A 56395-nucleotide genomic window follows, 5' to 3' on the forward strand; every position below is an offset into this window, starting at 1 on the left:
TCGTGGGCGGAGTCGCCGGCCAGCAGGACCCGGCCGGCGCGGTAGCGCTCGGCGACGCGCTGGGCGGCGTGCCAGGGGGCCCGGCCCGTGATCTCCACGTCCAGGGTGTCGTCGCCGACCGCCCGGCGGATGTGGGCCGCGCAGCGCTCGTCGGTGAAGTCCTCCAGCGTCTCGCCCCGGTCGGGGAACCAGGGGGCGTGGAAGACCCAGTGCTCGCGGTTGTCGACGGGCAGCAGGGCGCCGTCGGCGCCGGGGCGGGTGAGGTAGCAGACGATGAAGCGGCGCTCGCCGACCACGTCGGCCAGGCGGCGGGAGCGGAAGGTGACGCTGATGTTGTGGAACAGGTCGCCGGGGCCGTTCTGCCCGATGCCGAGTCGTTCGCGCACGGGGCTGCGGGGGCCGTCGCAGGCGACGAGGTAGTCCGCCCGGATGGTGGTGTGGTCGCCCGTACGGCGGCTCTTGACGAGGGCGGTGACCCCGTCGGCGTCCTGCTCGAACGACATCAGCTCAGTGGAGAACCTGAGGTCGCCGCCGAGTTCCACGGCGTGGTCGAGCAGCACCGGCTCCAGGTCGTTCTGGCTGCACAGGCACCAGGTGGTGGGGGAGAAGCGGGCCAGTCCGCCGCCCGGGTCGATCTCCCGGAACAGCCACTCGCCGGCGTCGCCGACCAGGGTCGGGGTCTGCAGGATGCCGTGGTTATCGGCGAGGGTGGCGGCGGCCCGGCGGATGCCCGGCTCGGTGCCCGCCACCCGGAACAGCTCCATGGTGCGGACGTTGTTGCCACGCCCGCGCGGGTGGATCGAGGTCCCGGCGTGGCGTTCCACCAGGGTGTGCCGCACTCCCAGCCGGCCCAGGAACACCGAGGTCGACAGGCCGACCAGGGAACCGCCGACGATGAGGACCGGGACCTTGTGATCGGCTTCTTCGTGCATCACTCGCCTCCAGCGCGTTGGGTCCGTGACATGCATGCCACGCCAGGCGCGCCGCCGATCGGGCTTCACCCGCTTAACCCGCCTGGTTCGCGGTGGCGCGCGGCTCGGCTCACGATCGTGGTCACGCGACCGGTGCCGTGCGTCCCGGCCGACGCCGTGCGTCCCGTGCGGGGCACCGCGTCCCGTGCCGCGGCGACCGGTCCCCCGTACCCGAGGAAGAGGTGTGCCGAATGACGGTGTCCCCTGCCAGGCCGACGGCCCCGGCGGTGTCCCCTGCCGGGCAGGCGGCTCCGTACGGTGTCTCCACCACCGCGTTCGACGGGTCCCGCGTGCGGGTCCTGCTGATGGTGGACATCCACGACGGAGCCCAGCAGGAGTTCCTGGCGGCCTACGAGCACATGTGCCAGCGGGTCGCCTCCGTACCGGGGCACCTCGGCGACCAGCTCTGCCAGTCCCTGGAGAACCCCACCCAATGGCTGATCACCAGCGAGTGGGAGAGTGCCCCGCCCTTCCTCGCCTGGGTCAACAGCGAGGAGCACCTGGACACGGTGCAGCCGTTCCAGAGCTGCGTGCGCGACACCCGGTCGCTGCGCTACACGGTGCTGCGGGAGACCGCCGGCGCGGCGCCGCCCGCGCCGGGGCTCGGCGGGCTGCAGAGCGCTCCCCGGCCGGGTGACAACGTCGTCCGGCACGCGCTGACCTTCACCGTGAAGCCCGGCAGCGAGGCCAAGGTCGCCGAGATCCTCTCCGGCTACGAGTCCCCCGAGCCGCGCGTGGACGACACCACGCGGCTGCTGCGCACCTCGCTGTTCCTGCACGGCAACCGGGTGGTGCGCGCGGTGGAGGTGCGCGGCGACCTGCAGGCCGCGCTGCGGCACGTCGCCCGGCAGCCGCAGGTGCGGGCCGTGGAGCAGGCCGTCGACCCCTACCTGGAGCAGGAGCGGGACCTGACCGACCCGCTCTCCGCGCGGCAGTTCTTCACCCGGGCGGCGATGCCGGCCGTGCACCACGTGACGTCCGGCCGCGAGACGGACCCGCAGGTGCGGCGGTGCGCGCTGTTCTGCCCGGCCCGGCCGGGCGCCGGGGAGGCGCTGGCCCGGCTGCTGGCCGCGCAGGACGCGGCGGCCGTGCCCGGTGGGGACGGTCCGGTGGCGGCGTGCACCGTCTTCCACCGCGAGGACCTCGTCGTACGGCTCGTCGACGTGGCCGGTGAGCCGGAGGACGCGCCCGGCGCCGTGCTGGGCCTGTCCGACGCCGCCGCCCGCGCCGAGGCCGAACGGCTGCTGGACGCGGCGGCACTCGGCGTCGACGGGTCCCTGACGGACGAGCGCACGCTGCCGCGGCTGCTCGCGCAAGCCCGGATGCGGCCGCTGACGGACCGGCGGTCGCCGGCCTCCTGACCGGCGGAACCCACGGAAACGGCAGCGCCCACGGAAACGGCGGAACCCACGGAAACGGCGGAACCGACAGAAACGGCAGGACCGACGGAAACGGCAGGACCAACGGGATCAACGGAACCCGCGGCACCGGCGGAACCCGCGGCACCGGCAGCACCCGCGCCGTCGAAAGAAACCGGCACAACCCGCGGTCCTCGGTCCCCGGTCCCCGGTCCTCGGTCCTCGGTCCCCGGCCCGCGGTCCCGGGACCGCTCCCGGCCCGCCTCCCCCACCGGCCACCCCTACCGACCCCTTTCGGAGTGACCCACATGAACGAACAGCACGCAGGCATCGTCGACTTCCGCGCCGTCGCGCCCAACCGCCGGCGCGGGGGCGACGTACGCGCCGTCCTCACCCCCACCACCGTGGGCTCGACCAGCGGCTTCATGGGCATGGCGGTGGTGCGGCCCGGCGAGCGCATCGGCGAGCACTACCACCCCTACTCCGAGGAGTTCGTGTACATCGTCGCGGGCGACCTCGAGGTCGACCTGGACGGCGAGCCGCACCCCCTGCGCGTGGACCAGGGGCTGTTCATCCCGAAGAACGTGCGCCACCGCTTCCGCAACGTCGGCGACACCGAGGCCCGTCTCGTCTTCCACCTCGGCCCGCTCGCGCCGCGCCCCGAGCTCGGGCACGTGGACACCGAGGAGACGCCGCAGGAGACGCCACAGGACGCGTCCGCCGAGGTGGTGTCATGACCCGGCGGGTCGCCGTCACCGGCATAGGCGTCGTCGCCCCGGGCGGCATAGGCGTGCCCGGCTTCTGGGACCTGCTCGCGCACGGGCGGACCGCCACGCGCCGCATCACCCTGTTCGACCCGGAGGGGCTGCGGTCGCAGATCGCCGCCGAGTGCGACTTCGACCCGGCCGCGCACGGCCTGGACGCGGAGACGGTCCGACGCTGCGACCGGTACGTGCAGTTCGCGCTGGTCGCCGCCCGCGAGGCGGTGGCCGACGCGGGACTGGACATGGCGCGCGAGGACCCCTGGCGGGCCGGTGTCACGCTGGGCACCGCGGTGGGCGGCACCACCCGCCTGGAGCACGACTACGTCCTGGTCAGCGAGCGCGGCGCGCGCTGGGACGTGGACGAGCGGCGGGCCGGGCCGCACCTGGAGCGCGCCTTCTCCCCCAGCGCGCTGGCCTCCACCGTCGCCGAGGAGTTCGGGACGCACGGCCCCGCGCAGACCGTCTCCACCGGCTGCACCTCCGGCCTGGACGCGGTGGGCCACGCCTACCACGCCATCGCCGAGGGCCGCATCGACGTGTGCGTCGCGGGCGCCTCCGACTCGCCGATCTCGCCGATCACCATGGCGTGCTTCGACGCGATCAAGGCGACCTCGCCGAACAACGCCGACCCGGCGCACGCCTCCCGCCCCTTCGACGCCCACCGCGACGGGTTCGTGATGGGCGAGGGCGCCGCCGTCCTGGTCCTGGAGGAGCTGGAGCACGCCCGCTCCCGCGGCGCGCGGGTGTACGCCGAGGTCGCCGGCTACGCCACCTTCGGCAACGCCTACCACATGACCGGGCTGACCCGGGAGGGCCTGGAGATGGCGCGGGCCATCGAGACCGCGCTGGACCGGGCCCGGCTGGACCCGACGGCGATCGACTACGTCAACGCGCACGGCTCGGGCACCCAGCAGAACGACCGGCACGAGACCGCGGCGGTCAAGCGGGCGCTGGGCGAGCACGCCTACGCCACGCCGATGAGCTCGATCAAGTCGATGGTGGGCCACTCGCTCGGCGCGATCGGCTCGATCGAGGTCGCCGCGTGCGTGCTGGCCCTCACCCACCAGGTGGTGCCGCCGACGGCCAACTACGAGACGCCCGACCCGGAGTGCGACCTGGACTACGTGCCGCGCGAGGCCCGCGAGCGGCGGCTGCGCGGGGTGCTGTCGGTGGGCAGCGGCTTCGGCGGGTTCCAGTCGGCGGTCGTACTGACCGGCCCCGGGGCGGAAAGGGAGCGGCGATGAGCGGACGAGAACCCCGGCGGGCGGTGGTCACCGGCCTCGGTGCCATCACCCCGCACGGCCTGGGGGTGGAGGCCCTGTGGAAGACCACCGCGGACGGCGGCAGCAGCCTCGCCCCGCTGCAGCGGGAGGGCTGCACCGGCTACCCCCTGCGGGTGGCCGGGCAGGTGCGCGGCTTCGAACCGGCGGCCCTGGTCGAGGAGACCTTCCTGGTGCAGACCGACCGGTTCACGCACTTCGGGCTGGCCGCCGCCCGGATGGCCCTGGAGGACGCCCGGCTGGCGGAGGCCGACCTCGACTCGCCGTACGGCGTGGGCGTGGTCACCGCGGCCGGCTCCGGCGGCGGCGAGTTCGGGCAGCGGGAGCTGCAGAAGCTGTGGGGGCAGGGGCCCCGGCACGTGGGGCCGTACCAGTCGATCGCCTGGTTCTACGCGGCCAGCACCGGCCAGATCTCCATCCGGCACGGCTTCAAGGGGCCGTGCGGGGTGGTCGCCGGGGACGAGGCCGGCGGCCTGGACGCCCTCGGGCACGCCGCGCAGGCCGTGCGGCGCGGCACCGACACGATCGTGGCCGGCGCGGCCGAGGCCCCGCTCGCGCCGTACTCCATCGTCTGCCAGCTCGGTTATCCCGAGCTCAGCCGCGCCGCCGAACCGGAGCGCGCCTACCGGCCCTTCACCGCCGACGCCTGCGGGTTCGCGCCCGCCGAGGGCGGGGGCGTGCTGGTGCTGGAGGAGGCGCGGGCGGCGCGGGAGCGCGGCGCGGAGGTGCGGGCGACGGTGGCCGGGCACGGGGCGACGTTCACCGGCGCCTCCCGCTGGGCGGAGTCCCGGCAGGGGCTGGCGCGGGCGATCGAGGCCGCGCTGGCCGAGGCCGGCTGCCGCCCGCAGGACGTCGACGTCGTCTTCGCCGACGCCCTCGGCGTGCCGGACGCGGACCGCGCGGAGGCGCTGGCCCTCGCCGACGCGCTCGGCGCGCACGCCCGGCGGGTGCCCGTCACCGCGCCCAAGACGGGCCTCGGACGCGCCTACTGCGCGGCGCCGGTGGTGGACGCGGTGACCGCCGTGCTCGCCCTGGAGCACGGCCTGGTCCCGCCCACGCCCCACGTGACCGACTGCTGCCACGACCTGGACCTGGTCACCGGCCGCGCCCGCCCGGCGGACGTGCGCACGGCCCTGGTCCTCAGCCGGGGGCTGCTGGGCTTCAACTCGGCGCTGGTGCTGCGCCGGGGCGACGCCACTGGCCCCGAGCGGTGACCGGGCACCGCACGAGACCCCGACACCACCCCGGCACCGCCCCGGCCCCGTCCGACATCACCCCGACACCACCCCGACACCACCCCGGCACCACCCCGGTCCCATCCGACCCGGGACGCGAGTGAAGGAGCGCACCCCATGACCGACCAAGTGAGCGATGTGACGAACGAGGTGACCCTCGAGGAGCTGGCCGCGCTGATGAAGCGCGTCGCGGGGGTCAACGTCGACCCCGCCCGGCTCCGGGAGCAGGCCGACGCGGGCTTCGACACCTTCGGCCTGGAGTCGCTGGGCCTGCTCGGCATCGTCGCCGAGCTGGAGCAGCGCTACGGCCGCGCCCTGCCGGAGCAGACGGAGCGCTGCAAGACGCCCGCCGAGTTCCTCTCCCAGGTCAACGGCGCGCTGCGGAAAGGGGCGTGACATGTCCTCGCACACCGACAACGAGATCGTCATCAACGCGCCGTTCGACCTGGTCTGGGACATGACCAACGACCTGGAGAACTGGCCGAACCTGTTCAGCGAGTACGCCTCCGTGGAGATCCTCGACCGCGACGGCGACCGCACCACGTTCCGGCTCACCATGCACCCCGACGAGGAGGGCCGGGTGTGGAGCTGGGTCTCCGAGCGCACCCCCGACCGTGCCACCCGCACGGTGCGCGCCCGCCGCGTGGAGACCGGCCCCTTCCAGTACATGAACATCCGCTGGGAGTACGACGACGTGCCCGGCGGCACCCGCATGCGCTGGATCCAGGACTTCGCGATGAAGCCGGACGCGCCCGTGGACGACGCCGGCATGGCGGAGATGATCAACCGCAACTCCCGTACGCAGATGGCCCTCATCCGCGACCGGATCGAGCAGGCCGCCGGCGAGCGCCGCGTCCCCGCGTCCGCGAGCGACTGACCCCGGCCGGGGCCCACCGGGCCCCATCGAGCCCCACCAGGCTCCACAGGGCCCACCAGGCTCCACAGGGCCCATCAGGCTCCGCCGGGCCCACAAGCCCCACCGGGCTCCGGTGGACCTCACCGAACCGACCGAATCAAACCGAACTGAACCGAATCAAATCGAAACAAACCGAACCAAACCGGATAAGAACGAACCCGATCGAAGGGGCCCGCCCCATGCACCACACCCTCATCGTCGCCCGGATGAAGCCCGGCGCGGCCGACGACATCGCCCGGGTGTTCGCCGAGTCCGACCGGGGCGAGCTGCCCCACCTCATCGGGGTCAGCGGGCGCAGCCTGTTCCAGTTCGGCGACGTCTACCTGCACCTCATCGAGAGCGAGCAGGACCCCGCCCCGGCCATCGCCCGCATGGCCGACCACCCCGAGTTCCGCACGATCAGCGAGCGCCTCACGCCGTACGTCTCCGCGTACGACCCGGAGACCTGGCGCAGCCCCAAGGACGCCATGGCGCACCTCTTCTACCGCTGGGAGCGGAACGCGACGCGGTGACGTCCCGCGCACGACCGATCGGACGGGCACCGGCGCACCACGCGCCGGGGCCCCGTCCACGAGCACCGGGCACTGGGCACCGGGCACTGTGGGCCCGTCGGCCCGGCACCGCCCCTACTCGCGCTCGGGGTCGGTGTCGTCGACGCGGTAGGTGCGGACCCAGGTCTCGCCGCAGCGGCAGCGGGAGTGCTCGACCAGCTCACCGTCCTCGGAGACGGCCAGACCGGCACGGAGACGGACGTGAACGTGCTGACTCATGGGGCTGTGCTCTCTGTGGGATGCGGTCGAACCTCACTGTCAGCACATTTCGCCGCACATCGGCAATGACGCGTGTCACACCGCCGCGGTGCGGCGCGGGGCCGGGCGTTCGAGGTGGGTGACGACGGTGGCGTAGAAGCGGCGGACGGCGTCGTCGACGCTGCGGATGAAGCCCGTCTCGGCGTTGCCGCGGCCGCTGCCCATGCCCTTGAAGAGGGAGAGGCGGAAGCCGGTGATCGGGGCGCCGTCCTTCGGCAGGAGGTCGGCCGGCTCCGGGCGCAGCTTCTCCAGGGTGCCGCGCGGGCCGCCCGCGCCGCCCGCCGCCTGCTCGACCAGCGTCTCGATGTGCAGGTCGGCCGGGGCCTCGGCCAGGCGCCGCACCAGGCGCTTCGCCCAGGAGAGGGGATAGCCCTGCTCGGGCGCCGGGATCTCGAGGGAGGTGCGCAGCTTGCCGGTGCGCAGGTCGGCGGTGACCGCGAGGACGCCGGGCGTGCCCTCGATGCGCAGCTCGGCCTGGAGCCGGCCGTCCCGGCACAACTGGTCGGCGAGGCGGGCGCGGCGGGCCGCGGGGTCGCCGCCGCGCCGGGACCGCTGCACGGGCAGCACCTTCTGGCCGAGCTCACCGCCCAGGGTGAGGCAGACCTGGCGGATCAGCCGCTCCCAGCTCTCCACCACCTCCAGGGCCCGCGGGTCGCCCTGGCACAGCGTCTCGTCGTCGATGCCGTTGCGCACCGGCACCCAGGCGGCGCCCATGTTCTGGAAGCCGTGGCAGCCGGAGTTGTCGTGCTGCAGGTAGTGCAGCAGCTCCTGCAGCAGCCAGGCGTGCGCCGCGTTGCCGACGCCCTCGTGCCGGATCAGCATCTGCGCCTGGTGGGCGACCTCGGCCCAACTCAGGTGCCACAGCGCCACCTTGTGCTTGCGCCGCCCGTCGATGCGCACGTCGACGAGCGGGCTGCCCTCCAGGGCGACGTCGTTGGACAGCGTGATCACGGCCTCGTAGCCGCGCCGGGCCGCGATGTCCATGTACGCCTGCACCTGCTCGGTCCTGAGCGCGTTGCCGTTGGTCTTCGTCTCGACCAGCGCCGTCCACAGCTTGCCGGCGCGCTCCACGCGGATCACCCCGTCGGGGCGCCGCGGGGTGTCCCCGTGTGGCAGGGACACCTCGGTGAACGTCTCCATCCGGCCCGCCGGGGCGCCGAACGCGGCGGTGAGCCGCCGGCCGAACTCCGGCACCTGCGCCATCACCGACAGCAGCACCGACGTGGCCCGCATCTCCCGCTCGCGGTCGCTCTTGAGCGCCGAGACCGGGAAGAGGCGGGCCTGCCGCCACGACTCGTTCTCCGCCAGCGACTTCTTCGGCGCTTTCGGCAGCGTGACCTTCTTCTTGGCGGTACGGGGCCGGGCGGCCGCCTTCTGCCGCGGCCCGGCGTCCTCCTCCGGCCGCCGGGGGACGGTACGGCGCCCAGGGCCGCCGGCCGCCGGACGGGCCGGCCGACGGCCTGCTCGGCGACCTGCCCGGCGGGCGGTGCCGGAACCGGCGCCTCCTGCGGCTCCGCAGCCTCCTGCGGTTCCGCCGCGTCCTGCGGTTCGGTTCCGGCCTCGCCCGCGTCGTCGTCGATGTCGACGCCGAAGTCCGTCGCCAGCCCCGCGAGCCCGGTGTCGTACCCCTGCCCGACGGCCCGGAACTTCCACTCCCCCGCCCGCCGGTACAACTCGCCGAAGAGCAGCGCGCGGACCGGCCCGGCGTCGTCGACGGCGAACCGCAGCAGGTCCTCACCGGCTGCGTCGGCCAACCCGACCTGGACGTCCTCCAGTTCCCCGAAGGTGCCCTCGTACCGGCTCGCGGCGACGACGATCCGCTCGACGCCGTCCGGGATCGCGGTCAGGTCGAAGCCGATCCGGTCCTCGCTGCCCTGCGCGGTGGGCGTCTTGCCGAGGAGCTGCACGCTTCCGTCGGGCGCCACCGGGTTGTTGTAGAAGTAGAAGTCCGCGTCGCTGCGGACCTTGCCGTCGGCGCCCAGCAGCAGCACGGACACGTCCGCGTCGCCCTCGCCGGTCGGACTGGCCCAGCGCAGGCTCACGAGGACGGAACCGGTGTTCTCGCTCAACGCGGACAGGCCGACGTTGGCCCCCTTGACCATCTGGTGCACGAAACCCCCCACACAAGACCAAAGCCCCCGGATGCAAGACCGGTCACTCTAGCGCCCGTCGGCCGCCGGCCGGGGTGCTCCGGCGAAAAATCCCTGCCCAGGACCGGTCTCCGCGCGGCGCAGGGCCGGGTGCCGCAGGGGCGTGGCGGGGGCGGCGGGACACAGGGCGCGGCCGATGTGGGTGTTGATGGCGGCGTCGATCGGGCTCGGTTCGAGGCCGGTGCCGTCGGCGTTGAGGCGCTGGTACTTCATCAGGTTCCAGGCGGCCGCGATCTGCCGCCTGCCGTCGGCGCTGGTCAGCGCGATCGTGCCGGCACCGAAGACACCGCCCTCGTGACCCCAGAAGCGGCCGCAGGAACCGAAGTCAAAGGTGTAGATGCCGAGGCCGTAGTCGACGGTGACGCCGGGGCCGACGACGACGGGAACCGTGCGCTGCATCTCGGCGAGGATGGCCGGGGCGAGGAGGCGGCCGGTGAGCAGGGCCCGGTAGAAGCGGTTGAGGTCGTCCGGGGTGGAGACGAGGGCGCCCGCCGTGTACGCCCAGGACATGTCGTAGACGCTGTAGTCGCGGGGCGGGTCGATCAGGCCGTACCAGGACTCGTACATCCGCGGGTGCGGGCCCTTGAGGTACGGGGTGCGCGGGAAGTACGTGTGGTGCAGGCCGGCGCGGGCGACAACGTGGCGGGTGAGGTAGGTCGCCGGGTCCTGGCCGGTGACCTTGCGCAGGAGCAGGCCGGCGATGACGTAATTGGTGTTGGAGTAGTGGCCGGGCAGGGCGCCCGGTTCTCCCGTGGCGGGTTCCGCGAGGCCGAGGCGGACCAGTTCCTCCGGGCGGATGGAGCGGAAGCGCCCCTCGTCGATGCTGGCGGTGGAGTCCCGGGTGAGGGAGGGGAAGGCGGCGGCGATGTAGTCGGCCATGCCGCTGGTGTGGTTCAGCAGCATGCGGACGGTGATCCGCCGGCCCCGCTCGCCGGGTATGAGGTCCGGCAGGTAGGTGGCGACGGGCGCGTCGAGGCGTATGCGGCCGCGCTCCACCTGCTGCAGGACGGCGACGGCGGTGAACGTCTTGGTGATGCTGCCGATGCGCTGGCCCATGCCGGGCCGCATCGGGCGCCCGGTGTCCACGTCGGCGACCCCGGAGGCGCCGCCCCAGTGCTCGGCGCCGTCGCGGACGGCGGACTGGATGCCGTACATGCCCGCCTGGTGCACGGCGTCGAGGGTGCCGGCGAGGGCGGGCCGGTCCAGGGACTCCGGCCGGGCCGCCGTCGACACGGGTGCCGCGGGAGCGGAGGTGGTGGTGGCGGCGGGTGCCGCCGGAGCGGAGGTGGCGGTGGTGGCGGGAGCGGCGGTGGCGGTAGCGGTGGTGACGGTGGTCAGCAGGAGCGTGACGCCCAGGACGGCGCCTCGTAAGCGACGGGTGATGCCCACGGTGTGTTTCTCCCCTGGCGGTGCGGGCGTTGGCGTGGTTGACGGATGGGTCAGATGGGTCAGAGAGATCGTTTCGGACCGCGGGCGGCTCGCACATCCTTCCAGCGGATGATCACACAGCAATCGCACAGGGAGGCACGGAAAGGATCGAGCCATCGGAAAGAGCCCGAATCACCCTGTTCAGGGGCGGTGAAAGTCGGGTGCGAGGTGTTCCGTCCACGCCCATGATGCTGATCGTGACTGTGTACTCGTGACTGTGTACGCCGGCGCTCCCGCCCGGCTGGGTGAAAGTCGTCTGCCCGACGGGCGGTTGCCGGGCTGGGCCGAGTGGGGGCCGCCGGACGGGGTTCCCGTTCTGCTGTGTCCGGGCGCGGCCACGAGCCGGTGGCTCGGTTCCGGCGCGGACGTCGTCGAGGCGCTCGGCGTGCGCCTGGCCTCCGTGGACCGCCCGGGACTCGGCGCCTCAACGCCCGCGCCCGGACGGGACTTCTCCGACTTCGCCGACGACATGCGCCGGCTCTGCGCGATACGGGGGCTGGGAGATGCGGGGGCTGGGACTGGGGCGCCCGGCTGTCGTCGGAAACTCACAGGGCGCGCCGTTCGCCCTCGCCTGCGCCGCGGTGGGGATCGCCCCGGCCCCAACCCGCCACGCCCGCGCGACCGCGGCGGTGCTGCCGGGGACCCTCTGATCGGCTCCGGCCGCGGCGCCGATTGCCCGATGCGCTCATCACCCACCTGATGGCGCTGTCACCGCCCGTCCGCCCGAGCGGCCCTGAGCGCGGCCCGGGTGAGGACGGTGTCGAGATGCCGGGCCCGCCAGACGATCAGCAGCCACGCGGAGGGCAGTTGCAGCGTGAGAAGGGCGAAGGACGCCATCGCGAACGCGGAGTCGGCCGGAGCCTCATCGCCGTACGCCCACGACTCCAGGCCCGCGCAGACCAACAGGACGACCAGATAGGCGGAGCCGTCGATCAGCGGCACCCGCCACACGGGCAGCGGGCCGGTCAGGCGGCGCGTCAGCGTCAGAACGGTGGCCGCCGCCCCCACGAAGACCGCACTCCAGGGATTCCCCGCCCACACCGACACCCACAGACCGAAGTCACCGAAGGGGGCCTGCCAGGCGAGGTCGACCGCGGCTCCGGTCAGGAAGGACAGCACGGTGACGGTGAGCGCGTAGGAGACGGCACTGCGCCAGGTGACGGTCATGCGGTGTTCCCCCCCTCGTCGGCGGTGGGTCGCCGTCCGGTGGCCCACCATGGACGGCATTGTCCTCCCGGCCCACCGGGGCCGAACTCGGGGGGTGGCGGCCGGCGCCCGCACCCCGTCGGTCACGGCGGCCGACCGGGCGGTGGCCGTCACCCCATCACAGAAGAAGACCGCCGTCATCCGCTTGTCCTCCGGCGTCGTGCCGCAGCAACCGACCGCGCTGTGTACGAGGTTGGCGTGGTGCAGCAGCAACCGGTTGGCCTGGCCGGGGACCTGGTGGGGGACGCGGACGTCCTCCTCGAAGGCGTCCGGGGCCGCGTAGCGGGTGCCGAGGGCCTCGACGGGATTGATGTGCGGGGCCGGTTCGCGCTCTCACTTCTGTGTGAGGAAAGCGACGATCTCCCCGCGGTCACTGACGAACGTGTCCCGGTTCCGCCATGTCGACTCCGGCCCGCAGGACGGCACCCTCACTCGGGGACCGCGGGTGTTCCACCGCTCCCCCGTCACGAAGCGCTGCTCATGCGCACCGAGCGCAGGAAGGCGTCGGGAGAGTCCGCGGAAACACATTGAGCCGAAACGGTCTGGTTTCCTGCCTGGTCGTGTAGCGGACGTGGCGGGCAGGGAAGTACCCGCGCACGATGTGGGGCCGACCTCAGCCACGGTCGTCCTTCAGCCGCGCCAGTTCGGCCCTCCAGCGCTGGATGTGCGCGATGAGTTGCTCCCGGTCGTAAGGAGGGACGGCCCGCTTGGTGTTCCGCAGCTCCATCACCTTCTGCCACCACTGCTCGCGCTCCTCAGGGCCGGCAGCGTTGTCCGAGAGGTAGACCTAACGGCCGGTCAGCTGGGCGGCCGTCTCGGCGAACGTGTCGTACACCATTGCTGTCGGTACGTTGGCGTACCGATCGGCGGCGTTGGCGGAGTCGGGGCTCGGCATGAACTCTCCTTGTTCACATGGTTGGTTCCGCAGGTGGCTGCCTGCGGAACCGGCTTCCTGATCATTCTGGTGGCGGCTGGCCGGCGCGGAGCGCCTTTTACGGGGCAGCCTGTGCACCGAGCAGGTCGGTGCGCTCAACGGGAGGCACCTCTGCCCCAGGGCGTAATGGTCGGCAACGGCGCGGCCACGATCGACCGTCTACACCTGTAACCAGCGCTTTTGCCCTCAGTCGATGACCAGTTGCGGACGCTTGGCCGGCGTCGTCGCCTCCCGAGTGTCTGCGGCGCCCCCCGAAGCCGTGGACCCCCAAGGAACGCCGGCATCCTCGGCGCCGCCCGAACTGCTGTCGAAACGCCGCTCCTTACCGCGTACGAAGCCGCCCCGGTGGGCCGCACGCGGCGGCCGCGCAGTGAGCGATCATCACAAGGCCCGGGAGTGGGCACGGCCCCGCGGAAGAGAGCAGGTATGACATGCGATGGACCGTTCACGATGAGCGCACGCTGTACGACACCCCCTGGGTGCGGCTGCGGTCGCTGGACGTGGAGCAGCCGGACGGCACCCGCACCGACTACCACGTGGTGCGGCTGCGGGACCTCGCCGTGGCGGCGGCGGTGGACGAGCGGGAGCACGTGCTGATGATGTGGCGCCACCGCTTCGTCACCGACACCTGGGCGTGGGAGTTGCCCATGGGCCTGGTCGAGGACGGTGAGGCGCCCGCGAGCGCGGCCGCCCGGGAGCTGGAGGAGGAGACGGGGTGGCGCCCGGGGGCGATGCGGGAGCTGATCCACGCGCAGCCGGCCGCGGGGATCACCGACTCCCGACACTTCGTCTTCCGCGCGGACGGGGCGCGGCGCGTGGGCGAGCCGACGGAGCGCAACGAGTCGGACCGCCTGGAGTGGATCCCGCTGAGCAGCGTCCGCGGCATGATCGCCAGGCGGGAGATCGTCAGCAGCGCGACCCTCGTGGGCGTGATGGCGCTCCTGCTCGACTTGGAGGCCTGAAGCCTGAGGCCTGAGGCCGGGAACCGGGCCGCCGGCTCCCGGGAGCTGTCAGCCCTGCGGCGGGCTGAAGTGGTCGATGTCGGCCAGGATCTTCCGCTTCAGTTCGAGCGCGGCGGTGATGTCCTTGCGGGTGAACCGCGTCGGGTCCTGCGCGTACATCGCGCGTCCCCGTTCGGAGACGAACCGGTCCTGCGGGATCCGGTCGGCGTCGTCGGGCAGGAACTTGGCGACCTCCTCCAGCGCGGCGATCGCGTACGCCGTGGCCGGGCGGACCTGCCGGTGTTCGGCGGGCGGCGTGCTCAGCAGCTGCCGCCCGGCCTCGGCCGACACCCGGTCGCTGATCCACAAGAACTCGCCCGGGTCGATGATCCGCGAGGGTTCGGGACCGCCGAAGGCGGGGGGCGCGGGCGGCCGGTCCTCGGAGAGGGTGAACTCGAACGAGCGCGTACGACCGCACTGCGCGCAGGCGCCCTCGTACACGCTGACCAGCACCCCGGTCCGGTTCTCCAGGCGGTGCTGCCGCTCGAACTTTGCCGCGCCGCAGGCGCAGGCACGGAGATCCATGTAGGTGTGCGCTTCCTGCGCCGAACGTGCGACCAACACGTCATGATCTTAAGGAATCGAGACGACGCACCGGGGAACGCCAGTGGGCCCCGGCATCGGCGAGCGTCGGCTGCCCGCCGAGATCAGCCCGGCCGGCGGATCCGCACCGGTCACGGTGCACCGGTCACGGTCAAGGTCCCGGGCTCCCCACTGATCGCCACGGGCGTCCCGCCCGAGATTCTCCCGGAGTCAATCGGCAGGCGCCCACCGTGCGCGAGGCGATCAAGGTCCTCGCCGAACACCTCGCCACAGCGGGCACGCCCGAAGCCACCACGGCCCGCGACCGGCCTCTCCCCCGGTCCGAGTCCGCGGGCACCTCCGCAGCCCAGGTACTGGCCGACCGCTCCGCGCAAGACGGCGACGCTACCGTCGCCCGGCTCACGGCCGCCGCCGCGGCACCGGATCCGATCGAGCGCGCCAAGACCGCAGCCGCCAAGGAAGTCGCCCACGCCCTCCAAGCGGCCCAGACCGCCAAGCGGCAGCCGAACGACATCAACGGCCTTATCCAGCAGGCAGTTCAGGAAGCCGAGCGCCGTGTCGGCCTGACACCCCAGCAGCGGCAAACCGAACAGGCCACCCGCCGACAGCACGCCGCACGACAGTAAACCCGCCCCTCCCAGGTGCCGCCGCCCGGGCCGGAAACCACCGGGCCGGAAGGGTCCTCCCGCCGCGGAGCCTCGATCCAGCCCGGCCCGGCAGCCTCCCGCGCCCGCTCCACCGACGACCTCGCTTCGGGAAGGCCGTCACCGGCCGGTGAGCGGCCGGCGGGCGATCGGTGACCGACCGTGGATGATCGGTGGGTGATCGGTGGGCGATCGTCCACGGCCGTGCCGGGGCGGGCGGCGCGCGCTGTGCCGAACGGTCCGGACGGCGTGGGGGCGGCGGCTGCTACCGGAGCGGGATGTCGACCCCGTGATCGTCCGCGGGCCGGGGACCGCGGATACGCTTGTCGGCGTCGCTGATGGCGATGTCGTTGATGCTCGCCTCGCGGCGCCGCATGAGGCCGCGCTCGTCGAACTCCCACAGTTCGTTGCCGTAGCCGCGCCACCACCGGCCCGCCGCGCCGCGCCGCCAGCGCGGCCACCTGAACCGGGCGCCAGCCGCTCGATCGGAGCAGAGCTCGATCCGCTGGCCAGGCACGGGCCGGTGCGCACCCGGGCCGCCGCATCGGTGACAACAACGAACTCCCGGGCCTCGCCATGTGGCTGGGAAGCACAGCCAACCACCCCGACCGGGGACGGCCGACACGAGACACTGATGTCCAGGTAACTGGCGCGCATGACCCCAGCAGCCGTCCCGCCCGTGGTCCGCACCGCAAGGTCAGCCAGGTCCCTTCTCCAGGGCGAGTAGCTGGGCCTGCACCTGGAGAGACCGCTGAAGCAAAGACTCATAGACAGCCGGGCGTGCTTCGGCCAGGCGCCGGTAGGCATCGACGGCCTCGGTGATCGCTTCCAAAGCCTCCTCATACCGCCCCAACGCACCCAGGCCGATCGCCTGGTTGTTGAGGGACGCAGCGAGATCGGAGAGAAAAGCGTCCGGGCGTGCCTCGGCCAGACGCCGGTAAGCATCGACGGCATCGATGATCGCTTCCAGAGCCTCCTCGCGCCGCCCCAGCGCACCCAGGCCGATCGCCTGGTTGTTGAGGGACCTGGCGAGGTCGGGGAGAAAAGCGTCCGGGCGTGCCTCGGCCAAGCGCCGGCGGATGGTGACGGCCTCGATGATCGCTTCCAAAGCCTCCTCGCGCCGCCCCAGCGCGCCCAGGCCAACTGCCTGGTTGTTGAGGGACGCAGCGAGGTCGGAGAGAAAGGCGTCCGGGCGTGCCTCGGCCAAGCGCCGGCGGATGGTGACGGCCTCGGTGATCGCTTCCAAAGCCTCCTCACACCGCCCCAGCGCGTCCAGGCCAACTGCCTGGTTGTTGAGGGACGCAGCGAGGTCGGAGAGAAAGGCGTCCGGGCGTGCCTCGGCCAGACGCCGGTAGGCATCGACGGCCTCGGTGATCGCTTCCAAAGCCTCCTCACACCGCCCCAACGCACCCAGGCCGATCGCCTGGTTGTTGAGGGACCTGGCGAGGTCGGGGAGAAAAGCGTCCGGGCGTGCCTCGGCCAAGCGCCGGCAGATGGTGACGGCCTCGGTGATCGCTTCCAGAGCCTCCTCGTGCCGCCCCAGTTCGCCCAGGCCGACTGCCTGGTTGTTGAGGGACGTGGCGAGGTCGGGGAGAAAAGCGTCCGGGCGTGCCTCGGCCAAGCGCCGGTAGGCATCGACGGCATCGATGATCGCTTCCAGAGCCTCCTCGTGCCGCCCCAGCGCGCCCAGCCGGTTCGCCTGGTTGTTGAGGGACGCAGCGAGATCGGAGAGAAAAGCGTCCGGGCGTGCCTCGGCCAGGCGCCGGTAGGCATCGACGGCATCGATGATCGCTTCCAGAGCCTCCTCGTGCCGCCCCAACGCACCCAGGCCGACTGCCTGGTTGTTGAGGGACCTGGCGAGGTCGGGGAGAAAAGCGTCCGGGCGTGCCTCGGCCAAGCGCCGGCGGATGGTGACGGCCTCGGTGATCGCTTCCAGAGCCTCCTCGTGCCGCCCCAGCGCGCCCAGCCGGTTCGCCTGGTTGTTGAGGGACGTGGCGAGATCGGGAAGGAAGGCGTCCGGGCGTGCCTCGGCCAGACGCCGTCGGATGGCGACGGCCTCGATGATCGCTTCCAGAGCCTCCTCGCGCCGCCCCAGCGCGCCCAGCCGGACGGACTGGTCGTTGAGCCATCGGGCCAGGCCGGAGGTGTCACCGTTCGCGCGGTGCATGGTGACGAGGCGCGTGGTGAGGGCTGCGGCGACCTCGGCCAGTGCATGGGTTTGCTCGGGCATCTCCGCATACAGCGCGGTGAGATCTTCGGGTGTGCTGTCGGGGGCGTGCACCAGCGTGTCGAGGGCCTGGAGCAGGGGTGCGGGGGATTCGACGCGGGTGGCGACGTCGATGGCCGCGGGCGCCAGAGCGTGGGGGTGTTCGGTGATGGCCCGGATGAGGCAGTCGGCCGCTTGGTCGCCGGCGGGCCGGGCCGCGGCGCGGGTCAGGAGGGTGAGGGCGTGCCGGGCCTGTTCGGGGCCGGTGGCGGGAAGGACGAGGGTGGGCAGGTTCGGCTCGGCGGCGAGCGCTTCGATGATGTAGTGCTCGGCCAGGGGGTCGGGCTGCAGGCTGCCCCAGTAGGAGTCGCCGCCGGCGGGCGGGGGATACAGGTCGCGGATCCAGCCGGCCAGGGCGCGCCGGTTCTGTTCGGCGATGTCGCCGCGCAGCCCCGGCAACCGGCTCAGGATTTCCAGGGCTTGTGGGCGGGGGGTGGGGCCGCAGAGCTGGGCTGCGGTCATGGCCAGCGGCCGGATGTGGTCCAGGCCCAGTCCGCGGTGCCGGGCCACGCGGTTCCAGTAGCCCCGTTCGTGGTGGAGCAGGACCTGCTGCGGTGATGAATCGGCCGTCGAGGAGTCCTCGGTCAGGAGGACCGCGAGCGCGGCCATGTGCAGGGCCAGGGCCTGCCCCGTGCCCGGAGCGGCCGGGGCGGGGGGCCCGGCGTTACGCCGGCGGGCGGCGAAGTCGATGCCCGCGTAGGCCGGGTCGATGCCCGCGTAGGCCGGGGAGTGCAGGCGTTGCAGGCTGTCGGCGAAAGCGGTCAGGGCGTCCTGCCACGCCCTTTCGCGTTCGGTCGCGCTCTCGGCGAGCGGTGCGAGGGCGAGCGGCTCTGCCCGCACGGTCGTGGACAGGGCGAGGGAGGCCGAGCGCAGGGTGGTGAACCACTCGCCGGCCGCGCGGGCGAGCAGCAGCAGGCGGACCGGGTGGCGAGGGGGATGGGCGGCCAGGTGGTCGATGATCGCTTGGGCCTGGTCGGGCCGGGTCTCGACGTAGTCGAGCACCAGCAGCACCGGCGCCGTGCAGCGGGTCAGCGCTTTCAAGTGAGCGGTGACGTCTGCTTGTTCCGTCACCTGACCGGTCACCCAGCCCGCGTCGTGCAGCAGCTCGGCCAGGCGGCGGGCCAGGCGGGTCTTGCCCTGGCCGCCGGCCCCGGTCAGCAGCAGCGCGGAACACGATCCTTCCCCCTGGCACCAGGTCTGCAGCGTCTCGAGGATGTGCTCGCGGCCGGTGAAGGGCACCACTTCGTGCTCCGCGCGCAGCAGCGCGGCCGGGGACTGCGGCGCCTGGGCCGGGAACCAGGGGGCCAGCACCTCCTGCAACTCCACCGGCTCGCAGCGCAGCGCGCGCCCCGTGGCCTGCTCCACCGGCCGGCGAAAGTCCTCCACGGCGGCCAGCGCGGTGATCGGCACGGCGGTCAGCCGCCGCTGGCCGAAGCCCGGGGTGTCCCAGGCCACCACCCCCACCAAAAGCTCCCCGCACCATACGGAAGCCCCCGACATGCCCGACCAGCGGGAGGGCCGGTCCGGGTCGTGATCGGGCCAGTTGTCCACCCGCAGATCCACCAGTCCTTGCTTGCGCCGGGTCAGCGGATTCAGGTGGCCGGCCAGTTGCTCACTGTCGCGCAGCGGCTCCGGCCCCTCGAAGGCGCCCGTGGCGTCGGGAAAGCCCACCGCTTCGCAGGGCACTCCCGGTGTGGAGCCGACCAGCCGTCCGAAGCGCACCGGGGCGCGCCGGCCGGGGTCGAAGCCGGGGTCGGTGATCTCCACCAGGGCCGCGTCCAGCAGCGCGTCACCGTGCCACACCACCCGGGCCTCGCGCAGGATTCCCTCCTCCAGCAGCCGCACGCGCACCTGAGAGCAGGTAATCCGGACTTCGTCGCGGGTGACCGCGTGCGCCGCGGTGAGCAGCAGCCGCCCCGCGATCAGATAGCCCGAGCCGACCGACCATCCCGGCTCCGTTCCGGCGGCCCAGATCTCCGCGACCGCCCCGGCGTCCAGCCCCATCGCCGCCCGCGCATCCGGTCAGCGGGCGGGGATTTCGTCGGCCCGGCCGGTGATCCGGGGCGTGTTGCCCTGCCGGTCCTTGGGGTTGAGGACCAGCTTCATCCGGTGGGTCGCGGTCTCGGCCCGCGAGCCCTTCGCGCCCAGCGACAGCACGTACACCCGTGCCTTGGCCTCGCCGCCGGCCTCCTTGCGTACGTCCACGGCGAACTCCAGCTCGATCGGCCCCACTTCGAACCCGAGGTCCTCATCCGCGCCCTCGGCCTGGGCCGCGGCCAGCTCCGCCCGCACCCCGCGTACCGCGTCCGCCAGCCCCACCCACACCTCGTCCGCCACCACAACCCCCACGTCGGCAGATCTTCCCGCACTTGCCGCCACACCGTACCGGGCACCCGCAGCCCCCGAAGCCCGCATCCCCGAATTCGCCCTTTCCCGGCCGTATCGCAACCCGACAAAGGGCGGCGCGAGTTCTCCTACGTCTCCTACGGCCGTGCCCTCGTCCAGGCTCTCGCCCCGGCCGCGTGCCCGTGCTGCTGGAGGCCCTGTTCAGCGTCCGGTAACCACCGGGCGGGCGAAACCCCCGGGGCGCTTTGGACGCTTCGCGGGCCCCTTTACGATGCCCTGACTGCGGCGCACGCCAGGTGCGCCGAGGGGGGAAGGAGATCCGGCTCATGGTGAACAGACGTGGCCCGCACGGTGGTTGGAGAGCGGGAGCGCTCCTGATCGCTGCCGTCATGGGTGCTCCGCTGCTGTCGGCCACGCCCGCGGTGGCCGTGCACGGAGCGGTGCCCGGCGACTTCAACGGCGACGGTTACCGCGACGCCGTGCTGCCCGCGCCGGGGGCGAACGTCGCCGGCAAGGAGGGAGCCGGTGCCGTGGTCGTGCTCTACGGATCGGCGTCGGGGCTGTCGACGTCCCGGCGAGCAACCCTCACGCAGAACACCGCAGAGGTGCCGGGCACGGCCGAGCCGAACGACGGCTTCGGGGCCGCCACCGCGACGGCCGACCTGAACCGGGACGGCTATGCGGATCTGGTGGTCTCCGCCCCGTACGAGGACACCGCGCGGGGCGAGGACACCGGCACGGTGACGGTCCTGTGGGGCAGCAGGAAGGGGCTGACATCCGGCACCGACCTGCCGGCGACCACTCCCGGCGCGTACTACGGCCTCGACGTGGCGGCGCTGAGCACCGGCCCCGGTGCGAAGACCGAGGTGCTGGTCGCCGGGTACGAGGGATCGATGCGCTTCACGGGGCCGTTCAGCCGCCGCGGCACCTACGGCCAGGCCGTGGAGAACCAGGACACCGCTTCCGTCGGAAGCGTCGCGCTGGGCGATTTCGACCACGGGGGCTTCCCGGACGACGTGGCCGTCACCGTCCGGCTGAGCGGGCTGAGCGGCGGCGAGATCTATGTCGACCCTGTCTACGGAGGCGCACAGCAGACGGGCAACGGCCTGATCGCGGCCACCGGGGACATCAACGGCGACGGATACGCCGATCTCGTGGCCGGAGACCCGGACGAGCCGGACAGGGCCGGAGCCGACGGTGCGCTCGGCGGCCGGGTGCTCGTCTGGTACGGGTCGGCGCACGGCATCGCGCGGGACGCGCAACCGGTGCAGCTGACCCAGAACACCCCGGGGATTCCCGGCTCGAGCGAGAAGGAGGACAAGTTCGGCGGGGCCCTCGCGGTGGCCGACCTCAACCGTGACGGGCTGGCGGACATCGTGATCGGCTCGCCGCTGGAGGACACCGGCAGGAGGAACGCCGGGCAGGTGACGGTCATCCCCGGCCGCCGCACCGGGGCCCTGGGAGACGGCGCCTACGCCTTCACCCAGGACACCGCCGGCATCCCCGGCGCCGACGAGGCCGAGGACGCATTCGGCACCACCGTGGCCGTCGGCGACATCACCAAGGACGGCAGACCGGAACTCTTCATCAGCGCCGCGGAGGAGAACAGCGCCACCGGCGCGGTCTGGGTCCTCCCGGGCGGCACCAACGGCCCCACCGCCAAAGGCAGCCGCATGATCACCGCCCCGTCCGTCGGCTTCCCGCAGAAGGAGAACACCCTTCTCGGCGGCAACGGACTCCTCGGAGTCATCTGAACGGAACGCGTCCCCTCAAAGCCGGCCGCCAGGCGCACCGCACCCCGTCGTCGTCGCGACGCCCTGGCGCCGCCGGCACCCGGCTGGAGCATCGACCCCGCCGGTCGGCCGCATCCGTACCTGCGCTTGCACCCACAGTTCCGACGTCGCCGATCACCCAGTGGTCGCGTCCCTCGGTGGGCTCGCGGTACGGCAGCACGGGGAGGGCGACGGGGAAGACCGGGCCGGGGCGTGGGGCATGCGGCCGAATCCAGAACCGGGATGCGTTGCTCAGGCCTTGTCCTCCGTGAACAGATCCTCCGCAGTGGCGGCGTGCACCGCCCTCCGCCCCCACGTTTCGAGCTGGTCCAGGCCCGTGCACGACATCACCCGCTGCCGGACGGACTCCGGCACGGGGACGTCCCGCCACTCCAAGATGCGCAGGATCATCTCTGCGCGGTTCTGGATCCGGCCCTCCTTGCGCCCCTCCTCACGCCCTTCCTTACGCCCCTCCTCGCGCCCCTCCTCACGCACCTTCTCGGCCAGCGGGTGCCGCCAGAAGTACTGAACCGCCACTGCCAGCCCCTTCCGACTCGGCCGCTCAGGCCTTGTCCTCCGTGAACAGGTCCTCCGCGGTGGCGGCATGTACCGCCCGCCGGGCCCACTCCTCCAGCCGATCCAGGTCCGTGCACGACATCACCCGCTGCCGGACGGACTCCGGCACAGGGATGCCCCGCCACTCCAGGATGCGCAGGGTCATCTCGATGCGGTCCTGGATCCGGCCCTCTTCGCGCCCTTCCTCGCGCACCTTCTCGGCCAGCGGGTGCCGCCAGAAGTACTGAACCGCTGCCATCAGGTCCCTCCAGATCTGTTTCGCCTGGGGATCGGCCAGGCACGAGTCGACGAACTGCACGAAGACCGCCGCGCTGTCGGAGTCGATGGTCCGCAGGGCGCCTGCCAGGGATTCCAGTATGGCCGTGGCCTGCGCACCCCGGCCATGTGTCATCGCCGAGAGCACCGCAAGGGGGACGTCCCGTTCGGCCGACTGCCCGTCCGCGATCACGGGGACGTTGTCCGGGCCGAGGACCAGCGGCCGTACGGTCAGCGAGGGGCGGTCCCGCACGCCGAGCTGGATCGGCCGGGACGCCCAGCGGGCCGTGGCGCTGCTCTGGGTGATGACGATGAGCACCGGGTTGCAGCGGTACTTCGCGTACAGGTACGAGAGGTAGTACGGCCAGCTCCTGCGCTTGTCGTCGTCCCTCTTCCCCTGCGACTCGACGACCAGGAGGTACGTCCCCTCGTCCGTCTCCGCGCGCAGCAACGTGTCCACCCGCCGCTCGACCGGTTCGGTCTCCGTGAGATCGACGTTCATGGCGGCGATCTCACGCGGTTCGGGGAACGGGACGTGCAGCACCCGCTGCAGCGTGCGCGTCAGCAGCGCCGGGTCCTTCTGGAAGATCCGGTGCAGCGCCTCGTGCGACGAGCCGACCATCAGCTCTCCTTTCCGTACGACGTGATCAACGCGCTACACCGCATCCAGGTCACCCCACACCAACTTGCCCCGGCTGCCGTTCCGGGCCAGCGGCTGCCAGCCCCACAGGTCGGCGCAGGCACGGACCAGGGCGAGTCCGCGGCCGTCCTCCGCGTCGGTGAGCGCGGTGAACGGCCTTGGCGGCTCGGGCGGTTGCGGGTCACCGTCCCACGCGCCGACCCGCAGTACGCCGGCCGACCAGCGCACCCGCAGGGCCGCGGGGCCCTTGGTGTGGCGCACGGCGTTGGAGACCAGCTCCGTGGCGAGGAGTTCGGCGGTGTCGGACAGGGCGGTCAGGTCGTGCGCGGCCAGGATCAGGCGGAGGGTGCGGCGGCTGACGGTGACGGCGCGGAGGTCGTGGGGGATGTACAGGGTGTACTCCCAGGGTTCGCCGAGGGCGGGCGGGCCGGTTTCAGGCATGAGTGAACTCCTGTGGGAAGGAGGGAGGTTGATGGATGCCGGCGGTCGCGGGCGGTGGCATTGCCGCAGCCGTCGTGGCAGGACGGAGCGGTGCGCTTCCGGAGCCCCGGGATTCCGCAGCGTGTGCGTCGCATCACCGACGGTAGAGCAAAAATTTTTCCTCACGCAAGCCGTTGCCGTACTCTGGCACCCGAACGAGCAGCGATCACAGGCCCGTTGGGCCAGGAGGGCATATGGCGCCGAGAAGCCGCCCCACCGCTCGGCAGGTACGTCTGGGTACCGAACTGCGCAGGCTGCGGGAGGCCGCGGGACTCAAGGCCCGGGACGTGGCGGGGCTGCTCAGCTCCACCTCGGCGCAGATGAGCCAGGTCGAGTCGGGTTTCGCGGGCGTGAGCGAGGAACGCGTGCGTCGGCTTGCCGCCCATTACGCCTGCGCTGATGAGGAGTTGATTGGCGCATTGGTGGCCATGGCCACCGATCGGACGCGGGGCTGGTGGGAGGAGTTCCGGGGTGTCCTGCCGCCGGTGTTCCTGGACGTCGCGGAGTTGGAGCATCACGCGACGTTTCTGCGTGAGGTCGTCATCACGCATGTGCCGGGGTTGCTGCAGACGCCGGACTACGCCCGCGCGGTCTTCGGCTACATGGTGCCGGAGCTTCCCGACAGCGAACTGACACCGCGGGTCGAGCACCGGATGAGGCGGAAGGCGGTCATCGAGCGGGACGACCCGGTTCCGTACGAGACCATCGTCCACGAGGCCGCCCTGCGCATTCGGGTAGCCGATCGGAAGGTGACCCTGGCACAACTGCACGCAATCCTGGACCAGATGGAGCGCGGCCACGTGACGGTACGCGTCATCCCCTTCGACACCGACGGATTCGCCGGGGCGAGCGCCGCGATGATGTACGTGGGCGGGCCGATCCCTCGGTTGGACACCGTGTTGCGGGACTCACCGAACGGCACCACGTTCCTGGACGCGGAGTCCCAACTGGACCGCTTTCGAACGCTCTTCCGTAAAGTGGAGAGGGCATCGCTCGACCCGTCGCAGTCGCGCGACTTCATCCACCGCCTGACGAAGGAACTGTGAGGCACCCGGCGTGACCCGAACCCTCCACTGGCAGAAGTCCTCCTTCTCCGAGGGAGGCGACGGGAACACCTGCATCGAACTCGCCGCCTCCACCCCCGCCACCCTCCACCTCCGCGAAAGCGACGACCCCGCCACCGTCCTCACCACCACCCGCGACCCCCTCGCCCACCTCCTCGACGCCCTGCGCGCCGGCACGCTCACGGAGGCTTGCGGCCGTTGACCAGCTTGCCGCCGTCGACCCGGCCGTCACGACGAGGGACTCCGCGGACCTGACGGCCTTCACGGTGGCCGACCGCTCCTACCCGCTGGAGCAGATGACGACGTACGTCGGCGCGTCCGAAGCCGAGGAGAAGTTCCCGGACCTGCTCGACTCCTGCGTCTGGGCGCTGACGGATCTCTTCCTCGACGCCTCGGTGCCGGGCCCACCCTCGCGACCGGCCGACGGACGTCTCACCGGGTGACGGTAAGGCTGGCTGACCAGCCTCTTCCACACTCGCGAGTGGTCACAGCTCAGGTACGAACAGAGTGAGCCTCAGCAGCGCGGCGACAGCCAGCACCGTTGGGATGGCGTACCACCACTTGCGTAGCCACGCGGCCTTGACGAACACCCACGTCAGCAGCGCCGTGATGACGGACAGGACCAAAGCCAGACCAGAGGCAAAGTTCGAGTGGGCGACAGTCTCGCTGTCCCAGGGGCCAGCGGGCCTGGCCATGTACGCGATAAATGTGACGTAGAGCGCCAGCAGATGCCCCAGGGTCAGGACCAGTCCGCATGCCGCAGAGCCGATCCGGGCCAGAGCGCTCGGTTCCTTGCCTGCCGGTGCCTGGGAAGTCGAAGGGTGGGCGTAGCGGCTCACCGCAGGGCCTCCTTGGCGTCGTCCAGCTTCCGGTCGAAGCCCCGACCATATGCCTGGGCGTTCGGGTCCTGGTAGTAGGGGCCGCCGTTGTAGCGGGCGGCCGGTTCCTGCATCTGTTCCCGGGTCATCTGTTCCGGTGGTACGTCGGCGAACCCACTCTCCGCCTTCAGATGAGAGCCGGGTTGGCGTTCTCCAGGAACTCGACGTCCTTACGGTAGGCCACAGCAGATCACCGATCCCCGGCTTCGATGTAGCGCCCCGACACCAGGACGGAGTTCAACTGCCTGCGCACTGCGTCGTCGTACTGTGCGTACGTGTTGTTCGCCGACCTGAGCTTGCTGGACAACGCCGCCAGCGGCACGACCGCGTCGGTGTACTGGTCCTTGGCGTAGCGGGCAAAGGTCTCGACGTTCGAGGCAACATCGGGAGGGGACCGGGGGGCACGGCACATGGTCGCGTTCTCGCCCGCGCGATCCGGGCGGTCGGAGACGGGACTTGCTCACCGGAACGGGGACGGAGTGACAACAGACACCTCGACCACTACCACTGCATCGGCCTGCGGAACAGCCACGAGCATGCCCGCCGATCATGCCGGCGCACTGGCAAACTCCAAGATCTCCGACAGAGTCGAGCTGAGGACAGCCATGACCAAACCGCTGAACTGGCAGAAGTCCACCTACTCCGGCGGGGGCGACGGCGACACCTGCATCGAACTCGCCGCCTCCGCCCCCACCACCCTCCACCTCCGCGAAAGCGACGACCCCGTCACCGTCCTCACCACCACACGCGGCCCCCTCGCCCATCTCCTCGACGCCCTGCGTGCCGGCTCACTGGGTTCGTGGGGGTGAGGCCGGGCCCGTGACCTCCACGGTGGCCGGGCGTAGGAGCATTTCGCCCAGGCGGTAGCCGGGGCGCAGGACGGCGGTGCAGACCAGGTCCCGGGTGCCGTCGGTGACGTGGTGGGTCAGGGCGTCGTGGCGCGCGGGGTCGAAGGGTTCGCCCTCCTCGCCGAAGGAGGTCACGCCGAGGGAGCCGAGCCGGGTGCGCAGGGTGTCGGCGATGTCCTTCAGGCCCGGGGTCGCCGGTTCGTGCTCCAGCGCGCGGTCGACGGCGTCCAGGACGGGCAGCAGGGCACGCACCACGTTGGCCACCGCGATCTCGCGCACGGCCAGGCGGTCGCGCCGTACCCGCTTGCGGTAGTTGTCGTACTCGGCCTTCACCCGCTGCAGGTCGGCGGTGCGTTCCTCCAGCAGCCGCTGCAGCCGGGCGGCGTCCGTGCCCTGCGGCCGGCCACTGGTCATCGTCAGCCCGCCTCCGGCTTGTCGTCGTCGACGATCTCGGCGTCCACCACGTCCTCCTCGGCCTTGGCCCCGGAGGACTGCTCACCGGCCGGCCCCGTGGCGGTCTGCCCCGTGGCGGTCTGCCCCGCTGCGGCCTGTTCGGCGCGCGTCCGCTCGTACATCGCGGAGCCGATCTTCTGCGCGGCCTGCGCGGCCTTGTCGAGGGCCTGGCGGAGCGCGGCGGTGTCGGTGCCCTCGTTCTTCAGTTTCTCCTTCAGTTCGGCGAGCGCCGCCTCCGTCTCGTTCTTCGCCTCCGCCGGGATCTGGTCCGCGTTGTCACGGAGGAGTTTCTCGGTCTGGTAGACGAACTGCTCGCCCTGGTTGCGGGTCTCCGCGGCCTCACGGCGCCGCCGGTCCTCCTCGGCGTGCTGTTCGGCCTCGCGGATCATCCGGTCGATGTCGTCCTTGGGCAGGGCGGAGCCGCCGGTGACGGTCATCTTCTGTTCCTTGCCGGTGCCGAGGTCCTTGGCGGAGACGTGCATGATGCCGTTGGCGTCGATGTCGAAGGACACCTCGATCTGCGGCACGCCGCGCGGGGCCGGCGGGATGCCGGACAGCTCGAACATGCCGAGCTTCTTGTTGTACGCGGCGATCTCGCGCTCGCCCTGGTAGACCTGCACGGTCACGGACGGCTGGTTGTCCTCTGCGGTGGTGAAGATCTCCGAACGGCGGGTGGGGATCGTGGTGTTGCGCTCGATCAGCTTGGTCATGATGCCGCCCTTGGTCTCGATGCCCAGGGACAGCGGCGTGACGTCGAGCAGCAGCACGTCCTTGACCTCGCCGCGCAGCACGCCTCCCTGCAGCGAGGCGCCGACGGCGACGACCTCGTCGGGGTTGACGCCCTTGTGCGGGTCCTTGCCGGTCAGTTCGCGCACCAGCTCGGTGACGGCCGGCATGCGGGTGGAGCCGCCGACGAGGACGACGTGGTCGATGTCGGACACCTTGATCCCGGCGTCCTTGATCGCCTGGTGGAACGGGCCCTTGCAGCGCTCCAGCAGATCGGCGGTCAGCTGCTCGAACTGGGCGCGGGTCAGCCGCTCGTCGAGGTGCAGCGGGCCCTCGGCGGAGGCGGTGACGTACGGCAGGTTGATCGAGGTCTCGGACGAGGACGACAGCTCGATCTTGGCCTTCTCGGCGGCCTCGCGCAGCCGCTGCACGGCCATCTTGTCCTTGCCGAGGTCGACGCCGTAGTTGTTCTTGAAGTTCTTGATCAGGTGGTCGACGATCCGCTGGTCCCAGTCGTCGCCGCCCAGGTGCGTGTCGCCGTTGGTGGCCTTCACCTCGATCACGCCGTCGCCCATCTCCAGCAGCGACACGTCGAAGGTGCCGCCGCCCAGGTCGAAGACGAGGACGGTCTGCTCGTTGCCCTTGTCCAGGCCGTAGGCGAGCGCGGCCGCGGTGGGCTCGTTGATGATGCGCAGCACGTTGAGGCCCGCGATCTCGCCGGCCTCCTTGGTCGCCTGCCGCTGGGCGTCGTCGAAGTACGCCGGGACGGTGATCACCGCGTCGGTGACGTCCTCGCCGAGGTAGGACTCGGCGTCCCGCTTCAGCTTCATCAGGACGCGGGCGGAGATCTCCTGCGCGGTGTAGCGCTTGCCGTCGATGTCGCCGTGCTCCGGGAAGCGCCAGGCGTGCTCCCCCATGTGCCGCTTGACCGAGCGCGCGGTGCGCTCGACGTTCGTCACGGCCTGCCGCTTGGCGACCTCGCCGACCAGCACGTCGCCGTTCTTGGCGAAGGCCACGACCGAGGGTGTGGTGCGGGCGCCCTCGGCGTTGGCGATGACGGTGGGCTCGCCGCCCTCCAGGACCGCGACCACCGAGTTCGTCGTGCCGAGGTCGATGCCGACGGAGCGTGCCATCTGGGTTCTCCCTCCTGGAGCTGCTCCTCGAACTCGAGTTCCCCGAGCCGGTCGGGCGGATCGTGCGTGGCGGTGCGGGGTGGTGTGGAGTGGTGCGGGACGGTGTGGGGTGGTGCGGACGGTGTGGGGTTGTGTGCAGTGGTGCGGGGCGGTGCGTGGCCGGGGCGCGCCGACTCAGCGGTTCGGCTCCCAGTGGACCGGGCCCGCCCGCAGGGGCGGCTCGCGGACCGGGACGCCCGGGACGCCGAGCGGGACACCGAGCGCGACGAACGCGGCGAACGCGGTGGGGTGGCGGCGGTACGCCGCGGGGCGGTACGCCGGGGCGCGCACCGGCGGCGGCTCGTCCGCGCGGCCGTACGCCCGCTCGCTCCTCCGGCCGCGGCCCCGGCCGTTCCTCCGCTCGTGTCTCTGGTCGTAGGCCGCGCGCCGCACGGGGTCGCGGAGCACGTCGTACGCCTCCCGCACCTCCCCGAAGCGCGCGGCGGTGTCGGCGTCGACGTTGGTGTCGGGGCGCAGCTCCCGGACCCGGGCGCGGAAGGCGGAGGTGATCGCCTCGGCGGTGGCCGAGGGCTCCACGCCCAGCACCGCGTACGGATCCGGCGCCGGGTCACCGGCGTACGGCATCGGCATCACCAGCCACCTCCCCGCCTGGTGCGACCTGCGGTTAGGACTCAGGTTGCCTACTAGCCTGAATAAAACTTGAGCGCCCCATTGTCAAGGTCTTGCGATGGGGCATACGGGAAGGGGAGAGAATGGAGAGGGATGACGGAAAGGGGCGGACAGCCCGACCGCAGTGCCGACCGACAGGAGGTGCGGACCGGTGATCACCGAACTCGCCGTGGAACGGGTCGAATTCACCTGCGGCTCGTGCTGGCACCGCTGGAGCGTCGACTACGACGTCCAGCGCTATGTGGACGACCGGGGAGAGGAGTGGGAGGCCTTCTACCGGGACAACGCACCCGTCCCCTCGCCCTACACCCCGCAGGGCGCCCCGCCCTGCGAGTACTGCGGCCGCCACTGGGTCGGCCGCCTCGTCGCCCGCCGCCCCGTCCCGCTGCCGGGCCCCGACGCGCCCCGCGACCGTGTCCCGGCCGAGGGCACTCACCGCCCGGAGCGCCACGAGGCGCCCCTGCTGGAGTCCGGCGGGCACCCGCAGCCGGCGGCGGTCCCGGAGGGCGAGCGGACCCGGCGGTGAGACCACGGGCGCCGCTGAGGCGGCCGCTTCCGGGGTGAGGCGGCCGCTTCCGGGGTGAGGCGGCTGCTTCCGGGGCGGAACGATCTCCCGGTCGTCGTCCGGGACGCACAGCCGGGGGGAACAGCCGGGAGGAACAGCACGTCGCAGTCGGGCCACAGCCGGCCGACCGCCGAGTGACCGACCGCCGGGTGACCGACCGCCGGGTGGCCGACCGCCGGGTGACCGACCGCCGGGTGACCGACGGCCTTGGTGCGGTGGCCGGGCGCGTGCATCGGGCGGATCTCCCGGATCGTTCGAGCAGCGGTCCGGGCGGTGACCTGGTCAGGGATTCGGGCAGTGATCCGGACAGAGAAAAGCCCGGTTCCCCGACCCGTGGCGGGGAACCGGGCGCGGCCCGGGTGCGGCCGTGCGACCGTGCGACCGGCGCTCAGCGGCCGAGCGAAGTGCCCTCGCGTTTCACGCCGGAGACGGCGGTCAGGTAGACGATGCCGCTGCTGACGTAGTGGGACGCCTCCGCCACCGTCGCGTGTCCGGTGAGGATCAGGGCGGCCCCGATACCCATGGCGCCCAGGACGGCGCCGAACCGGGCCACCGACTCCACGGGCTTGTCGGCCGAAAGCTTCATGGTCTCCCACTCCTTACGTCGCGCCGCCCCGCCCCTCGGTGCAGCGGCTTCAGCGACTTCGACGCTATGGCCGGAAGATCCCCGCGCCTTCTCCGTGCCTTCCCCGCGTGCTCCTTCCTCGTTCGTTTCTCGTTCGTTCGCTTCTCGTTCGCTCGTTTCCCGGCCGCCGCTTCTCCTGGCCGCTTCTTCCGGTCGCCGCTTCTCCCGTGCGCCGGGGTCACGCTCCGCCGGAGCGCAGCAGATGCAGCAGTTCCACGGCGTGCTGCCGGACCTCGTCGTACAGGCCGGTGAAGACGCTGCGGACCTCTTGGGGGTAGTCGGGCAGGGTCGCCTCCAGCAGCGCCTGTGCGGACTGGCTGTCGTCGGCGTCGATGAGCTCCTCGAACCGCCGCTTCTGGGCACTGTTCATTCTGCGGAAGAGCCTCGCGCCGACCCGTATCTCACCCAGGTCGTAGATCGCCCAGCTCAGAAGGTTCGACTCCGCGGGGGTGAGGGCGTCCGGGAATCCGAGCGCGGCCCAGGTGAGGGGGGCCATGCGCTTGAGTCGCGGCGGGGCGCTCACGGCTGTCGCCCGGGCCGACGCCAGCAGGGGCAGCCGGGAGGTCACCAGGGTCACGATGGTGTCGGTGGGGGCGGCGTGCCGGGACCACGGGCCACGTCGCCTGGGGCCCAGGCGGTGCGTGCTGAGGATGGTGCCCTCCAGCGACCACCGGTCCGACCCGGCCGACGCGGGGGGATACCCGGAGCCGACGACGAGGAGTTCGTCGAGCAGACCGAACAACGGCCGGGCGAGTGTGTCCCCCTCGCGCGCCCGGGCGGCCAGCAGGCCGGCGGCCCGGGAGACGGGCAGCGCGCACGCGGGACTGTTCCTGGTCGCCCGCACGAGGAAGTGACCGGCCAGCAGGGCGGCTTCGACATGCTCGCCGAAGAGCACGGGCTCGACGACCGGCGGTTCGACCTTCCACACCGCGGGCGGCGGCTGTTTCAGGAGCTCCACCATCTTCTGCCGGAAGACGTCCACGTCCCGGCACTCGGCGATGAGCCGGGGCACGAAGGACGGGTCGCCGCCGGACAGTTGGGCACCGAGGCAGAGGCTGGACCACCGGACGCTGTAACTCTCCTCGTCCTTGGCCCCGACGGCGAGGCGGGCCGCGAGGCCCAAGGCGCGGCCGCGGGCGGCGAACGCCGCGGGCGCGCGGTCGGCCGCGGCTCTCAGCAGAGCCAGCGCGGCCCGGCGCTGCCGCCAGGTCCCGGACGGGTCGTCCAGCAGCGACGCCGTCTGCCGGATCAGCGCGTCCATCCCGCGGGACGAGGCGCCGAGGGCCGCGCCGAGCACGGCGGGGAGGGAGGAGATCGGCGTCCCGGCGCGAGTCCTGGCCGTTTCCGACCGCGTCGACAGGGCCCACACGAGGGCCTGTACGCAGCTCGCGTCGCCGGACGTGTGCGCGGTGAGCTCGGCCAGGACCCGGTGCGGTTCCACCTCGTCGGCCAGGTCCAGCAGCGCCATGCCACCGGCCAGCCGGCGGGCGACCCGGGTGTCCTGCCGGTGGGAGCGGACCAGGGCGGCACGGGCGAGGTCCCGCAGCGCCGCCGTGTGCGACCAGTTCCCCCGGTCGCGGTGCAGGTGGGCGGCGCACGCCCGGACCCCGGCGGCGACGAACTCCAGGTCGCGGGAGCTGCCCAGCGACTCCAGCACGAGAGGGATCCGGCCCGCCGCGGCGGCCTCGGCGACGAAGAGCTCGAGAACCTCGTGCCCGAGCGCGGCCGGGCGCGTCTCCTCCGCCAGGGCGGCCAGCAGCGCCAGATCCATCCCCAGCGGGGGCAGGGTCGCGATGTCGAACCAGGAGCAGGCGTCCAGGAACCGGGCCGCCTCGGCCTCCGTCATGTCCGCCAGCCGCCGCAGTCCCTCGGCGGCGGCCTCCGGAGACAGCCGCGGCACGTTCACGCACCCCGGGTCGCGGCTGACGGAGAGCATCCACTCCACGGAGTCGCTGACGAGGGTGTGCACGAAGAACGCGTGCGCGGACGCCGAGGGCAGGTCTCCTGCCTCGGCAAGGGCCCTTTGGTGCGCGACGGACCGGGCCACGGTCCGCGGCGGGACGCAGGCCGAGCGGTGGGGCAGGGTGAGCGCCGAGACGGCTCGCCGGCGCAGCAGTTCCCCGTGGCCCGTCAGGGCGCCGGCGACCACGTCGTAGCGCCGGGGCGGGAGGTGCCGGCCGGGCAGCCTGGACAGCACGATGTTCGCCAGGACGGAGAACTCGTCCCCCTCGTTCTCCCCATCCCCATCCCCCTCCTTCCCCTCGTCCTTCCCGTCACCCTCATCCTCCCCGTCACCCTCGTCCTCCTCGTCCCCGGTGTGGGAGGCGATGCGCTCCAACCGGTGGATCAGCTCGTCCGACGGGTCGGGCGGCAGCGCGACCCAGGGGACGAGGGACCGCGCCGCCTGCCGCTCCTCGTCCGAGCCGGTGTCGAGGAGCGCCCGCAGCACGTGGGTGGCGTCGACCGTCAACTCGATGAACCGGCCCGCGGCGGCGGTACGGCGGAGCAGCGCGAACGCCTCGGAGGTGGTGTCGGCGGAGCCGCGCACCCGCAGCCGCTGCCATGCCAGTGCGGTGAGAAGGCGCTGCCGCTCCGGTGGAACGGTCTGCCGCAGCAGGGCGCGCGCCGCGGCGTCGGGCAGGCCCGCCGACCAGGCGTCGCGCTCGGCCGGGGGCGGGAAGAAGACGGGCAGGTCGACGAAGAACCGGGCGGCGGACAGCAGGTCGATCCGCTCGGCCTGGAACTCCGCGCGCAGCCAGTCCTTCGTACGCCGGGGGGCAAGCTGGTAGGCCGCGGCCGCCAGCGCCGAGAGGTCCGCGCCCTCGGCGTGGCGGCATTCCTCCAACAGGGCCCCCGCCAACCGGTCCTCGGCACCGGCCAGTGCCTCCGGTCCCTGTCCGCGCACGCCTTCCAGGAACCAGCGCACCACGGTCCGCAGCACCGGGTCGACCCGGTTCGCCACCATTTTCAGCAGCGCGTTCACCCGCGGGGCGTGCGCGGCCAGCAGGTCGGCGGTGCCGGCGTACTCGGTGTTCAGCAGCGTGCCGATCGGCCGGAACCGGGACTCCACCGGTCTTCCGGCGGCCCGCAGCCGTTCGACGGCGTCCGCGCGGATCGCCACCGCCCTCGGCGACCGGTCCCAGCGACGGCACGCCGCGTCCAGTCCTTCCAGGAGGCTTTCCCGCCGGATCTCCAGCAGCGCGCAGACCTCCGTCGCGAACCTCGCCCGCTCCGGCCGGTGCAGCGCGGCCTCCAGGCGCGGCAGCACCAGGTCGGGCCGTGCCTCGTGCAGGGTGCGCAGCAGTTCCCGTATCCGGGCGGCCAGGGGCAGGTAACCGCGCGCCTCCGCCTCGGTGCCGGCGGCGAGCAGTTCGTCGGTGACCCTCCTCACGGATTTCGGCAGCCGGTACGGCATTTCCGTCAGGCAGTAGGCGGTGAAGAGGAGATCGCGGTGGACGAGGTCCTCGTGCTCCGAACCGTGGTCGAGCACCTCGGCGAGCACGGCGTCGATCTCGCTCCGCCGGTTCTTGCAGACCAGTGCCATCGCCATGGCGGACACGTCGAGCCAGCGCGGATCGTGCAGGCGGCGCCGCAGGTGGGCGCGGAACCCGTCCGGTGAGCGGGTGAGTTCGTAGGCCGCGAGGAACTCCTGGAACGTCAGGTGCAGGAACCGGAAGCGGTCCTCGGACACCTCCACCAGCAGGCCGGACGCCTCACGGGCCGCGGCGAGGAAGTCGTCCACGTGGGCGGCGAGGCCCGGGGCGACCGCCGGCGCGGCCGACGTGGTCGGCGTGGTCGGCATGGTCGGCGTGGTCGGCGCGGCCGGTGCGGCCGGCGCGGACGGCGCGGACGGCGCGGCCAGCATGGTCGGCGCGGACGGCGCGTGGGCGCCGGGTCCGGCGTCGTCGGCGCCCACGACCCGGGGCAGTGACGCGACGAGCTGGGACCGCACCTCCTCCAGGGTCGCCACGCCGTTGGACCGGTGCTCGTGCAGCCACAGGGCGAGCGGCCCCATGACCTCGATGACGTCCTCCAGGCTCCAGGTGTGCTGCCTGCGCTCGATCAGCGCCCGGCACGCGTCCTCGTACACGCCGACGCGCTGGGAGGGCAGGTGGCCGCCTTCCCGCAGGAGGGTCGCCAGCACCGTGAGCAGCAACGGGTTGGTGGCGATACGGGCCACGCCGGGGCGTGCCTGGATCGACGCGTTCAGGTTCTCGGCGTCGGCCGCCGCGCGCCGCTGGATCTCCTCGTCCGTCGCGTGGCCGACCAGGGCCCGGAAACGCTGCACCGCCAGGCACCAGTTCGCGCAGAACCTCTTGATCATGGCGGGGGTCAGCTCTTTGATCCGCACCAGCGTGTAGCGGCTGTCGAGCGCCGTCTCCCGGTACCCGCTGATCCGGCTGGTGACCACGATCTGGTTGCCGCCGGACTCGGCCGGCGCGGACGGGCGGACCCGCCACCACTGCCGTGCCCCCGGATGCGGAGCGGGGCTCAGGGCGGTGGGACTGTGCGGATCGGCGATGTGGTCGGCGACGAACGACTCGATGTCCTGACGCACCCGTACCCGCAGACCGCGGTCGGCTATCTCGTCCAGGCCGTCCAGCAGGACGAGAGCCCGCCCCGCCCGCAGGTGGGCGCGGATCAGGGCGGCGCGCCGCTCCGCCGGGCCGTCGAGCGGCTCGTCGAGCAGGGGATGCGTCCCCAGGAAGTCCAGCAGTCCCGACGCTTTGTCCGGCTTGCCCAGTGTTCTGCCCGGCTTGCCCGGCGTTCTGCCCGGCGCTTTGCCCGCCTCCCCGTCCGCCTGCCGCCGCACGTGCTCGGCGTAGTCCGCGATGCGGACCAGGACGGGCAGCCGGGCCGGGCCGAGATCGACCTCCTCGACGTCGAGTCCCAGCCGCTCGCCCGGTACGACGACCCGCTCCTCGCCCGCGGCCAGCGCGTGCGCGTGGTTCAGGGCGAGCCACTGCAGCAGCGTGGACTTGCCCGCGCCGGGATCGCCCAGGATGACCGCCCACCGCTTCTCCCGGACGAGGGTCGCCAGGTCGATGACGGGGCGGACGGACGGCAGGACCGGCATCCCGGCCGCACCGGGCGCCGCCGGCTCACCCGACGTCCCCATCTCCTCCAGCACGCCCGCCGCACCCAGGGCGAGGACCGTGGGGCCGTCCTCCCGGCCGGCCTCCGCACCGGTGCCGTACCCGGGTTCGCCGTCGGGCTCGTCGTCCCCGGCCTCGCGCTCGGCCCACCGCGTCACCGGGTCCGGCATGTCCAGGGTGAGGGCGATGTACACGTCGTCGAGCGGGACGATCACGTCCTGCGTGAGCTGGCTGCGCCGGATGTGGCGCGGGTCGACCATCGCGCACCGGCGCACGTACTCCGCGACGTACGCCTCCCGGGCCTCCCGGGTCTCCTGGTCCTCTCCCGGGTCGGCCGCTTCCCCGTCCTCTCCCGGGTCGCCCGCCTCCCGGTCCTCCCCCGGGACGCCCGCTTCCCGGTCCTCCCCCGGGCCGGCCACCGACGCGTCCGCCGATGTGTTCGCCGATGTGTTCGCCGATGTGTTCGCCGATGTGTTCGCCGGTGTGCCCGCCGGTGCGTCCGGAAGGAGCGGCGGAACGGCCACCAATCCACCCGGCTCGCCCACCGCCGCCCGCAACCGGGGCAGCCGTTCGTCCCCCGGGTCCGCCTCCGCGAGCAGGTCCACGACCTCGGCTGCCCGGCGCCGCGCGTCACCCGGCTGCCCGAGCAGCGCCCCGCACAACGCCGCGAGCAGATCGCGGTAGGTGCGCTCCCACTTGTCGAACTCGGCGGGGCACTGCACGTACGGGTGCCGGTCGGCGAGCGGGACATACGGGGTCCACAGGCGCAGCGCGTCCTCCCACGCCTCGATCGCCGCCGGAGGGTCACCGGCCACCAGGTCGCGGCCTCGGCGGTACCCCGCGACGAAGCGGTGCGCGTCGACGGCCTCGAAGTCCAGGTCGAGCAGCCGGTAGGAAGCGCCGTTGCGCCCGGAACTGACACCGCATCCGGCCTCGCGGAGGACCGAGCGGAGCGAGGAGATCTTCTTCCCCACCGCGGAGGCGAGCACCTCCTCGCCGTCCGGCCACGGCCACGCCCACGTCCTGCCCGCCTCGCCGCTCAGCCCCCGCTCCTTGCGCAGCAGCATGCCGACCAACAGGGCCTTCACCATGGGCTGGAGACCGCCGACGGGGGCTTCGCCCACCTCCAGCCCGGTCAGCAGCACCGCCTGAGTCGCCGCCTGAGCCGCCGTCCGAGTCGTCGCCTGACTTGTCGTCTGAGTTGTCGTCTGAGTCGTCGTCGACGCGTCGGACACAGCACCTCGTCTCGCTCAGGACACCACCGGCGCCCTGGCGCAGGCACCTGTCGGCGCCATTGTGCTGGCATCTATGACGCTTCGTCACCTACTTGGCAGAAGTTCCCGATCCCTCCGCAAGCGGACACGCGGGCGCGCCCAGCCCCGCCTACCCCCCGTCCACCGCGCGCACCGTCCACCGCTCCTCCACCCGCGCCACCCGCCAGTAGGTGACGGCGGCCGCCCACACCAGGACGAACAGGCCGACGATGACGTAGCCGACGCTGTCGAGGTCGATGCCGGCGATCCAGGTGGTGACGCCGTCGCGCAGGGCGAACTTGTCGTGGGCGACGCCGACCAGCTCGATGGTGCCGATGACGAAGGCGACAGCGATGGACAGGCCGGTGATGGCGAGGTTGTAGAAGACCTTGCGGACGGGGTGGGAGAACGCCCACTGGTAGGCGAAGTTCATGAACGTGCCGTCGAGGGTGTCGAAGAGGCACATGCCCGCGGTGAACAGCAGCGGCAGGCACACGACCGCGTACCAGGGCAGGCCGGACGCCGCGCCCGAGCCCGCCATCGCCAGCAGGACGACCTCGGTGGCCGTCTCGAAGCCGAGGCCGAAGAGGAAGCCGATCGGGTACATCTGGCCAGGGCGGGAGACGGACCGGGTGAGGCGGCCGAGGAAGCGGTTCATCAGGCCGCGCGCCTCCAGGTGGGCCTCCAACTGCCGCTCGTCGTACGTGCCGCTGCGCATCGCGCGGAACACCTTCAGGATGCCGAGCAGCGCGACCAGGTTGAGCGCGGCGATGAGGTACAGGAACGTGCCGGCGACCGTCGTGCCCAGGAAGCCGAGGACCTGGTGGGTGCGGGAGTGCTCGCTGGTGACCCGGTCGGCGAGCTGCGTGCCGCCCGCGATCATCATGGCCAGCGCGACCACGACGCTGGAGTGGCCGAGCGCGAACCAGAAGCCCACCGACACCGGCCGCTTGCCGTCGGCCATCAGCTTGCGGGTGGTGTTGTCGATCGCGGCGATGTGGTCGGCGTCGAAGGCGTGCCGCACGCCCAGGGTGTAGGCGGTGATGCCCAGGCCGACGCCGAAGGCCTTGGTGCCGACCGCGTAGTGCTGCGGCACCACGAGCAGGAACAGGATTCCGAAGGCGACGACGTGGAGGGCGGCGATCACCGCGATCAGTCCGGCCGTCTTGAGGGTGTCCTCCCGGCGCCAGCGGAAGGAGGCAGGGGTGGGCAGGGTCATCCGGTCACGCTCCAGCACCTCGTGGATCACTTCGTGAGCTGCCGCGGCCGGTCTCCTGGCTTACGGGTCGCGCGTTCCCGGCCCTGCCTTCCCAGTCGTGGCGACCAGTGGCCCGGCGCGTGCGCCGGACGGGACGGGAACTCCCCGATCACAGTGGCGAGGGCCGCTCCGGCATGGGCCCCACGGACTTGCTGGGGGGCCGTCACCGGATTCCCGAACACCACGGCCCGCCCACCGTAGGGCCCGCGGGGGTCTCCTGCATAGCTGCACAACTGCGCAGGTATCGAAGATCACAGCGCGCGGCCTGCGAGGATGGCGTCATGCATCTCGTACCGGCCGACCGCGCGGACCACCGCACCATCGACGGTCATCGGGTGTGCGAGGCCATCGCCGCGATCGGCGAGGCCGACCACGTGCGCACCTGGGCCGACCGCTTCTCCCTGCTCGCCGACCCCAGGCGGCTGGCGCTGCTGATCGCCCTGGACCGCACCGGCCCGCTGGCCGTGTCCGACCTCGCGGTAGCCACCGGCATGAACGACCCCGCCGCCTCCCAGGCACTGCGGCTGCTGCGGGCCGCCGGCGTCGTGGCGGGCGAGCGGGAGGGGCGGGTGGTGCGCTACCGGGTGGTGGACCAGGAGGTGGCCGCCCTGCTGAAGCACTGCGCGGCGGACGGGTGACGACCGGTGCCCACGGACGCCGTAGCATGACCGCACCGAGGTTCACTTTTCGGGTGATCTGGACAGAGGTGATGAGGACGGGGGCGACCGGGACAGCGTCGCCTCCGCCGCCGGCAGGCGCCCCGCCCGTGGCGCCCGCACCGCCCGTACGCACCGCCCGTACGCACCGCAGGGTGCCGCACGCCTTCGCAGAGGAGACCGCGTGACCGTCCGCTCGCCCGACTCCACGCCCGCCTCCGGCCCGACCCCCTCACCCGCCGCCGACCTCTCCTCCCGGGACCTCTCCTCCCAAGACCCGGACTGGTGGCGGCAGGCCGTCGTCTACCAGGTCTATCCGCGCAGCTTCGCCGACGCCGACGGCGACGGACTCGGCGACCTGAAGGGCATCACCCGGCGCCTGACCCACCTGGCCGCGCTGGGCGTGGACGCCCTGTGGCTGAGCCCCTTCTACCCCTCCGAGCTCGCCGACGGCGGCTACGACGTCACCGATCACCGCGACGTCGACCCGCGCCTGGGCACCCTGGACGACTTCGACGCGCTGGCCGCCGAGGCGCACCGGCTCGGCCTGAAGGTGATCGTCGACCTGGTGCCCAACCACACCTCCCACCGCCACCCCTGGTTCCAGGAGGCGCTGCGCGCCGGGCCCGGCTCCCGCGCCCGCGCCCGGTACGTCTTCCGCGACGGCCGCGGCGCCCACGGCGAGCTGCCGCCCAGCGACTGGCGGTCCGTCTTCGGCGGCAGCGCCTGGCAGCGGGTGCCGGACGGGCAGTGGTACCTGCACCTGTTCGCGCCCGAGCAGCCCGACCTGAACTGGGACGACGAGGAGGTCCGCGCCGACTTCCGCACCACCCTGCGGTTCTGGGCCGACCGCGGTGTCGACGGCTTCCGCGTCGACGTCGCCCACGCCCTCGTCAAGGACCTCGCCGAGCCGCTGCGCGACATCGGCGACCTCGAACCGGTCGCCGAGCGGGCACTGCTGCGCGTCGCACCGGGCAGCCACCCGTACTGGGACCGCGACGGCGTGCACGAGATCTACCGCGACTGGCGCCGGATCCTCGCCTCCTACCGCCCGCCCCGCATGGCGATCGCCGAAGCCTGGGTGCCGGGCGCCCGGCGCGCCCGGTACGCCCGCCCCGACGAACTCGGGCAGGCCTTCAACTTCGAATACCTGGAGACCCCCTGGGACGCGAAAGCGCTGCACGAGGTCGTCACCGACTCCCTCGCCACCGCCCGCGCGGCCGGCGCGTCGGCGACCTGGGTGCTGTCCAACCACGACGTGGTCCGGCACGCCTCCCGCCTGATGCTGCCGCCCGGCACCGACCTCGACGCCTGGCTGATGTCGGACGGCCGAGCACCCCGGATCGACGAGGCGGCCGGCCTGCGCCGCGCCCGCGCCGCCGCCCTGCTCATGCTGGCCCTGCCCGGCTCCGCCTACGTCTACCAGGGCGAGGAACTCGGCCTGCCCGAGGTCGCCGACCTGCCCGTCGAGGTGCTGCAGGACCCGGTCTGGGAGCAGAGCGGCCACACCCGCAAGGGCCGCGACGGCAGCCGGGTGCCGATCCCGTGGACGACCACCGGGCCGTCGTACGGCTTCGGGCCCGGCGGCGCCTGGCTGCCGCAGCCGCCGTCCTTCGCACGGTACGCCGTCGAGGCGCAGGAGGGCGCGGCGGACTCGACGCTGGAGCTGTACCGCACGGCCCTGAAGCTGCGCCGCAAGCTGCTCGAGGGCGAGGAGCTGACCTGGCTGGACGGCGCCCCGGACGGCGTGCTCGCCTTCGCCCGGCACGACGGCTGGCGCTGCGTGACCAACCTGACCGCCGCGCCCGTCCCGCTGCCGCCCGGCGAGGTGCTGCTCGCCAGCGCCCCGCTCGACGACGGGCGGCTCGGGCCGGACACGACGGTGTGGCTCGGGTCGTAGCCGGGGCCACCTCCTACGGGCTCATCCCGTCGCCGGGGCCGCGGCCCGCGGGCTCACTTCGCCATCGGGGCCGCCGCCTCCCGCGGGCTCACTTCGCCGCCGGGACCACGTCCCGCGGGGTCACTTCGCCGGGATCGCCGGCGGGGTCGTGGTGCTGGTCGGCGGCGGGGTGAGGACCACCTCCGGCTCGCCCGCGGCCGGCGGCGGCGGGGTGAGGTCGGTCTTGGGCAGCTTCGGCGGAGTCGTCTGCTGGAAGATGGTCTGGTCGAAGTCGACCAGACCGGTCTTCTCCATGACCGTCATGTGGTCCAGCACGGTGGCGTTGGCCTGTTCGGCGAGCACCCGGACCAGCCTGTTCTTCGTCGTGGAGCGGATCTTCGCGATCGCGTTGAAGATCGACCCGTGCGTCATGCGCAGGATGTTGGCGAAGTCGGTGTCGAACTTCTTGCCGCTGTCCGCGGCCAACTGGTTGACGAAGCCCTGCTGCTGGGGGCTGGCCTTGTTGGGCAGCGTGATGCCGAGCATGGGCGCGATCTTGCGGCAGGTGGTGTCCAGCGCCGCATGCCCGTCGATGAGGTGCGCGCTCGCCGTCTTGACCTCCGGCGTGGTGCCCTTCTGCAGCCCCATCTGGCCCACCGGGTACTCCCACAGCCCGGCCGCGCGCACCTTGACCACGAAGTCCCGGTCGCCCTCCGTCAGCGGCCCCCACTGGGTCTGCGCGATGATGCGGTCGGGGGAGCTGGAGACGGTGGACACGCCGAGCATGCTCGGATAGGCGAGTGCGGCGATGGTCAGAGTCAGCGCCCCGCCCACGAAGAGAGTTCCCGTCGCGTTCCGCGAAAAGCGCACCGTGCCTCCTGCCCGGTCGTGGATCACCGCCCACGGGCGGTTCGGACGCCTTGCCATACGTAAGCCGGGGCCCTAATGCTCAATCGCCGTTCCGGAGGGTGCTGGATCACACCTTCCTGAACGGTGCCCGGCCGCCCTCCCGGACGGTATCCGATCACCCTCCCGGACCGTGCCCGACCCCCGCCCGACCCCCGGCCGGCCCCTGGCCCTGACCGCGCCCGACCCCCGGCCTGGACCGCGCCTGACCCCCGTCCCGGGCGGCGCCCGACCCCGTCCCGGGCGGCCTCCGGTCTGTCCGGCCTGTCCGACCTGTTCTTGGCCGGGCAGGAAATCTGTACTGTGAGGAGGAGGTCGAAGGTTCGGTTGCGAGGCAACGATGAGTTCCCTCTCCATCGACGATCCCGACGCCGCCCTGTACACGATCGGGCAGGTCGCGGAGATGCTGGACGTGCGCATCGCGTTCCTGCGCCGGCTGGACGCGCAGGGCGTGGTGGTGCCGAAGCGTTCGGCCGGGGGCCAGCGGCGCTACTCGCGGCGCGAGATCGACCGCGTCGCCGAGGCCGCCGCCCTCGTCGCGGAAGGGGTGTCGCTGGCCGGGGTGCGGCAGGTGCTGGCGCTGCGGGACCGGGTGGAGGTGCTGGAGGGCGACCTCGCGGCGGCCCGCGGCGAGCGGGAACCGCGGACCGACCAGGACCGGCCTCAGGACCGACCGGCCTGACCGGCCTGACCGGCCTGACCAAGACCGACCCCAGGACCGATCGGGTCGACCAGGACTGACCGGACCGGCCGGGCCGTCCGGAACCGGCCAGGGCCGACCGGACCGTCCGGAACCGGCCAGGGCTGTCCGACTGTCCGGGGGTTCGCCGGGGGTGGGGCTCAGATGCCGGTCCGGGGTGCCTCGTACGGTTCCGCCAGGCGCTGGACGGCACGTTCGGCGGCGCGACGGGTGATGTCGGGGGGTACGGCGCCGAGGCCGCCGGTGGTGACGGTGACGGCGGTGTCGCCGACCCGGACGGCGGCCGTGTCGAGGGTGAGGGTGACCGGGGTGCCGTCGGAGGTCACGGTGGTGATGACGACGTGCAGGCCCTGGCGGGCGTCGCCGAGGGTCCCGGGCAGGTCGGCGCCGGCGACCCGGACGTCCTGCGGCCGGCCCTGCGGCCCGGTCGCCGCGAACCGCCCGCACGTCCGCGGCAGCGTCCGCAGCCAGGCCAGCGTCCGGTCCACCTCCCCGGCGCCGCGCACCAGCACCCGCTGGCGCAGCTGCGCCGTGTCGTCGGCGTCGTCGAAGCCCGTCGCCGCCTCGATGCCCGCGGGCCCGCCCAGCAACTCGTCCGCGTACAACGCGTCCAGGAGGCGGGCGCAGTCCGGCTGGTCGGCGGTGGCCTTCAGCATCCCGTCCCGCCAGGTCGCGGCCCCCTCCGTCGGCCTCCACGGCGGCCCCAGGTCCGCCTCGGTGAGCAGCGCGGCCCGCACCTGCGCCTCCGTCGGCGCGGGCGCCGAGGTCCGCGATCCCGCCGGGCGCGAGGACCGCGACGGCCCGGTCCCGTCCGCCCGCGGCACCGCTCCCGCACAGGCCGCGACGGCCAGCAGCGCCCCGAGGGCGCAGACGCGGGCGGCGAGGACATGGGCCGGGGAGCGGGACATCGAACCTCCAGACGGACGGGTCGACCGGATCGATCGGGGCGACGGGTCGCGGACCGGTCGGATCGGCCGAGCCGACGGGTCACGGATCGCCCGTGACGGCGAGCCGACGCGGACAGGGGGCGGGTCGCACGTCACGCCGCCGCGGACGACGGCGACCGCCTCCCACGCCACCACCGCCGCCCGGCCTCCACCACCCGCGCCCGCCCGTCCGGGTGAGCGGCCGGTGGATGTGGGACGGGACGCGGGCGTGGGCGTGAACGTGGGCATGGACGCGGACGTGGACGTGGACGTCGAAGGAGTGCCCGGCGAATCTGCCGCGGAGGAAGCGGCCAATGCGGCTGCGGATCGCCCCGCCTCAACGGCGTGCTTTCGGCTTGATCTTGAGGTTGCCCTCCGCCGCCCCGGGCTTTGGCCCCTTACCGCCTGGTCGGGTCACCGAGAGGGAGGGATATGCCCAGATGCCCGCATGAGCGCAGGTCCAGCCACCTTGGCCGGATGAGAACCATGTCGGCCCATCTGGTGAGCTCCTGAGCCGAATGCCACGTACCAGTCGCGGCGGGTGGCACCGTGCCGCCCGCCGTACCGTCAGGGAAACGGGTGGGCGGGCACTCGCATGCCGCAGGTCGCATGGTGCAGCGCCTGCCGAGGCGGCGGCGTGCGGCGAACGCGGCGCCCAGAGAAAGGGTCGAGCGATTTCAGTGGATTCGAGTCATCCGGTCAGCATTTCTCTCGACTTGGCCGCTCCGGTGGGGCACAGGAGACGCGGGCGAGCGGTGCACAAGACCGGCGGCAACTGGTGGGCCTGGAGGGTCTCCGCGGCCTGGCGGCTTTATATGTGGTCCTGTTCCACTGCTGGCTGTACACCTTCCCGGGATACCCCGACAGCTCGGCGCCTCCGTGGCTGGAGGGCCTCATGTTCGGGCGCCTGGCCGTCGTCTTCTTTCTGGTGCTGTCCGGCTTCTCCCTGGCGATCTCTCCGGCCCGTCACGGCTGGCGGTCGGGCGGCGTCGGTCGGTTTCTGCGCCGTCGCGCCTGGCGCATTCTGCCTCCGTATTGGGCAGCGTTGACCATGAGTCTGATCATTTCCTGGTCAATCGTGCCGGCTTCGCACTCCGGGCCACCTACCGACATGACAATCCTGGTGTACGGCCTCGTCGCTCAGGACATGTTCACCGCCCCTACACCGAACGGCGCGTTCTGGTCGATCGGAGTGGAAGTGGAACTTTATCTCCTCTTCCCCCTTCTCCTTTTTGTTCGGCGACGCATGGGCGCGACGGTCCTGGTGGCGTGCGTGACGATTCCGGTGATCGCCCGCGGCTTGACGGCAGCGAACGCTTCTCCCGTGGAAGGCGACAACTGGCTCACTCCCCACCTCGCTCCCGTGTTCGTCGCAGGCCTGGTGGGCGCCGCGGTCGTCACCGCTTCGGACAGAGTTCAACGCCTGCCCTGGGGATGGTTCGCCGTCCTGGCCGCCCTGCCGGTCCTGGCTCTCGGCGTCGCGCAAGGTTCTGTTTGGACGGTGAAACACTATTTCTGGATAGATCTCGCCATCGCTCCTGCCATGTCGATGCTGCTCGCCGCGGTCGCCACCGGCAGACCCGCCCTCCTTGTGCGACTCCTGACCGCGCGCCCCCTTCAAAGCCTCGGCAGCTTCTCATACAGCCTTTACCTGATCCATCTCCCCATCGTCATGACAGTGATTCGCCGCGTAGCGCCCCTCTTTTTCTCACCAGGCCTGCCCGTGTTCTGGTTCACGCTTGTAGTGGCCCTGCCGACCTCGGTATTCGGGGCATGGCTCTTCGCCAAGATCTTTGAGCTGCCCTTCAAGCGGAACAGGTCATGGAGCAGGGTCTTTGGGAGGTCCCTGATCGAAGCCCTGCCGCGCGGTCGCCGGCGCACTGGGGCCGGCCTCCCCGGATGACGACGCCGGCCTGTACGTCTACGTCATATGCGAGGCAGACGTGAAGGAAGCCCACCCCTGCTGCCACCACCGGTAGACCTGTGCGGCGCTCAGCCGAGGCGGTCGACGGCCTCCTTGGCCTCCCTCAGGCCGGCGCCGGTCGCCTCCCGGTAGGCCTTGATCGCCTCGACGCGCCGGTCGGCGCGGACCAGGTCGCGCACCCGCTCCAGGTCCGGGTCCTGGTCCTGGTCGGGCACGCCGAGGTGGGAGAGGAGCACGTCGAGCCTGCGCTCGACGCGGGCGATGCGGCGGTCGACGCGCGAGAGGCGGGTCTCCAGCGCGGCACAGCCCGCGACCAGGAGTCCGACGACGACCAGTAGGCCCATAGTGTCCATGCGGTGATCGTATGGATGGAGGAACCGGTTCCGGCTCAACTGCAGCTCAGAAAAAGGCGGTTCGGGAGCCGGGGAGCGGCGGCAGGAAGGCCGGGGAACGGCGGCGCGGACGTCGGATCAGTCGCGGTCGAACCTCTTCCGCTGCGTGATCACCTCGTGCGCCACGTCGAGGGCGGTACGGCCGCGGGCGAAGGCGTGGGCGCGCAGCCGGGCCAGCGCCTCGTCCGCGTCGATCCCGAGCTGGGCCATGATCATTCCGATGGCCTGCTGGACCTCGTCGTGGTCGGCGGCCAGAGCGCTCAGCCAGGACGTCTCCTCCTCGTCGTCCCCGGCGTGCGGCAGGGCCATGAGGGCGAGGGTCATGACGCCGGCCACGAGGTGCGCGGTGCGCAGTTCGGGCGGGCTCAGCACCCGGGGCTCGGCGCTGTACAGGTCGAGGGTGCCCACGCACACCGCGTCGTTGCCCAGCGGGAAGGAGTACACCGCCTGCACCCCGGCCTCCGCCGCCTGCTGGGCGAACACCGGCCAGCGCCGCGCCTCCGGGCCGTCCGCCAGGTCGGTGGCGAGCACCGGGGCGCCGATCGCGGCGGCGTGCAGGCACGGCCCGTCGCCCAGGGTGGCCTGCACCTCGCCCAGGCGGGCGGCCGTGGCGTCGCTGGCGCCGAGCTGTACGGGCATGCCCTCGGCGCGCAGCGACACGCTCGCCCCCCGCAGCGGCAGCAGTCTGACCGCGACGCCGCACAGCCGGCGCGGCACCTCGGCCGGCGGCACGTCCCGCACCGCCTCGGCGATCACCTCGGCGGCGTCGGTCCCGCCGGATTCCGCGCCGCCCGACGGCCCGGTGCCGGAACAGGACGGGGGGTTGCCGTCCCGGCGACCGGCCCGACCGTCCTCGCCCGGGGCGCCCTCGGCGTGGTCCCTGGGCCGCACGGCCACCGCCTCCTTCGCATCGGGCGCGGATCCCGCCGCCCGCGCCCGGGCCTCCACACGTACGCGCACCTCCGCCCCCGGGCTGCGCCTGACGGCGGGGGAAGGGCCTGTCGACTACCCGCGCCGGGCGGGGGAAAACCGGCGTCGTGGACCAACTCCCGCCGCTTCCGCCACCGTCGGGCGAGGACGGCGGCCCGTTCGCGCACCGGCGCGGGGAGGGCGCCGGGTCCGCGGGCGGCGTGGGGAGGGCATCAGGTCCGCGGGCGGTGCGGGGAGGGCGCCGGGTCCGCGGGCGGCGTGGGAAGGGCACCGGGTCCGCGGGCGGCGCGGGAAGGGCGCCGGGTCCGCGGGCGGCGCGGGAAGGGGCGGGGCTCGTGGGCGGCCCGGCGCCGGGTGCCCGCCGTCGTCGTACCGGATCCGGCCACTGACTGTGGATTTCTGGGGTGGGCTTCACAGTGTGCGTCCGGGTCGCTACCTTCTGATATGACGCAGGCCACGAGACGGCACCGCGGTCGCCCCTGGCGGCTCCGTACCCGTGGCCGCTCGTGTGACCGACCCGGACCGGCTCACCCCCCACCCGTACCTCCGGCCCCTCCCGCAACCGAGTCCTCGACCAGCCTCCCGGTCCGCCGTCTCCCGAGCCCGTCCCCTGCCCCGCGCCGCCGACCGGGGCGTCTCCCGCCGTCCCGAGCGGGGTTCGGGGACTCCCCGAGGGTCCACGACGCAAGCCGTGCGCCCTCTGGCGGGTGGCCGCCGCCCCGTCAGCCGGACGGCGGCCGCCCGCCTCGATCCGCGGTCCCGATCCGCGGTCCCGATCCGCGGTCCCGATCCGCGGTCCCGATCCGCGGTCCCGATCCGCGGTCCCGATCCGCGGTCCCGATCCGCGGTCCCGATCCGCGGTCCCGATCCGCGGTCCCCGCCCACCGGGCCGGTCCGCCCGGTCGGCCCACCGGACCAGCCCGCCGCCCCGGCCCACTGCCCCGGCCCACCGGACCAGCCCGCCGCCCAAGGCGACCGGTGACCGGTGACCGGTGGCCGCACCGGCCCCGTTCGGTGCTTCTCGCGGTCACAGCAGGGGCTGGACGGTCACAGCAGGGGCTGGGCGGGTGCCGGTCCGAGGGTCGTCGTCCCCGGGGCCGTACGGTGGCCCAGTCCCGTGCGGTAGGCGTCCAGGGCGGCCTCCACCCGGCCGGTGCGGCGCAGCAGGTCGCCCAGGAGGCGGCACAGGTCGGCGAGGTCGCCGGCGGCACCGGCCCGCTCCAGGAGGCTGAGGGCGCGCACGTAGTGCTCCTCGGCGGCCTCGGTGTCGCCGGCGTCCTCGGCGATGATGCCGAGCAGGCGGTGGGCGGCGGCCGCGTGCACGGCGCCGCGCTCGGAGGACAGCTCGCCGAGCACCTCGCGCAGCAGCCGGGAGGCCTCCTCCGACCTGCCCCGTCGGTGCAGGACATCGGCGAGTTCGACGGTGACCTGGCTGCTGTAGAGGGCGGCCCGCCGCTCGGCCAGCATGGTCAGCGCCTGGCGCAGCTCGCTCTCCGCGCGCTCCAGTTCGCCGTTCTGGGCGCAGACGTAGCCGCGCATCCAGTGGCAGTTGGCGAGTTCGGTCCGCAGTTGCAGGGTGCGGTACAGCTCGGCCGCCTTGGCCAGCGAGGCGTCGGCCTCGGCGATCCGGCCCTCGGCGAGCAGGGTGCGGGCGACGGAGCGGTGCATGCGGGCGACCAGGGCCGGGTCGCCCGCCTGCGGAGCGAGGGCGAGCGCGAACTCGGCGGCCTGGGCGGCGCGGGCGTGCGCGCCCATGTCCATGTAGGGGCCGATGATGCCGGCGTAGAGCAGCAGCAGCGCGTCGGGGTCGTGCAGGCCGCTGCGGTTGAGCTCGTCGATGGCCGTCTCCAGCAGGTAGACGGCGTAACGGAGTTCACCGGCGAGGTAGTGGGTGACGGCCCGGCCGCGCAGGGCGGGGACGCGGGCGGGCAGCGGGGCGCCGGCGAGGAGCCGCTCGGCCTCCTCGAACCGCTCCCGTGCCGCCCGCAGCTCGCCGGTCTCCACGGCGCACTCCCCGAGCCCGAGCAGCGCCGCCGCCCGTTCCTCGGTCAGCCCGTGCCGTTCGGCCTCGTCGAGCAGCTCCGCGTACTGCCCGGCCGCCTCCTGCGCGCGGCCGGTGGCCAGCGTGCGCCGCGCCTCGGTGAGCCGCAGCCGCAGCGCGGTGGCCAGGCGGGCCGGGCGGCCCGTCGCCAGCTCCTCGAAGTCGACGCCGAGCCGCTCGGCGAGGTGGCGCAGCGCGTCGTCGGAGGGCCGCACCCGGCCCGCCTCCAGCGTGGAGATGTACGCCGAGGTGTACGACGGCTCCGCCAACTGCCGCTGCGTCAGCCCGCGTTCGCGGCGCAACCGCTGCACCCGGCGGCCGATGACCTCCGGCTCGTCCCGCTCCACCATGTCGGCCAACCCCTCAACTCCCCCAGGCCCCCTTGCCGTTGGGTCGTGAGAGAGCCTAGGTTAAGCGGCATGTTAAACAGGGCGTTAAGCCGGTTTAATGCACTTCTCGTGACCAGCGCTTGACACCGGCCAGGCGCCGCCTTTTCCACCGCTGTTTCCACTGCTCTTTCCGCCGCCCGTTTCGCCGCCGTTGCGAGGTCGCCGTGCCCGGACGCACATCAGCGCGTTACGTCAGGGGGTTCGCCGCAGCCGTGATCGCCACCGCCACCCTGGTCCTGGCCGCCAACGCGGGGCCGGCGAAGGCGGCGGACCACCCGCCGGCCCCGCGGGTCGCGCACCAGGCGGTGCGGACGGCGGACTGATCCTCCTAATCCTCCGGCCGCTCCGACCGCTCCGGCTCCTTCGGCTGCTCCGGCTGCTCCGGCCAGCCGCCGTAGGGGACGGTGATCAGTTCCAGGGCGTGGCCCGAGGGGTCGAGGAAGTACACGCCGCGGCCGCCGTCGTTGCGGTTGATGGTGCCGGGCTGCTGCCGGTACGGGTCGGCCCAGTGCTCGAGGCCGCGCTCCCGGATGCGGGCGTAGGCGGCGTCGAAGACGTCGTCGGAGACGAGGAAGGCGTAGTGCTGGGTGGCGATGTGCTCCTCGGGTGCGGTGGCGAAGTCCAGGGTGACTCCGTTGGCGAGCCGGACCGCGACGAACGGCCCCCACTCACCGGCGATCTCCAGATCCAGCAGCTCGGCCAGGAACTCGGCGGACTCCCGGTTGTCGCGGGAGGCGACGATCGTGTGGTTGAGCTCGACGCGGGAACGGGCGAACTCGTGGGGCTTTCGCTGCTCTTGGGGCTCTTGATGCCTTTGATGCTCTTGTGGCTCTTGCAGCTCTTGGGACTTCTGGAACTCTGCGGACAAGGAATGCCTCCGGGGGCATCTCCCGGCACCTCCATGCCTCACCCGGCCGGTGACCGGCACGCGATGCCGTACGCCAGCCCAACGATCTCCCCGTGCCACGTCACCGCCGCTTTCCGGCCGCGCGAAGGGGGGCGGTCCCGTGCCTCCCCGGCCCTCTTTCCGGCCTCCTCACCGGCGCGTTCCTTCCCCGGTGCCTTCCCCGGCGCGGCTCCTTCCTGTTCCCGCCACGCTGTCACGCCCGCGTCGTCTGCAGGGACTGCTTCTCCAGCCGCTTCTCCAGCAGCGCCAGCCGTCGCCGCACGTCCTCCAGGGCGCCCGCCCGGCGGCCCGGCACCCGGAGCCGCAACTCGCTCAGGACCGAGCCGAGTTCGCGTATCGGGGCGGGGGCGGTGATACGGCTCCACTGGTGGTGGGCGCGGTCGACGGCCGTCTCGACCGCCGGCGCGTCGGGCGCCTGGCCGGCGGCGAGCCGGGCGGCGGCCACCGCGAGCCAGGCGCGGCAGCTGCGCACCGGGTCCCCGGCGAGCATCGCGAGATCGGCGCGGACCTCCGCCCAGTGCAGGGCGTCCTCGGAGGCGGGCCCGTGCGCGGCCGCCGCGGCGCGTTCCCACTGGGCGGCGAGCAGGTCGGCGTCGGTGTGCCGCCCGGCCTCGACGGCGGCGGTGATCGCGGCGTGCGGGTCGGCCGGGGGCGCGGCCGGCGCGGTGAGCACCAGGCCGGGGCCGGGCGCCTCGGCGGCGATCCGCGCCAGGGCCTGCTGGTGCAGCTGATCCAGCGGCGGCCGCCACCCGCTGCGCAGGATGGTCGCCACGGCCCGCAGGTACGTCGGCCCGGCCACCGTGCGGCGCCCCGGCGGCGGCGCGACCCGGCCGTAGACGGCGGTCGTGCGCCCGCAGTCGAGCGGGTGGACGCGCAGCTCCTCCCAGGTCTCGGCGTCCGTGTGCAGGTCGACGACGAGGGCCGTCGTGCCGGCCGGCCGCAGCCGCAGCTCCTCGCGGAACCAGTGCCAGGGCACGCCGGTGTAGCGGACCGTGGCGGGCGTGGTGCGGGCCAGCGCCAGATGCGGCAGCCGCTGGCGGCGGTCGAGGTGAAGCTGCCCGGCGACGAACACGGTGAGCGGGCCGGGTGCCGCCGCGGCGGCCCGCAGCCGGGTCAGCACGGCCTGCGGCTCCAGCGGGTCGGCGAGTTCGACGACCGTCGCGGTGTCCGTCCCGGCCAGTACGGCGGGCGGCACGGCCGCGAGGACGGGCAGCACGGACGCGGCGTCCACCAGACGCCCCCTGCCCACGGGCGCCGCCGCGAGCAGCAGCACGGTACCGGGCACCGTCCCCCCTTCCTGCTTGCCTCCTGGCCGATCGCTTACGGCAGCACGGTAACCGCTGCCGCCGCGCACGCGGGCGCCGGAGCCGTGAACATCCCTCCACGGTGGCGCGTCCGCGGACGGCGGCGCGACCGGTCGGTGCGGCGGGCAGGGGTGGCCGATGGGGCGGGTCGGGGTCGCCGGCGCGGCAGGTCGAGATCGCCGACACGGTAGGTCGAGGTCGCCGGCGCGGCAGGTGCGGTGCCTTCCGCGCGCCCCCACGAAACACGCACTCGCGGACTTTCCGCGGACTTCCTCCCGCCCACTTGCCACACGCCCCGTGCCGGTGTGCCCTGGAAGGCGGAGGCGAGGAGAGAGGAGAGCTGTCATGGCTCACGCCGCACCCGCGTCCCGCAGGCCCCGCCTGCCCCGCGGGGAATCCCGGGCGTCCGGCTTCCGCGACACGTCCGCACACCTGATGGCGAGGTGGGCGCCACCCGTCGCCGCCGGGCTTGTCTACGGCTACTGGGCCGCGGCCAACCGGCGCTCCGGCGGCCCGATCACCGGCTGGAACGTGCTGTTCGGCTTCGTCACCGCCGTCGTCTTCGTGGCGCTCTACGCGGCCGTACGGGCTCTCGCCCCGCGCCTGAAGCGCGAGCCGCGCGCCCTGCTGTGGTTCGCCTTCACCGGGGTCGCGTTCGGCTTCCTCTACAACCAGAGCGGCCACACCGTCCTGCGCACGGTGGCCATGGCACTGGCCGTCGCCGCGTTCGTCGGCCTGGCGCTGTTCTACTGGTACTACACGCACGAGGACGCGGAGGGCCACCGCATCGGCTGACGGTCCGCCCGGCACCGCGGCCCTCTGTCCTCGCGGCCCCCGGCACCGCAGCCCCCTGCCCTCGCGGTCCCCGGCCTTGAGGTCACCTGCCCTCGCGGTCCCCTGATCCGCCCGGCACCGCGGTCCCCCGGCCCCCCGACCCACCGGCCCGCGGTCCACCCGAGCGCTCCCCGGCTCCACCCGACCGGAGTTGCCCGGCTGGCGCGTCCGGCCCCCGGGTCCTTGCCTGGAGGCGTGTCCCCCGCGTCCCGTCCGCCCAGCCCGCCCGGCCCGCCCGGCCCGCCCGCACGGCGGCGCCGACGCCACCGTCTGCGCGGCGTCCTGTCGGCCGCCCTGATCGCCCTGTCCTGCCTCCTCGTGCCGTTCGGCACGCTCGCGGCCTGGGCGCGGTACGGGCTGGCCGACACCGGCCGGTACGTCGCCACGATGGCGCCGCTGGCCGGAGACCCGGACGTGCGCGACGCCGTCGCGGACACGGTGGGCGCGGGCATCCTGCGGGAGATCGACGCCCGCGCGGACCTCGTGTCCGGACCGCGGCGGCGGGCGGTGGCCCCGTTCGTCCACGCCGCGGTGCGTTCCTTCACCGCCACCGACGCCTTCCGCGCCGCGTGGGACGCCGGCAACCGGGCCGCCCACGACGCCGTCCTGCACGCGCTGCGCGACGAGGGCGCCGGCACCGTGACCGTCGACCTCGCGCCGGTCACCGCCCAGGTCAAGGACCGCCTCACCGAGGACCACATACCGCTGGCCGCCCGCATCCCGGTCGAGCACACCCGTATCACGCTGCTCCCCGGCGAGGACGTGGCCCGCCTCAGAAAGGTTTTCCACGTGCTGGAAGTCGCCGGTTTCTGGCTGCCCGTCGCGGCCACCGCCTTCGCCGCCGCCGGCATCACGCTCGCCGCCTGCCGCCGCCGCGCCCTCATCGCCACCGCGCTGGGCACCGCCCTCGGCGGCGCCCTGCTGACCGGCGCCCTCGCCGTGGGCCGCCGCCTCTCCCTGGACGGCCTGCCCGCGGAGATCCCCGCCCCCGCGGCGGCCGCCGCCTACGACGCCCTCACCGCCACCGTGCGCACCGTCTCCTGGGTCCTGCTCGCCCTCGGCCTGACGGTCGCCCTCACCTCCTGGCTCGTCCCCCTCCTGCGCCGCCACCGCGCCACCGCGTCGCCGCCCGCCTCCGCCCCGGCCCCGGCCCCGCAACCGTCCCGCGCCCGGGCCTGAACCACCCGGGAGCCCGGGAGAGACCCACCCGCCTGAACCACCCGGGAGCCCGGGAGAGACCCACCCGCCTGAACCACCCGGAAGCCCAGGAGAGCGGGAACACCGCGCCTCCCCGTCCGGCCCGGGCCCGTCCCTCGCCGCCGCGGTCCCCGTAGAACCACCGTCGATCTCCATGCGCCCGACGACGCCCCCGCCGCGCTCCGCTCCCGGCGAGCGGCGGCACGGGCGCCGGAGCGCACGCCTGGCGGACGTCGCTGCGGCAGGCGTGCGGCACCGCCCACCCCCACCGGCGGACGGTCGCGGCGGGCGGCTCCCACGGGTCGGTGATCCTCAGCCGGTTCCCCCTGCGGGGCACGTACACGCTCCCCGGCACGAGGGGCATGCCCGGCGCGGCGGCCGACGTGCACGGGCGGGCCGTACACGGCTGCACCTTGCCCACCCGATGCCCCCGCTGCCGGGCCAGGTCGGCCTGTGGCGCCGTGAGCCGGACCGGCTGCGCGCCTTCGCCGCCGCGCACCACGCCACACCCACCGTCCCGGCCGACGACCTCAACCCCTCCCAGGACAACGCCGCCTTCCGCCGCGTCCTCACCGTCGGCCTGCGCGACGCCGCCCTGCTCGCGGGCCCCGCCCGTACCCCGACCTGCCCCGCCCGCACCACACCGCTCTTCGGCGCCCGGATCGACCACGTACTGCTCAGCCGCGACTTCACGGCGGCCGACGCCCGTTTCCCGCGCCTGGCCGGCACGAACCACCGGGCGCCGGTCGTGGACGTGACGCTGTCCACACGACGCCGACCGGCCCACGCGGAGGCGGTGTTGACACCGGGCGGCGTCCGCCCCTCGGCCCATGCCTTGCCCCGCCCCACGAGGCCGCTAACCTTACGTGTCCGTCCTGGCCAGGGATCGACGGCTTCACCTGATGCGAAAGGGTGCGCACATGGGCCTTCTCACTCGCCTGCGGAACGCTTTCGGCCGCTCGCGCAAGCGACGCGCCACCGAGGCGGACAGCGTCGCGCCGGAGCCACAGCACATCCCCGCACAGGAGACGGCACCGGTGCAGGAGACGGTGCCGGAGCCGACGCCCACCGAGCCGGCGTCCACCGAGCCGGCACCGGTCGCGGAGGTACGGAAGCCGGCGCCCGTGACCGAGGAGCGCACGCCCCGCGCTCCGTCGGCCGGGGAGGAGCACGAGCTCGTCGCCGCCGCCTTCGACAAGGTGGCGGTCTCGAAGCCGACCCGCCCCTCGACGCCGGAACCGGAACCGGAGACGGAGGCGAAGCCGGAGCCCGCGCCGGAGACGAAGGAGCCCGCGCCGGAGACGAAGCCGTCGGTGGAGGCAGCGCCAGCCGAGGAAGCCAAGGCTGAAGAGCCCAAGGTCGAGGAGCCGGAGCCCGAGCAGCCCACGGCCGAAGAACCCAAGCCCGAGCAGCCGACCGCCGAAGAACCGACGGCCGAGCAGCCCACGGCCGAGGAACCGGAAGCCCAGGAACCGACCGCCGAAGAGCCGAAGGCCGAAGAGCCGAAGGCTGAGGAACCGAAGACCGAGCAGCCCACGGCCGAGGAACCGGCGGCTCAGGAACCCACCGCCGAACAACCCAAGCCCGAAGAGCCGACGGTTGAGGAACCGAAGACCGAGGAACCTACGGCCAAGGAGTCGGCGGCCGAGGAGCCCAAGCCCGTCGAGGAGCCCAAGCCCGAGGAACCGGCCGCCGAAGAACCGACCGCCGAGGAACCGACCGCCGAGCAGCCCCCGTCCGACGAGTCCAAGCCCGAGGACGAGGAGTCGAGCCCCCGGCCCGAGTCCTCCGCTCCCGCGTCCGCCCGCACGCAGACCCCCGCCGTCACCCTCGCCCGCGTCAAGAACCGTGCCCCCGGCCTGGCCACCGCCTACCGGGCGGCCGGCGCCGCCCTGAAGAAGTACGGGCTGACCGGTGCCCGCGCCACCGTCCACCTGGTCCTGGACCGCTCGGCGTCGATGCGTCCGTACTACAAGGACGGCTCCGCGCAGGCCCTCGGCGAGCAGGCGCTCGCCCTCGCCGCGCACCTGGACCCGGAGGCGAAGGTCCACGTCACGTTCTTCTCCACGGAGGTGGACGGCACCGGCGAACTGACCCTCGCCGACCACGAGAACAAAATCGACGAGCTGCACGCGTCCCTGGGCCGCATGGGCCGTACCAGCTACCACGCGGCCGTGGCGGCCGTACTCGACGAGCAGCGCAGGACCGCGCCCGGCTCGCCCGCCCTGGTGATCTTCCAGACGGACGGCGCCCCGGACGCCAAGACCCCGGCGACCCAGGCCCTCACCGACGCGGCGCGCGAGCACCCGGAGGTCTTCTTCTCCTTCGTGGCCTTCGGCGAGCACGACAACAAGGCGTTCGACTACCTGCGCAAGCTGAAGACGGACAACGCGTCGTTCTTCCACGCGGGTCCCACCCCGCGCGAGCTGACCGACAAGGAGGTCTACGAGGGCGTCCTGGCCGCCTGGCGCCCCGCCGGCGCCTGACCCGGCGGACCCGGCGCCTGACCCGGCGGCGGCTCCCGACGGTGGCTCCCGGCGGCGCCCCCACCGCCGCTTCCACCCCGCGAAACGCATGTGAGTCGATCTTCACCGGGCCAGTAGGATTCCAGCATGGCGGCCACTGGATCCGAGAAGCAGCAGGGTGGCAAGGCGTTCTACGTCACCACCCCCATCTACTACGTCAACGACGCTCCTCACCTGGGCCACGCCTACACGACCGTCGCAGGGGACGTGCTCACGCGCTGGCACCGCCAGCGCGGTGAGAAGGTGTGGTACCTCACCGGCACGGACGAGCACGGTCAGAAGATCATGCGCACCGCCGAGGCCAACGGGGTCACCCCCCAGGAGTGGTGCGACAAACTCGTCACCGAGTCCTGGCGCCCCCTCTGGGAGCACCTGGAGATCGCCAACGACGACTTCATCCGCACCACGCAGCAGCGGCACACCGACCGCGTCCAGGAGTTCGTGCAGGACCTGTACGACAAGGGCGAGATCTACAAGGGCGGCTACGAGGGCCCGTACTGCGTGGGCTGCGAGGAGTACAAGCTCCCCGGCGAGCTGCTGGACGGCGAGGGCGAGTTCGCCGGGCAGAAGCTGTGCCCGGTCCACAAGAAGCCGGTGGAGATCCTCAGCGAGGAGAACTACTTCTTCAAGCTGAGCGAGTACACCGACAAGCTGCTCGCCCACTACGAGGCCAACCCGGACTTCATCCAGCCGGAGTCGGCGCGCAACGAGGTCGTGAACTTCGTCCGGCAGGGCCTGCAGGA

50 protein-coding genes, 5 pseudogenes and 1 riboswitch (2 of these 56 running past the window's edge) are annotated in these 56395 nt (G+C 73.0%); of the genes and pseudogenes, 25 read left to right on the forward strand and 30 right to left on the reverse strand.

What is annotated here, in order from left to right; all coding sequences use genetic code 11:
• A protein-coding gene (locus IE225_RS09755) for an FAD-dependent oxidoreductase (protein ID WP_190056990.1) crosses the window boundary here: on the reverse strand, positions 1–932 show its 5' portion. It extends 802 nt beyond the left edge of the window; only the first 932 of its 1734 coding nucleotides appear in the window; the start codon lies at positions 930–932; the stop codon falls past the left edge of the window.
• Between the two features lie 230 nt (positions 933–1162).
• On the opposite strand from IE225_RS09755, the gene IE225_RS09760 reads away from it, so the two are divergent.
• The 7 genes from IE225_RS09760 to IE225_RS09790 all read left to right on the forward strand — a co-directional run bounded on the left by IE225_RS09760 (position 1163) and on the right by IE225_RS09790 (position 7036).
• On the forward strand, positions 1163–2332 hold the full coding sequence (locus tag IE225_RS09760) for a SchA/CurD-like domain-containing protein (protein ID WP_190056991.1): 1170 nt from the start codon (positions 1163–1165) through the stop codon (positions 2330–2332).
• Positions 2333–2637: 305 nt separating this feature from the next.
• Entirely contained in the window at positions 2638–3066 is a 429-nt protein-coding gene (locus tag IE225_RS09765; RefSeq protein WP_190056992.1) for a cupin domain-containing protein, read from the forward strand.
• On the forward strand, positions 3063–4337 hold the full coding sequence (locus tag IE225_RS09770; protein ID WP_190056993.1) for a beta-ketoacyl-[acyl-carrier-protein] synthase family protein: 1275 nt from the start codon (positions 3063–3065) through the stop codon (positions 4335–4337). The genes IE225_RS09765 and IE225_RS09770 overlap by 4 nt, the downstream gene beginning before the upstream one ends.
• Positions 4334–5587 carry a ketosynthase chain-length factor gene (locus tag IE225_RS09775; RefSeq protein ID WP_190056994.1) on the forward strand — a complete coding sequence of 418 codons (1254 nt, stop codon included), beginning with the start codon at positions 4334–4336 and terminating at the stop codon, positions 5585–5587. Before IE225_RS09770 ends, IE225_RS09775 begins: the two co-directional genes overlap by 4 nt.
• Before the next feature lie 138 nt (positions 5588–5725).
• On the forward strand, positions 5726–6004 hold the full coding sequence (locus tag IE225_RS09780) for an acyl carrier protein (protein ID WP_190056995.1): 279 nt from the start codon (positions 5726–5728) through the stop codon (positions 6002–6004).
• A gap of 1 nt (position 6005) precedes the next feature.
• Positions 6006–6485 carry an SRPBCC family protein gene (locus tag IE225_RS09785; RefSeq protein WP_190056996.1) on the forward strand — a complete coding sequence of 160 codons (480 nt, stop codon included), beginning with the start codon at positions 6006–6008 and terminating at the stop codon, positions 6483–6485.
• A gap of 218 nt (positions 6486–6703) precedes the next feature.
• Entirely contained in the window at positions 6704–7036 is a 333-nt protein-coding gene (locus tag IE225_RS09790) for a TcmI family type II polyketide cyclase (protein WP_190056997.1), read from the forward strand.
• A gap of 114 nt (positions 7037–7150) precedes the next feature.
• Here IE225_RS09790 and IE225_RS09795 read toward each other — a convergent pair whose 3' ends face one another.
• The 3 genes and pseudogenes from IE225_RS09795 to IE225_RS09805 form a co-directional block, all read right to left on the reverse strand.
• Entirely contained in the window at positions 7151–7294 is a 144-nt protein-coding gene (locus IE225_RS09795) for a hypothetical protein (RefSeq protein WP_190056998.1), read from the reverse strand.
• A gap of 75 nt (positions 7295–7369) precedes the next feature.
• Positions 7370–9435 (reverse strand): annotated as a pseudogene (locus IE225_RS09800) (TerD family protein).
• A gap of 57 nt (positions 9436–9492) precedes the next feature.
• Positions 9493–10872 (reverse strand): serine hydrolase domain-containing protein, encoded by a 1380-nt coding sequence (locus IE225_RS09805; RefSeq protein WP_373303154.1) that lies wholly within the window; start codon positions 10870–10872, stop codon positions 9493–9495.
• Between the two features lie 310 nt (positions 10873–11182).
• Here IE225_RS09805 and IE225_RS09810 point away from each other — a divergent pair.
• Positions 11183–11510 (forward strand): annotated as a pseudogene (locus IE225_RS09810) (alpha/beta fold hydrolase); the annotation flags it as partial.
• Positions 11511–11619: 109 nt separating this feature from the next.
• Here the strand turns inward: IE225_RS09810 and IE225_RS09815 are convergent.
• The 3 genes and pseudogenes from IE225_RS09815 to IE225_RS09820 form a co-directional block, all read right to left on the reverse strand.
• Complete coding sequence (locus IE225_RS09815) at positions 11620–12078, reverse strand: hypothetical protein (protein WP_190057000.1); 459 nt, start codon at positions 12076–12078, stop codon at positions 11620–11622.
• Between the two features lie 162 nt (positions 12079–12240).
• A pseudogene (locus IE225_RS33015) lies at positions 12241–12438 on the reverse strand (DUF6445 family protein); the annotation flags it as partial.
• Positions 12439–12450: 12 nt separating this feature from the next.
• The gene (locus IE225_RS09820) at positions 12451–12645 is read right to left on the reverse strand and encodes a DUF1348 family protein (RefSeq protein WP_190057001.1); all 195 of its coding nucleotides are present in this window, start codon (positions 12643–12645) and stop codon (positions 12451–12453) included.
• Between the two features lie 837 nt (positions 12646–13482).
• Here IE225_RS09820 and IE225_RS09825 point away from each other — a divergent pair.
• Positions 13483–14013 carry an NUDIX hydrolase gene (locus IE225_RS09825; protein ID WP_190057002.1) on the forward strand — a complete coding sequence of 177 codons (531 nt, stop codon included), beginning with the start codon at positions 13483–13485 and terminating at the stop codon, positions 14011–14013.
• Between the two features lie 48 nt (positions 14014–14061).
• Here the strand turns inward: IE225_RS09825 and IE225_RS09830 are convergent, their stop codons facing one another.
• Positions 14062–14616 carry a hypothetical protein gene (locus IE225_RS09830; RefSeq protein ID WP_190057003.1) on the reverse strand — a complete coding sequence of 185 codons (555 nt, stop codon included), beginning with the start codon at positions 14614–14616 and terminating at the stop codon, positions 14062–14064.
• A gap of 209 nt (positions 14617–14825) precedes the next feature.
• Between IE225_RS09830 and IE225_RS09835 the strand changes: the two genes are divergently transcribed.
• Positions 14826–15221 carry a hypothetical protein gene (locus IE225_RS09835; RefSeq protein WP_190057004.1) on the forward strand — a complete coding sequence of 132 codons (396 nt, stop codon included), beginning with the start codon at positions 14826–14828 and terminating at the stop codon, positions 15219–15221.
• 283 nt (positions 15222–15504) lie between these two features.
• Here IE225_RS09835 and IE225_RS33020 read toward each other — a convergent pair.
• The 3 genes and pseudogenes from IE225_RS33020 to IE225_RS09850 form a co-directional block, all read right to left on the reverse strand.
• Positions 15505–15726 (reverse strand): annotated as a pseudogene (locus IE225_RS33020) (DUF1348 family protein); the annotation flags it as partial.
• A gap of 210 nt (positions 15727–15936) precedes the next feature.
• Complete coding sequence (locus IE225_RS09845) at positions 15937–19509, reverse strand: tetratricopeptide repeat protein (RefSeq protein ID WP_190057006.1); 3573 nt, start codon at positions 19507–19509, stop codon at positions 15937–15939.
• Positions 19510–19527: 18 nt separating this feature from the next.
• Positions 19528–19854 carry a trypco2 family protein gene (locus IE225_RS09850; RefSeq protein WP_229879368.1) on the reverse strand — a complete coding sequence of 109 codons (327 nt, stop codon included), beginning with the start codon at positions 19852–19854 and terminating at the stop codon, positions 19528–19530.
• Between the two features lie 323 nt (positions 19855–20177).
• On the opposite strand from IE225_RS09850, the gene IE225_RS09855 reads away from it, so the two are divergent.
• Positions 20178–21605 carry an FG-GAP-like repeat-containing protein gene (locus IE225_RS09855; RefSeq protein WP_190057007.1) on the forward strand — a complete coding sequence of 476 codons (1428 nt, stop codon included), beginning with the start codon at positions 20178–20180 and terminating at the stop codon, positions 21603–21605.
• 270 nt (positions 21606–21875) lie between these two features.
• Here the strand turns inward: IE225_RS09855 and IE225_RS09860 are convergent, their stop codons facing one another.
• From IE225_RS09860 to IE225_RS09870, 3 genes are read right to left on the reverse strand one after another with little or no spacing between them, the layout of a single operon-like run.
• Positions 21876–22160 (reverse strand): hypothetical protein, encoded by a 285-nt coding sequence (locus IE225_RS09860; RefSeq protein ID WP_190057008.1) that lies wholly within the window; start codon positions 22158–22160, stop codon positions 21876–21878.
• A 25-nt stretch (positions 22161–22185) separates the two neighbouring features.
• On the reverse strand, positions 22186–23076 hold the full coding sequence (locus IE225_RS09865) for an RpnC/YadD family protein (RefSeq protein ID WP_190057009.1): 891 nt from the start codon (positions 23074–23076) through the stop codon (positions 22186–22188).
• A gap of 33 nt (positions 23077–23109) precedes the next feature.
• Positions 23110–23535 (reverse strand): ATP-binding protein, encoded by a 426-nt coding sequence (locus tag IE225_RS09870; protein ID WP_190057010.1) that lies wholly within the window; start codon positions 23533–23535, stop codon positions 23110–23112.
• Positions 23536–23768: 233 nt separating this feature from the next.
• Here IE225_RS09870 and IE225_RS09875 point away from each other — a divergent pair, with 233 nt between their 5' ends.
• The 3 genes from IE225_RS09875 to IE225_RS09885 all read left to right on the forward strand — a co-directional run bounded on the left by IE225_RS09875 (position 23769) and on the right by IE225_RS09885 (position 25081).
• Complete coding sequence (locus IE225_RS09875) at positions 23769–24620, forward strand: helix-turn-helix domain-containing protein (RefSeq protein ID WP_190057011.1); 852 nt, start codon at positions 23769–23771, stop codon at positions 24618–24620.
• Between the two features lie 10 nt (positions 24621–24630).
• Entirely contained in the window at positions 24631–24840 is a 210-nt protein-coding gene (locus IE225_RS09880; RefSeq protein ID WP_190057012.1) for a DUF397 domain-containing protein, read from the forward strand.
• Between the two features lie 64 nt (positions 24841–24904).
• Positions 24905–25081, forward strand: a complete 177-nt coding sequence (locus tag IE225_RS09885) for a hypothetical protein (protein ID WP_190057013.1) — start codon at positions 24905–24907, stop codon at positions 25079–25081.
• Positions 25082–25123: 42 nt separating this feature from the next.
• Here the strand turns inward: IE225_RS09885 and IE225_RS09890 are convergent, their stop codons facing one another.
• The 3 genes from IE225_RS09890 to IE225_RS09895 form a co-directional block, all read right to left on the reverse strand.
• A complete protein-coding gene (locus IE225_RS09890) occupies positions 25124–25477 on the reverse strand; it encodes a hypothetical protein (RefSeq protein ID WP_190057014.1) in 354 nt (117 codons plus the stop codon).
• Entirely contained in the window at positions 25474–25605 is a 132-nt protein-coding gene (locus IE225_RS33730; protein ID WP_268249994.1) for a hypothetical protein, read from the reverse strand. Before IE225_RS33730 ends, IE225_RS09890 begins: the two co-directional genes overlap by 4 nt.
• A 101-nt stretch (positions 25606–25706) precedes the next feature.
• Positions 25707–25928, reverse strand: a complete 222-nt coding sequence (locus IE225_RS09895; protein WP_190057015.1) for a hypothetical protein — start codon at positions 25926–25928, stop codon at positions 25707–25709.
• Between the two features lie 193 nt (positions 25929–26121).
• On the opposite strand from IE225_RS09895, the gene IE225_RS09900 reads away from it, so the two are divergent.
• Positions 26122–26325, forward strand: coding sequence for a DUF397 domain-containing protein (locus IE225_RS09900; protein ID WP_190057016.1), 204 nt, complete (start codon positions 26122–26124; stop codon positions 26323–26325).
• On the opposite strand, the gene grpE is transcribed toward IE225_RS09900, so the two are convergent.
• The 3 genes from grpE to IE225_RS33025 form a co-directional block, all read right to left on the reverse strand.
• The gene (gene grpE / locus IE225_RS09905; protein ID WP_190057017.1) at positions 26305–26778 is read right to left on the reverse strand and encodes a nucleotide exchange factor GrpE; all 474 of its coding nucleotides are present in this window, start codon (positions 26776–26778) and stop codon (positions 26305–26307) included. The genes IE225_RS09900 and grpE overlap by 21 nt on opposite strands.
• A 2-nt stretch (positions 26779–26780) precedes the next feature.
• Positions 26781–28676: a molecular chaperone DnaK gene (gene dnaK, locus IE225_RS09910; RefSeq protein ID WP_190057018.1), complete on the reverse strand. Its 1896-nt coding sequence runs from the start codon at positions 28674–28676 to the stop codon at positions 26781–26783.
• Between the two features lie 174 nt (positions 28677–28850).
• A complete protein-coding gene (locus tag IE225_RS33025) occupies positions 28851–29306 on the reverse strand; it encodes a J domain-containing protein (RefSeq protein ID WP_229879369.1) in 456 nt (151 codons plus the stop codon).
• A gap of 190 nt (positions 29307–29496) precedes the next feature.
• Here IE225_RS33025 and IE225_RS09920 point away from each other — a divergent pair, with 190 nt between their 5' ends.
• Positions 29497–29871, forward strand: coding sequence for a hypothetical protein (locus tag IE225_RS09920; RefSeq protein ID WP_190057019.1), 375 nt, complete (start codon positions 29497–29499; stop codon positions 29869–29871).
• A gap of 427 nt (positions 29872–30298) precedes the next feature.
• On the opposite strand, the gene IE225_RS09925 is transcribed toward IE225_RS09920, so the two are convergent.
• The 3 genes from IE225_RS09925 to nicT form a co-directional block, all read right to left on the reverse strand.
• Positions 30299–30496: a hypothetical protein gene (locus IE225_RS09925; RefSeq protein WP_190057020.1), complete on the reverse strand. Its 198-nt coding sequence runs from the start codon at positions 30494–30496 to the stop codon at positions 30299–30301.
• 217 nt (positions 30497–30713) lie between these two features.
• Entirely contained in the window at positions 30714–36776 is a 6063-nt protein-coding gene (locus IE225_RS09930; protein WP_190057021.1) for a DUF5663 domain-containing protein, read from the reverse strand.
• A 238-nt stretch (positions 36777–37014) separates the two neighbouring features.
• Complete coding sequence (nicT, locus tag IE225_RS09935) at positions 37015–38133, reverse strand: Nickel transporter NicT (RefSeq protein ID WP_229879370.1); 1119 nt, start codon at positions 38131–38133, stop codon at positions 37015–37017.
• Positions 38132–38343, reverse strand: a riboswitch (cobalamin riboswitch). (Overlaps the previous gene by 2 nt.)
• 80 nt (positions 38344–38423) lie before the next feature.
• Between nicT and IE225_RS09940 the strand changes: the two genes are divergently transcribed.
• Together IE225_RS09940 and IE225_RS09945 are read left to right on the forward strand one after the other, a co-directional pair.
• Positions 38424–38780 carry an ArsR/SmtB family transcription factor gene (locus IE225_RS09940; RefSeq protein ID WP_190057022.1) on the forward strand — a complete coding sequence of 119 codons (357 nt, stop codon included), beginning with the start codon at positions 38424–38426 and terminating at the stop codon, positions 38778–38780.
• 202 nt (positions 38781–38982) lie between these two features.
• A complete protein-coding gene (locus IE225_RS09945; protein WP_190057023.1) occupies positions 38983–40698 on the forward strand; it encodes a glycoside hydrolase family 13 protein in 1716 nt (571 codons plus the stop codon).
• Between the two features lie 120 nt (positions 40699–40818).
• Here the strand turns inward: IE225_RS09945 and IE225_RS09950 are convergent, their stop codons facing one another.
• Positions 40819–41511, reverse strand: coding sequence for a DUF4142 domain-containing protein (locus tag IE225_RS09950; RefSeq protein ID WP_190057120.1), 693 nt, complete (start codon positions 41509–41511; stop codon positions 40819–40821).
• A 412-nt stretch (positions 41512–41923) separates the two neighbouring features.
• Here IE225_RS09950 and IE225_RS09955 point away from each other — a divergent pair, with 412 nt between their 5' ends.
• Positions 41924–42265, forward strand: a complete 342-nt coding sequence (locus IE225_RS09955; RefSeq protein ID WP_190057024.1) for a MerR family transcriptional regulator — start codon at positions 41924–41926, stop codon at positions 42263–42265.
• A 158-nt stretch (positions 42266–42423) separates the two neighbouring features.
• Here the strand turns inward: IE225_RS09955 and IE225_RS09960 are convergent, their stop codons facing one another.
• Complete coding sequence (locus IE225_RS09960; protein WP_190057025.1) at positions 42424–43191, reverse strand: hypothetical protein; 768 nt, start codon at positions 43189–43191, stop codon at positions 42424–42426.
• Between the two features lie 835 nt (positions 43192–44026).
• Between IE225_RS09960 and IE225_RS09965 the strand changes: the two genes are divergently transcribed.
• On the forward strand, positions 44027–45112 hold the full coding sequence (locus tag IE225_RS09965) for an acyltransferase family protein (RefSeq protein ID WP_229879371.1): 1086 nt from the start codon (positions 44027–44029) through the stop codon (positions 45110–45112).
• Positions 45113–45201: 89 nt separating this feature from the next.
• Here the strand turns inward: IE225_RS09965 and IE225_RS09970 are convergent, their stop codons facing one another.
• The 5 genes from IE225_RS09970 to IE225_RS09990 all read right to left on the reverse strand — a co-directional run bounded on the left by IE225_RS09970 (position 45202) and on the right by IE225_RS09990 (position 51077).
• Positions 45202–45486, reverse strand: coding sequence for a hypothetical protein (locus IE225_RS09970; protein ID WP_190057027.1), 285 nt, complete (start codon positions 45484–45486; stop codon positions 45202–45204).
• A 117-nt stretch (positions 45487–45603) separates the two neighbouring features.
• Positions 45604–46416, reverse strand: coding sequence for a GAF and ANTAR domain-containing protein (locus IE225_RS09975; protein ID WP_373303155.1), 813 nt, complete (start codon positions 46414–46416; stop codon positions 45604–45606).
• Positions 46417–47502: 1086 nt separating this feature from the next.
• On the reverse strand, positions 47503–48846 hold the full coding sequence (locus tag IE225_RS09980; protein WP_190057122.1) for a helix-turn-helix domain-containing protein: 1344 nt from the start codon (positions 48844–48846) through the stop codon (positions 47503–47505).
• 367 nt (positions 48847–49213) lie between these two features.
• Positions 49214–49627 (reverse strand): VOC family protein, encoded by a 414-nt coding sequence (locus IE225_RS09985; protein WP_229879402.1) that lies wholly within the window; start codon positions 49625–49627, stop codon positions 49214–49216.
• Positions 49628–49985: 358 nt separating this feature from the next.
• Entirely contained in the window at positions 49986–51077 is a 1092-nt protein-coding gene (locus IE225_RS09990) for a hypothetical protein (RefSeq protein WP_190057028.1), read from the reverse strand.
• Positions 51078–51441: 364 nt separating this feature from the next.
• On the opposite strand from IE225_RS09990, the gene IE225_RS09995 reads away from it, so the two are divergent.
• The 5 genes and pseudogenes from IE225_RS09995 to metG form a co-directional block, all read left to right on the forward strand.
• On the forward strand, positions 51442–51891 hold the full coding sequence (locus tag IE225_RS09995; protein WP_229879373.1) for a hypothetical protein: 450 nt from the start codon (positions 51442–51444) through the stop codon (positions 51889–51891).
• 309 nt (positions 51892–52200) lie between these two features.
• Complete coding sequence (locus IE225_RS10000; protein ID WP_190057125.1) at positions 52201–53109, forward strand: hypothetical protein; 909 nt, start codon at positions 52201–52203, stop codon at positions 53107–53109.
• Positions 53110–53360: 251 nt separating this feature from the next.
• Positions 53361–53902 (forward strand): annotated as a pseudogene (locus IE225_RS33030) (endonuclease/exonuclease/phosphatase family protein); the annotation flags it as partial.
• Positions 53903–54047: 145 nt separating this feature from the next.
• The gene (locus IE225_RS10005; RefSeq protein WP_190057029.1) at positions 54048–55613 is read left to right on the forward strand and encodes a VWA domain-containing protein; all 1566 of its coding nucleotides are present in this window, start codon (positions 54048–54050) and stop codon (positions 55611–55613) included.
• Between the two features lie 126 nt (positions 55614–55739).
• Positions 55740–56395 carry the 5' portion of a methionine--tRNA ligase gene (gene metG, locus IE225_RS10010; RefSeq protein ID WP_190057030.1) on the forward strand. Its footprint extends 964 nt past the window's final position, so the window shows 656 of its 1620 coding nt (coding positions 1–656); its start codon is at positions 55740–55742; its stop codon lies off the right edge, out of view.

Origin of the sequence: Streptomyces echinoruber (genome assembly GCF_014651135.1) — a bacterium.
Taxonomy (GTDB): Bacteria; Actinomycetota; Actinomycetes; order Streptomycetales; family Streptomycetaceae; genus Streptomyces; species Streptomyces echinoruber.

Coding starts and splice junctions, on each gene's coding strand:
- IE225_RS09760 (WP_190056991.1), top strand. CDS start 1,163: ATGACGGTGTCCCCTGCCAGGCCGACGGCCCCGGCGGTGTCCCCTGCC.
- IE225_RS09765 (WP_190056992.1), top strand. CDS start 2,638: ATGAACGAACAGCACGCAGGCATCGTCGACTTCCGCGCCGTCGCGCCC.
- IE225_RS09770 (WP_190056993.1), top strand. CDS start 3,063: ATGACCCGGCGGGTCGCCGTCACCGGCATAGGCGTCGTCGCCCCGGGC.
- IE225_RS09775 (WP_190056994.1), top strand. CDS start 4,334: ATGAGCGGACGAGAACCCCGGCGGGCGGTGGTCACCGGCCTCGGTGCC.
- IE225_RS09780 (WP_190056995.1), top strand. CDS start 5,726: ATGACCGACCAAGTGAGCGATGTGACGAACGAGGTGACCCTCGAGGAG.
- IE225_RS09785 (WP_190056996.1), top strand. CDS start 6,006: ATGTCCTCGCACACCGACAACGAGATCGTCATCAACGCGCCGTTCGAC.
- IE225_RS09790 (WP_190056997.1), top strand. CDS start 6,704: ATGCACCACACCCTCATCGTCGCCCGGATGAAGCCCGGCGCGGCCGAC.
- IE225_RS09795 (WP_190056998.1), bottom strand. CDS start 7,294: ATGAGTCAGCACGTTCACGTCCGTCTCCGTGCCGGTCTGGCCGTCTCC.
- IE225_RS09815 (WP_190057000.1), bottom strand. CDS start 12,078: ATGACCGTCACCTGGCGCAGTGCCGTCTCCTACGCGCTCACCGTCACC.
- IE225_RS09820 (WP_190057001.1), bottom strand. CDS start 12,645: ATGTGTTTCCGCGGACTCTCCCGACGCCTTCCTGCGCTCGGTGCGCAT.
- IE225_RS09825 (WP_190057002.1), top strand. CDS start 13,483: ATGCGATGGACCGTTCACGATGAGCGCACGCTGTACGACACCCCCTGG.
- IE225_RS09845 (WP_190057006.1), bottom strand. CDS start 19,509: ATGGGGCTGGACGCCGGGGCGGTCGCGGAGATCTGGGCCGCCGGAACG.
- IE225_RS09855 (WP_190057007.1), top strand. CDS start 20,178: ATGGTGAACAGACGTGGCCCGCACGGTGGTTGGAGAGCGGGAGCGCTC.
- IE225_RS09865 (WP_190057009.1), bottom strand. CDS start 23,076: ATGGTCGGCTCGTCGCACGAGGCGCTGCACCGGATCTTCCAGAAGGAC.
- IE225_RS09870 (WP_190057010.1), bottom strand. CDS start 23,535: ATGCCTGAAACCGGCCCGCCCGCCCTCGGCGAACCCTGGGAGTACACC.
- IE225_RS09875 (WP_190057011.1), top strand. CDS start 23,769: ATGGCGCCGAGAAGCCGCCCCACCGCTCGGCAGGTACGTCTGGGTACC.
- IE225_RS33730 (WP_268249994.1), bottom strand. CDS start 25,605: ATGACCCGGGAACAGATGCAGGAACCGGCCGCCCGCTACAACGGCGGC.
- IE225_RS09895 (WP_190057015.1), bottom strand. CDS start 25,928: ATGTGCCGTGCCCCCCGGTCCCCTCCCGATGTTGCCTCGAACGTCGAG.
- IE225_RS09900 (WP_190057016.1), top strand. CDS start 26,122: ATGACCAAACCGCTGAACTGGCAGAAGTCCACCTACTCCGGCGGGGGC.
- grpE (WP_190057017.1), bottom strand. CDS start 26,778: ATGACCAGTGGCCGGCCGCAGGGCACGGACGCCGCCCGGCTGCAGCGG.
- dnaK (WP_190057018.1), bottom strand. CDS start 28,676: ATGGCACGCTCCGTCGGCATCGACCTCGGCACGACGAACTCGGTGGTC.
- IE225_RS33025 (WP_229879369.1), bottom strand. CDS start 29,306: ATGCCGATGCCGTACGCCGGTGACCCGGCGCCGGATCCGTACGCGGTG.
- IE225_RS09925 (WP_190057020.1), bottom strand. CDS start 30,496: ATGAAGCTTTCGGCCGACAAGCCCGTGGAGTCGGTGGCCCGGTTCGGC.
- IE225_RS09940 (WP_190057022.1), top strand. CDS start 38,424: ATGCATCTCGTACCGGCCGACCGCGCGGACCACCGCACCATCGACGGT.
- IE225_RS09955 (WP_190057024.1), top strand. CDS start 41,924: ATGAGTTCCCTCTCCATCGACGATCCCGACGCCGCCCTGTACACGATC.
- IE225_RS09960 (WP_190057025.1), bottom strand. CDS start 43,191: ATGTCCCGCTCCCCGGCCCATGTCCTCGCCGCCCGCGTCTGCGCCCTC.
- IE225_RS09970 (WP_190057027.1), bottom strand. CDS start 45,486: ATGGACACTATGGGCCTACTGGTCGTCGTCGGACTCCTGGTCGCGGGC.
- IE225_RS09980 (WP_190057122.1), bottom strand. CDS start 48,846: ATGGTGGAGCGGGACGAGCCGGAGGTCATCGGCCGCCGGGTGCAGCGG.
- IE225_RS09995 (WP_229879373.1), top strand. CDS start 51,442: ATGGCTCACGCCGCACCCGCGTCCCGCAGGCCCCGCCTGCCCCGCGGG.
- IE225_RS10005 (WP_190057029.1), top strand. CDS start 54,048: ATGGGCCTTCTCACTCGCCTGCGGAACGCTTTCGGCCGCTCGCGCAAG.